37 protein-coding genes (1 of these 37 only partly in view) are annotated in these 40,731 nt (G+C 60.8%); 16 read left to right on the forward strand and 21 right to left on the reverse strand.

Annotated features, from left to right (window positions below; genetic code table 11):
* From OC445_RS07030 to OC445_RS07055, 6 genes are all read right to left on the reverse strand, one after another.
* A protein-coding gene (locus tag OC445_RS07030; RefSeq protein WP_253249865.1) for a TolC family protein crosses the window boundary here: on the reverse strand, positions 1 to 1,368 show its 5' portion. Its footprint begins 39 nt before the window's first position; only the first 1,368 of its 1,407 coding nucleotides appear in the window; the start codon lies at positions 1,366 to 1,368; its stop codon lies off the left edge, out of view.
* A gap of 7 nt (positions 1,369 to 1,375) precedes the next feature.
* Complete coding sequence (locus OC445_RS07035) at positions 1,376 to 2,575, reverse strand: ABC transporter permease (protein ID WP_054920766.1); 1,200 nt, start codon at positions 2,573 to 2,575, stop codon at positions 1,376 to 1,378.
* Complete coding sequence (locus tag OC445_RS07040) at positions 2,575 to 3,285, reverse strand: ABC transporter ATP-binding protein (protein ID WP_054920764.1); 711 nt, start codon at positions 3,283 to 3,285, stop codon at positions 2,575 to 2,577. The genes OC445_RS07035 and OC445_RS07040 overlap by 1 nt, the downstream gene beginning before the upstream one ends.
* Before the next feature lie 163 nt (positions 3,286 to 3,448).
* On the reverse strand, positions 3,449 to 3,928 hold the full coding sequence (locus tag OC445_RS07045) for a hypothetical protein (RefSeq protein WP_054896760.1): 480 nt from the start codon (positions 3,926 to 3,928) through the stop codon (positions 3,449 to 3,451).
* A gap of 229 nt (positions 3,929 to 4,157) precedes the next feature.
* Positions 4,158 to 4,520 (reverse strand): hypothetical protein, encoded by a 363-nt coding sequence (locus tag OC445_RS07050; protein WP_054920761.1) that lies wholly within the window; start codon positions 4,518 to 4,520, stop codon positions 4,158 to 4,160.
* Between the two features lie 325 nt (positions 4,521 to 4,845).
* Positions 4,846 to 5,304 carry an anti-sigma factor domain-containing protein gene (locus OC445_RS07055; protein WP_034128870.1) on the reverse strand — a complete coding sequence of 153 codons (459 nt, stop codon included), beginning with the start codon at positions 5,302 to 5,304 and terminating at the stop codon, positions 4,846 to 4,848.
* 136 nt (positions 5,305 to 5,440) lie between these two features.
* Here OC445_RS07055 and OC445_RS07060 point away from each other — a divergent pair, with 136 nt between their 5' ends.
* The gene (locus OC445_RS07060; protein WP_198791591.1) at positions 5,441 to 6,013 is read left to right on the forward strand and encodes a DUF2780 domain-containing protein; all 573 of its coding nucleotides are present in this window, start codon (positions 5,441 to 5,443) and stop codon (positions 6,011 to 6,013) included.
* Here the strand turns inward: OC445_RS07060 and OC445_RS07065 are convergent.
* The gene (locus OC445_RS07065; protein ID WP_105228780.1) at positions 6,010 to 6,894 is read right to left on the reverse strand and encodes an acyltransferase; all 885 of its coding nucleotides are present in this window, start codon (positions 6,892 to 6,894) and stop codon (positions 6,010 to 6,012) included. The two genes, OC445_RS07060 and OC445_RS07065, sit on opposite strands and share 4 nt — an antisense overlap.
* A gap of 171 nt (positions 6,895 to 7,065) precedes the next feature.
* Between OC445_RS07065 and OC445_RS07070 the strand changes: the two genes are divergently transcribed.
* From OC445_RS07070 to creD, 4 genes are read left to right on the forward strand one after another with little or no spacing between them, the layout of a single operon-like run.
* Positions 7,066 to 7,566 (forward strand): ATP-dependent zinc protease, encoded by a 501-nt coding sequence (locus tag OC445_RS07070; RefSeq protein WP_014720226.1) that lies wholly within the window; start codon positions 7,066 to 7,068, stop codon positions 7,564 to 7,566.
* Positions 7,567 to 7,574: 8 nt separating this feature from the next.
* On the forward strand, positions 7,575 to 8,243 hold the full coding sequence (gene creB / locus OC445_RS07075) for a two-component system response regulator CreB (protein WP_198791592.1): 669 nt from the start codon (positions 7,575 to 7,577) through the stop codon (positions 8,241 to 8,243).
* Positions 8,243 to 9,682, forward strand: coding sequence for a two-component system sensor histidine kinase CreC (creC, locus tag OC445_RS07080; RefSeq protein WP_198791593.1), 1,440 nt, complete (start codon positions 8,243 to 8,245; stop codon positions 9,680 to 9,682). The genes creB and creC overlap by 1 nt, the downstream gene beginning before the upstream one ends.
* Before the next feature lie 51 nt (positions 9,683 to 9,733).
* On the forward strand, positions 9,734 to 11,083 hold the full coding sequence (creD, locus tag OC445_RS07085) for a cell envelope integrity protein CreD (protein ID WP_181124738.1): 1,350 nt from the start codon (positions 9,734 to 9,736) through the stop codon (positions 11,081 to 11,083).
* A 207-nt stretch (positions 11,084 to 11,290) separates the two neighbouring features.
* Here creD and OC445_RS07090 read toward each other — a convergent pair whose 3' ends face one another.
* The 8 genes from OC445_RS07090 to OC445_RS07125 form a co-directional block, all read right to left on the reverse strand.
* Complete coding sequence (locus OC445_RS07090) at positions 11,291 to 11,920, reverse strand: glutathione S-transferase (protein WP_020302151.1); 630 nt, start codon at positions 11,918 to 11,920, stop codon at positions 11,291 to 11,293.
* A gap of 106 nt (positions 11,921 to 12,026) precedes the next feature.
* A complete protein-coding gene (locus OC445_RS07095; protein WP_087149549.1) occupies positions 12,027 to 12,197 on the reverse strand; it encodes a hypothetical protein in 171 nt (56 codons plus the stop codon).
* Complete coding sequence (locus OC445_RS07100) at positions 12,194 to 13,297, reverse strand: PepSY-associated TM helix domain-containing protein (RefSeq protein WP_198791594.1); 1,104 nt, start codon at positions 13,295 to 13,297, stop codon at positions 12,194 to 12,196. Before OC445_RS07100 ends, OC445_RS07095 begins: the two co-directional genes overlap by 4 nt.
* A gap of 63 nt (positions 13,298 to 13,360) precedes the next feature.
* Complete coding sequence (locus OC445_RS07105; protein ID WP_262020028.1) at positions 13,361 to 15,799, reverse strand: TonB-dependent siderophore receptor; 2,439 nt, start codon at positions 15,797 to 15,799, stop codon at positions 13,361 to 13,363.
* Positions 15,800 to 16,018: 219 nt separating this feature from the next.
* Entirely contained in the window at positions 16,019 to 16,987 is a 969-nt protein-coding gene (locus tag OC445_RS07110) for a FecR domain-containing protein (protein ID WP_220382928.1), read from the reverse strand.
* Positions 16,984 to 17,502 (reverse strand): RNA polymerase sigma factor, encoded by a 519-nt coding sequence (locus OC445_RS07115; protein ID WP_034128860.1) that lies wholly within the window; start codon positions 17,500 to 17,502, stop codon positions 16,984 to 16,986. Before OC445_RS07115 ends, OC445_RS07110 begins: the two co-directional genes overlap by 4 nt.
* Before the next feature lie 148 nt (positions 17,503 to 17,650).
* A complete protein-coding gene (locus OC445_RS07120) occupies positions 17,651 to 18,358 on the reverse strand; it encodes a PolC-type DNA polymerase III (protein WP_072445561.1) in 708 nt (235 codons plus the stop codon).
* A complete protein-coding gene (locus OC445_RS07125) occupies positions 18,355 to 20,277 on the reverse strand; it encodes a putative nucleotidyltransferase substrate binding domain-containing protein (RefSeq protein WP_198791612.1) in 1,923 nt (640 codons plus the stop codon). The genes OC445_RS07120 and OC445_RS07125 overlap by 4 nt, the downstream gene beginning before the upstream one ends.
* A 246-nt stretch (positions 20,278 to 20,523) precedes the next feature.
* Here OC445_RS07125 and OC445_RS07130 point away from each other — a divergent pair, with 246 nt between their 5' ends.
* Complete coding sequence (locus tag OC445_RS07130) at positions 20,524 to 20,970, forward strand: response regulator (RefSeq protein ID WP_019817416.1); 447 nt, start codon at positions 20,524 to 20,526, stop codon at positions 20,968 to 20,970.
* A 154-nt stretch (positions 20,971 to 21,124) separates the two neighbouring features.
* Here the strand turns inward: OC445_RS07130 and OC445_RS07135 are convergent, their stop codons facing one another.
* Positions 21,125 to 23,302 carry a malate synthase G gene (locus tag OC445_RS07135; RefSeq protein WP_054896773.1) on the reverse strand — a complete coding sequence of 726 codons (2,178 nt, stop codon included), beginning with the start codon at positions 23,300 to 23,302 and terminating at the stop codon, positions 21,125 to 21,127.
* A 320-nt stretch (positions 23,303 to 23,622) separates the two neighbouring features.
* Between OC445_RS07135 and OC445_RS07140 the strand changes: the two genes are divergently transcribed.
* Positions 23,623 to 24,135, forward strand: a complete 513-nt coding sequence (locus tag OC445_RS07140; RefSeq protein WP_003194815.1) for a glycine cleavage system protein R — start codon at positions 23,623 to 23,625, stop codon at positions 24,133 to 24,135.
* A 222-nt stretch (positions 24,136 to 24,357) separates the two neighbouring features.
* On the opposite strand, the gene rarD is transcribed toward OC445_RS07140, so the two are convergent.
* The 5 genes from rarD to OC445_RS07165 all read right to left on the reverse strand — a co-directional run bounded on the left by rarD (position 24,358) and on the right by OC445_RS07165 (position 30,100).
* Positions 24,358 to 25,242, reverse strand: a complete 885-nt coding sequence (gene rarD / locus OC445_RS07145; RefSeq protein WP_034128856.1) for an EamA family transporter RarD — start codon at positions 25,240 to 25,242, stop codon at positions 24,358 to 24,360.
* Between the two features lie 183 nt (positions 25,243 to 25,425).
* Entirely contained in the window at positions 25,426 to 26,400 is a 975-nt protein-coding gene (locus OC445_RS07150; RefSeq protein WP_034128855.1) for a serine/threonine protein kinase, read from the reverse strand.
* 161 nt (positions 26,401 to 26,561) lie between these two features.
* Positions 26,562 to 28,460 (reverse strand): PhoX family protein, encoded by a 1,899-nt coding sequence (locus OC445_RS07155; RefSeq protein ID WP_198791597.1) that lies wholly within the window; start codon positions 28,458 to 28,460, stop codon positions 26,562 to 26,564.
* A 79-nt stretch (positions 28,461 to 28,539) separates the two neighbouring features.
* Positions 28,540 to 29,304: a TOBE domain-containing protein gene (locus tag OC445_RS07160; protein WP_198791598.1), complete on the reverse strand. Its 765-nt coding sequence runs from the start codon at positions 29,302 to 29,304 to the stop codon at positions 28,540 to 28,542.
* 58 nt (positions 29,305 to 29,362) lie between these two features.
* Positions 29,363 to 30,100: a ComF family protein gene (locus tag OC445_RS07165; RefSeq protein ID WP_054896776.1), complete on the reverse strand. Its 738-nt coding sequence runs from the start codon at positions 30,098 to 30,100 to the stop codon at positions 29,363 to 29,365.
* Positions 30,101 to 30,192: 92 nt separating this feature from the next.
* On the opposite strand from OC445_RS07165, the gene bioB reads away from it, so the two are divergent.
* The 9 genes from bioB to OC445_RS07210 all read left to right on the forward strand — a co-directional run bounded on the left by bioB (position 30,193) and on the right by OC445_RS07210 (position 40,668).
* Complete coding sequence (gene bioB, locus OC445_RS07170; RefSeq protein ID WP_014720209.1) at positions 30,193 to 31,248, forward strand: biotin synthase BioB; 1,056 nt, start codon at positions 30,193 to 30,195, stop codon at positions 31,246 to 31,248.
* 146 nt (positions 31,249 to 31,394) lie between these two features.
* Positions 31,395 to 32,576: an 8-amino-7-oxononanoate synthase gene (gene bioF, locus OC445_RS07175; RefSeq protein WP_054896777.1), complete on the forward strand. Its 1,182-nt coding sequence runs from the start codon at positions 31,395 to 31,397 to the stop codon at positions 32,574 to 32,576.
* A complete protein-coding gene (locus OC445_RS07180) occupies positions 32,569 to 33,300 on the forward strand; it encodes an alpha/beta fold hydrolase (protein WP_054896778.1) in 732 nt (243 codons plus the stop codon). The genes bioF and OC445_RS07180 overlap by 8 nt, the downstream gene beginning before the upstream one ends.
* The gene (bioC, locus tag OC445_RS07185) at positions 33,293 to 34,105 is read left to right on the forward strand and encodes a malonyl-ACP O-methyltransferase BioC (protein ID WP_054896779.1); all 813 of its coding nucleotides are present in this window, start codon (positions 33,293 to 33,295) and stop codon (positions 34,103 to 34,105) included. The genes OC445_RS07180 and bioC overlap by 8 nt, the downstream gene beginning before the upstream one ends.
* On the forward strand, positions 34,102 to 34,782 hold the full coding sequence (bioD, locus tag OC445_RS07190) for a dethiobiotin synthase (RefSeq protein ID WP_089041438.1): 681 nt from the start codon (positions 34,102 to 34,104) through the stop codon (positions 34,780 to 34,782). The genes bioC and bioD overlap by 4 nt, the downstream gene beginning before the upstream one ends.
* Positions 34,783 to 34,888: 106 nt before the next feature.
* Positions 34,889 to 35,170, forward strand: coding sequence for a pyrroloquinoline quinone biosynthesis protein PqqE (locus OC445_RS07195; protein ID WP_089041437.1), 282 nt, complete (start codon positions 34,889 to 34,891; stop codon positions 35,168 to 35,170).
* 322 nt (positions 35,171 to 35,492) lie between these two features.
* Positions 35,493 to 37,298: a phenylacyl-CoA dehydrogenase gene (locus OC445_RS07200; RefSeq protein WP_014720204.1), complete on the forward strand. Its 1,806-nt coding sequence runs from the start codon at positions 35,493 to 35,495 to the stop codon at positions 37,296 to 37,298.
* Positions 37,299 to 37,518: 220 nt separating this feature from the next.
* Positions 37,519 to 38,808, forward strand: coding sequence for a sensor domain-containing diguanylate cyclase (locus OC445_RS07205; RefSeq protein WP_014720203.1), 1,290 nt, complete (start codon positions 37,519 to 37,521; stop codon positions 38,806 to 38,808).
* Positions 38,809 to 38,898: 90 nt separating this feature from the next.
* Entirely contained in the window at positions 38,899 to 40,668 is a 1,770-nt protein-coding gene (locus OC445_RS07210) for an acyl-CoA dehydrogenase C-terminal domain-containing protein (protein WP_198791599.1), read from the forward strand.
* Positions 40,669 to 40,731 lie beyond the last annotated feature (63 nt).

Here is a 40,731-nt window from a genome sequence, read left to right on the forward strand (position 1 = left end):
GGTCATGCCGAGGGTTTCGTCCAATTGCGTCTGGGCGTTCAGATAAGCGATGAGTGCGTTGATACGTGCATTTTCCGCATCGCGCAGATCGTTTTCGAAACTGATGATTTGAAAATTGCTGGAGCGCCCGACGCTGAGTTTTTCGCGCTCGATGTCCAGCTTGCGCGTGGACAGTTCGTTGGCACGCAGGGCGATTTCATATTGACGCCAGCGGGTGCCAAGTTCGCGCACTACGTTGCTGACGTTGCGTTCCAATTCTTGACGGGCGTCGGCGATTAGCAACTGCTGTTGTTCTACATTGATACGCGCACGTGTCTGCGCTTGGCGGGTGCTGATGTCGCCGATGGGGATTTCCAACTGAAGGCCGGTATAGCTTTCCCAGCGCCGAGCAGAGCCGGTGCCTGGGTGCTCACGCACCTGACTGGCACCCGCCACCAGAGAGAGGTCCCAGCGAGCGGCATCCTTGGCGAGGATCATGTCCAACGCGGCCTGCTGGCCATTGAGCAATGTGGAGAGGTACTGAGGTTGCTGAGCTTGCGCCAGGTGTATGGCTTGTGGCAGATCGACCTCCAGTGGAGTTGCCTGTACGGCCTCGGTGGCCTGAATGTTCGTGGACAAATCCAGTGCCAGCAGACGCAGCAGGGCGAGGCGTTGAATATCCAGCTGGTTTTGCGCTTCTTCGACACTCAGTTCCTGGACGGCGATGTCAGCTTCGGTCTGCACGATTTCAAATTGAGCCATGCGCCCGGCGTTGATCAGTGCTTTGTTCACCGTCAACAAGGCCTGCGCCCTTTGAAGCGACGCCTGGACGATGCCCAGTTGCTCCTGAGCCCTGATCAGCTCCCGATAGGTTGTGATGATGGTGGAGACCGTTTGAGAAACATTCGCCTTGAGGTTCAGGCGGTTGGCTTGCTCTGACAGTCTTGCGAGCCGCAGGGGGGCGGTGGTGACATCCGGGCCGGATCCGCGCAATAACGGTTGGATTATTTCCAGGTTTATCCCGTCGCTGCGCAGGTGGCCCACCTGCTCGGAATGGTTGAGCTGCTGGGTCCATCCCACGTTCAAGCGCGTGCCGTACTGTCCGAGCAACGTAGCCGTGGGGGTAAGTGCGAGTTGACGAGCTTGGTCTTCGCTGCTTCTGATGTTTGTGTATTCACTCTTGAGCAAGAGTTTTGGCTTGAACGCGTCCTCAGCCACGCGCAGGTCGAATTTTTGGCCCTCCCTTTGCAAGTAAGCGCTGCGTATTTCACGGTTGTTGCGCAGGCCAAGGTAAAGGGCATCCGCCAGACTCATGCCGATAGTCTGCTCGCTTAACAGCGAGGAGGCTTTGGCATTCTGGACACACAAGAAAAACGCTGCGGTCAGCACCAGGTATCTACTCGTCTTCACGCAGCGCTTCCACAGGTTGTAGCCGCGAGGCGGAAAGGGCGGGGTAAAGCCCAAAAAACATACCGACTACTATCGCGCTGCCAATGCCCAACGGCACCGACATTGGCGACAGCGCGAAGCTCCATCCCGATACACGGGCATAAATGAGGGCCAAGCCGACGCCCAGGATGGCTCCGGTAAGTGCTCCCAAGGTGGTCAAGGTCAGTGCTTCGATCATGAACAGGTTGCGGATATCGCGGGGACGAGCGCCCATGGCCATGCGCAAACCGATTTCTCGACGCCGTTGCGCGATGCTCATCAGCATGACGTTCATCACCCCGACACCACTGGTGATAAGCGAAATGCCAGCGAGGGCGGCTAGCAGATAGGTGAAGGTTCGATTCTGTTGGGACAGGCCGTCGATGATCTGCTGGGGGACCAGAACGTCGATGTCCTGGCCGGGAAATAGCTGTCTTAATCCGTGTTTGAAGTCGGACGCCACGCTACCAATAGGACGCGCGCCCGGAGCACGTGCGAAAACGTGGGTGACTGGCGCCCAAGCTTGTAGTCGGCTGACACCTTGCAGTGGAATAAACATGGAGGTGTTGGGGTCGAACGGAGCAATCGCCGACGCAAACCGTGGATGCAGAACGCCTATGACTTGGAACAGTGCATGTTGCACTCGTAGTGTGTCGCCTATGCGCACCGGCGTGCCAGCGCTGGAGAGTTCATCGGCGAGCTGGCGGCCTATCACTGCATGAGTGGCTTGGTCATCGAATTCGCTCAGAAAACGCCCTTCATGCACTTCCAAGCCCAACGCCTGTTTCAGTGGGGGCGTTGAGCCGATCAGTTGGATAGAAATGTCGCGCCCCTTGAACGTCACTGAGTTGCCCATCAGGGCAACGGGTGCAATGTTCACTAAATCAGGGACTTTATTGCGCAGTTGAGTAATGCCTGCGGGCAGCGGCGAGGTTTGCCTCGTATCTGCGGCATTTGAAACCTGTGCAACTAGTGTATCGACACCCATTCCCTGGAAGATTGCAGCGGCTTCTTCGGCGGCGTTGTGACCGATATTGATGAGGGCGACCACCGAGCAGCTCCCCATGACGACGCCGAGAAGGGTGAGCACTGCGCGTTTGCCCAAGGTCCGCAGGTTTGTTCTGACGTCATGTATCAGGTCGCGAAAAGTTTGGCTCCCGCCGCTCATCAGTTCTGACACGGTTCGTGCTCACGCAGGGTTCGGTCCTGAACGAAGATTTGTCTGTCCAGGCGCGCGGCGATGTCTAAATCATGGGTGACGACAATCAGCGTGACGCGGTGCTCACGATTGATTGCCAGCAACAACTCCAGAATGTCGTTTGCCGTGCGGCTGTCCAGATTGCCAGTGGGCTCGTCCGCGAGAATCAGGGAAGGCTCCCCCACGAGAGCTCGCGCAATTGCGACTCGCTGTCGTTGGCCGCCAGACAGATCGGCGGGGAGGTGATGTGCCCGGTGGCTGAGGCCGACCTGGTCGAGTCTGTGCATGGCACGCTGCAGGGCTACTCGCCGGCCAAGGCCACGGTAGGAGAGAGGCAAGGCGACGTTGTCCAGTGCGCTGAGGCGTGGCATCAGGTTGAAGTTCTGGTAGATGAAACCTAGGTGTCGGTTGCGTAACACGGCCAGTTGATCCGGTGTCGCCTTGGATGTGTCGTGTCCGTAAAACTCATACCGCCCTTCATCAGCCCGGTCCAAGAGGCCGAGTATGTTAAGTAATGTGCTCTTACCTGAGCCCGAAGTGCCGAGCACGGCACAGTGGTCACCTGCGTTTATCTGCAAGTTTATGTTCTCAAGAATTGAGATGGGCTGTTTGGCAAGTTGATAATACTTGCATACGCCCTGCAGCGAGAGGGCGAGCGGGGGGGCAGGGATCACGAGCATTTGAAGTTCAGGATGTTCGATAAAAGAGGCGGGATGGCGACAATGTATTTGACTGTTCGCATGCAAACAAAAAACCGTGTGCGAGTTGTCTTTTCATTTGGCTAGGTGCCTGACGCCGGTGCTTTTGTAAATGCAAGAGCACCAGCGGCGAACAATCAGCGGCTTAGATCGAGATAAAGCATCTAGGGTCGGACCCGGACTTATCAAATATCATCTCAATTTCCGCACTTCGCAAACCGGGGTTATAGTTGGCCATTTTCAAATCATGCCATTGCCTGTCCTGCTTCATGGCATCTGCTGACTTTGTCACGCGGGTTCCATTTCGGCTGACGGTCTTGATATTGACATTGGCTTTGCTTCTGTCGGTGTGCCCGTCGGTTTTCACAATTCGGTACCTGTCTACGCGCACGTAATGTATGGTACTTCCGCTACCGGCAATAACGCCTTGAACGTAGCCGACAAACTTCCCAGTGCTGCATGAATGAGAAAATGCTGATTCAGTGACAGCTTGATTTGAGAAAGAGTTTCCAATCGGAACAGTGATGGTGCCGATAGCGCTCGCTAACCCGCTCGCACTTGCAACGGCCGGAAGGCCGAACAGCGCAATTGCAAGTAGTCCGGGTTTTAAGAAGGATTTAAACATGTCGTTCTCCGAAAAATTCATTGCTGTTTTCGGCACTTCGTGAGGGGCCTGGCCCGTGGCTTGGTTGTTGTTAGAACGGGTTGGCTGCAGTTTGATAGTTTTCTATTGTTAGTTAAGTAGGACTTGTCTGAGGTTTGCTATTTCCAGCAAACCCGCTTCTACAGGTTCTTTGGAAACTGCCAGTTGATGCGCAAGCAAACAAAGGGCGACCTGCGAGTCGCCCTGTGCATCACTTAAGCGCCGTCAACCGCAAATAGGGATCGGCCACCTCACCGTTTTTTATCAAACGTTTTCCACCGTAATCACAGTGCACCTTACCGTCGCGCACGTTGATGGCTTCTGCCTGCAATGCGTATTCCGGGTCCAGAAAATCATCGTTGGTCCCGGCGGTTTGCCCCGTCCATGTTTTGCCTTGGGTTTGGGCTGAATACTGATAGCCCTCGCCATAAGGCGGCGGCAGGTCGGGGTCTGTGTAGGGTTTTGAATGGATGTCGCTGACGGCAGGGCATTGGCCCGTGTCGACGGCTGCGTTGCTGGCTGGCAGGTTGTAGGCGGTGACTAGGGAAAAGAGATTAGGTACCCATCCGATCATCGTTATAACTCCTTGTCCACGAGGTAGTCCTCCCTGCTCTGCGTTGGGAGGCCGATCTGGGTGGGGCGTTACACGGGTTAGGTTCCTTGGAAGCTGCTACAGCAGGTTACGGGGCATGCAACGGGTCGGCCGGTGAGTCTGCAAATGAGACCATCTCTGGGAGCAGGCTCGCCCGCGAAGGCGATGTGTCAGTCACTGCATTATCGCTTTCGCAGGCAAGCCAGTTCCCACATTTGATCTTTGTTGCTTTGAACATTGCGTTCGCTTAACGGATCGGCATCAGGGCAAGCCCACTCCTACATTTAAACCGAGTGTCAGCCGGTGATTAGCGCGTGGCCAGGGCGCCTTGGTAGACGGTCGGCCCTGTCGGTTGCTTGCTCACCGAGCCACCCTTGGTTTCCGAACTCACCATCAGCTCCACCGGCTTGCTGATGCTTTCTTGCTGGCGCGGATTCAGGCCGATGATGCCTTTGCCATCCTCCGGCAGCAGGCCAAGGGATACCGGTGTGCCGTCTTTGGGAATCGCCCAGAGTTCAAGGCTTTGGTCCGGTGCTGGCGCCGTGGAGGCAATCGGCTGCACTTCCAGGTAATCCTTGTGGGCCATGATTTGTGCGGCTGGCTGCTGGGTCGTGGTCACCAATGTCGCCGCGGATTTGACGCTGTCCTGGGTGTAGAGCGCGCCGCCGATACCGGCAACCACCACCACGCAGGCGCCGATGAACAGGCGAGGGCGGCTCCAGAACGCAGGCTTGTGCTCAATCACTGGGGGTTGGATCGCAGTCATAAGTCTCTTCTCGACAAATTTTGTAGTCAGTTCATGGACCCGCTTATCCCCGATGGGTTCCTCAGGGGCTCCGGAACAACCGACGGGATACCCAGTCCAACGCCTGCGTTTACCCCTATACCCAGAGGTTGTTTCGATGAAGATTTCACGCGGTTTTGCCCTGTCCTGCCTGTTGACCGTGGCCGCCGGCCCGGTGTTCGCCGCAGGTTTCAGCCTTGGCGATGCAGCCAATGCCATTTCCGGCATGCAGGGTGGCAACAACAAGGCTGCCGCCGCCGCGCCCACCTCGGAGACGGCCGACCTGCTGACGGCCTTGACCTCGCAACTGAACATCACCCCCGAGCAAGCAGTGGGCGGCACGGGCGCCATGCTGGGTCTGGCCAAGAACAAACTCAGCGGCAACGACTTCTCGCAGTTGAGCAGCACTGTACCGGGCCTCGACAAGCTGTCAGGTGATAACGCATTGGGCAGCCTCGGTGCCTTGAGCGGCATGCTCGGCCAAACCGGTGGCAGCAAGACCAGCGGCCTGGACGGCCTGTTGGGCAACGTGAAAAGCACCAATGACTTGAACACCGCCTTCAGCGCATTGGGCATGGACAGCGGCATGGTCGGCCAGTTTGCCCCGGTGATCCTGAAATACCTGGGCGGCGAGGGGGCCAGCAGTTCCGTGCTGGGCAAATTGGCTCAGGCCTGGGGTACCGGCAGCTAAGGCTCTTGGCGCAGTTGTTCGATGCGCGCATCCTTTTCCATCCAGAGCTGGTTGACCCAGTTCTGGACGGTCTGGCGAAACGCCGGATCGTTCTCGTAATCCCCTTGCCACAACGCCGGGTCCAGTTCGCGGGTACGGATATCCACGATCACCTTCGGCACTGCGCCGCTGATCAAGTCCCAGAACCCCGGAATCTTTTGCTGCGGATACACCACGGTCACGTCGAGGATCGCGTCCAGTTGTTCGCCCATCGCCGCCAGCACAAATGCCACGCCGCCCGCCTTGGGCTTGAGCAATCGGGTAAACGGTGACGCCTGCTGCTTGCGCTTGGCCTCGTTGAACCGCGTGCCCTCCAGGTAATTGACCACCGTGACCGGCTGGCGCTTGAACAGCTCGCAGGCCTCTTTGGTGATCTTCAAATCCTGCCCCGCCAGCTCCGGGTGCTTGGCCAGGAACGCCTTGGTGTAGCGTTTCATGAAGGGGTAATCCAGCGCCCACCAGGCCAGGCCGAGGAAGGGCACCCAGATCAGTTCTTTTTTCAGGAAGAACTTGAAGAACGGCGTGCGCCGGTTCAATGCCTGGATCAGCGCGGGAATATCGACCCAGGATTGGTGGTTGCTGATCACCAGGTAAGAGGTATCGCCGCGCAGGTCTTCGCCACCGCGAATATCCCATTGGGTGGGGATGCACGCGGCGAAGATCAGCTTGTCGATCTCGGCCCAGGTTTCGGCGATCCACATCACCGCCCATGAGGCATAGTCACGCGAGCGCCCTGGCGCCACCAGCTTGAGCAGGGCGAAGACCATCAAGGGGCCGATCAGGATCAGCGTGTTGACTAACAGCAGCAGTGTAACCAGACAGCCGGTGAGCAGGCGGCGCATAAGCAACTCTTGGAATTCTGTGGGCGGGCCATGATAAGCAAGGTGAGTCTAGAGGCCAAATCGCAAATTGCCCGACGAATGTTTCACACTGTGCGCGATATGCTCGGTCATCCAACTAAGTGCTGTGTTTGCGGTCTAGACTCCGCCCACTTCTTTCGAGGAAATCCTGCCGTGAAATTGCTCCTTGCCGCGTTCGCCCTGGTTGCTGTGCCTGTCATGGCCGCCGAACCGACCCTTTACGGTCGCTACGAATACATCCAGTTGCCGGAGATCGGCCAGACGTTCAAGGCCAAGATGGACACCGGCGCGCTGACCGCCTCGCTGTCGGCGCGCGACATCGAAACCTTTCAGCGCGACGGCGATGACTGGGTGCGCTTCCGCCTCGGCGGTGAAGACGCGGGTAACAAGGTCTATGAGCACAAGGTGTCGCGCATCAGCAAGATCAAGAGCCGCGCCGACGAAGATGATGACAAGGACGAAGCCAGTGTGGCCAAGCGCCCGGTGATCGATCTGGAGATGTGCCTGGGCGACGTCAAGCGCACCGTCGAGGTCAACCTCACCGACCGCAGCAGCTTCAACTACCCGCTGCTGATCGGCGCCAAGGCCCTGCGTGAATTTGGCGCTGCGGTAAACCCGGCACGTCGCTACACTGCCGACAAACCGGACTGCTGATTGAACCCATGCCGCACATCCTGATTGTCGAAGACGAAGCGGCGATAGCCGACACGCTGATCTTTGCCCTGCAAGGCGAAGGCTTCACCACCACCTGGCTGACGCTCGGCCAGGCGGCGCTGGAGCATCAGCGCCAGACCCCGGCCGACCTGGTCATCCTCGACATCGGCCTGCCGGACATCACCGGCTTTGAAACCTGCAAGCAATTGCGCCGCTTCAGCGAAGTGCCGGTGATGTTCCTCAGTGCCCGGGATGCGGAGATCGACCGGGTGGTAGGGCTGGAGATCGGTGCCGACGATTATGTGGTCAAGCCTTTCAGCCCGCGGGAAGTGGCGGCGAGGGTCAGGGCGATTCTCAAGCGGGTCGGCCCGTGTGTGGCGCCAACCCTGTTCCAAGTGGATCTGGAACGCATGCAGATTCTTTATCGCGGCCAACCCTTGAGCCTCACGCGGCATGAGTTCCGCCTGCTGCAAAGTCTGCTGGACCAACCCGAGCGCGTGTTCAGCCGCGAGCAACTGCTGGACGCGGTGGGCGTAACCGTTGATGCCGGTTACGAGCGCAATATCGACAGCCATATCAAGAGTGTGCGCAGCAAACTCAGGAGTGTGGCGGCGGATGCCGAGCCGATCCAGACCCATCGTGGCCTCGGCTATAGCTACAGCCCGAGCCACAGCTGATGCGTCTTGGGCTGCGGATTTTCCTGGTGTATGCGCTGTTTATCGGCCTGACCGGCTACTTCGTGCTCAACACCGTGATGAAGGAAATCCGCCCCGGCGTGCGCCAGTCCACCGAAGAAACATTGGTGGACACCGCCAACCTGCTGGCTGAAATCCTGCGTGCAGACGTTAAAAACGGCACCCTCGGCCAGAGCCATTGGCCAAAGCTGCTCAAGGCCTATGGCAACCGTCAGCCGGGTGCGGTGATCTGGGGGCTTCCGAAAAACCAGGTCAACCATCGCATCTATGTGACCGACGCTACAGGCAGGGTATTGCTCGATTCCAGCGGTGAAGCAGTCGGCCAGGACTATTCGAAATGGAACGACGTGTACCTGACCCTGCGCGGCGAATACGGTGCGCGCTCCACCCGCAGCGATGCAGACGACCCCACCTCATCGGTGATGCACGTGGGGGCGCCGATTCGCGATAACGGCCAGATCATCGGCGTGGTCACGGTGGCCAAGCCCAACAGCTCGTTGCAACCCTACGTGGATCGCACCGAGCGGCGCCTGCTGTGGTACGGCGCCGGGCTGGTCACCCTGGGGCTGCTGCTGGGCGCGCTATTGTCGTGGTGGCTGACGGCGGCCCTCAGGCGCCTTACCGCCTATGCCGAAGCCGTGAGCGAGGGCCGCCGCGCGGAGTTGCCGCATTATCGCGGCGGCGAGCTCAAGCAGTTATCCACCGCCGTGGAACACATGCGCACGCAGCTGGAAGGCAAGGCTTACGTAGAGCGCTACGTGCATACGCTGACCCATGAACTGAAGAGCCCGTTGGCGGCGATTCGCGGTGCAGCAGAGCTGTTGCAGGGTGACATGAGCCGCGAGCAGCAGCAGCGGTTTGTCGGCAATATCGACAGCGAAAGTGCGCGCCTGCAACAGTTGATCGAACGCCTGTTGAACCTGGCCCAGGTGGAGCAGCGACAAGGTCTGGAAGAGCAGTCGAGCATTCCTTTGGCCGCCCTGGTTGAGGATGTGCTCAAGGCTCAATGTGCGCGGACCGAAGGCGCTGGCTTGCACGTCCAGCAGGTCATCGCCGCCGATGTGCGGGTGTTTGGCGAACCCTTCCTGCTACGCCAGGCCCTGGGTAACCTGCTCGACAATGCTCTGGATTTCACCCCTCCCGGCGGCACGCTGAGGTTCAGCGCGCAGGTGCGGCATAACGAGGTGCAGGTCAGCCTGTTCAACCAGGCTGAGGCGATTCCCGATTACGCCTTGCCGCGCCTGAGCGAGCGCTTCTACTCGCTGCCGCGCCCGGCCAGCGGGCGCAAAAGTACGGGCCTGGGGCTCAACTTTGTCGAGGAGGTGATGAAGCTGCACGGCGGCTCGTTGCAGATCGACAACGTACCGGGCGGCGTGCAAGCGGTGCTGCATCTCCACACAGTCTCCACATTGCCCACATAAATCTCCCATACCCACTGGGCAGACTCTCCCCATCAAAACAGGGAGAGACCCATGAACCGCAACCTGCTTTTCAAATTGGGCGCGATTGCGCTGCTGATCCTGCTGTTGCTGATTCCGTTGCTGATGATCAACGGCATCATCAGCGACCGCCAGCAGCTGCGCGACGGCGTACTGATGGACATTGCCCGCAGTTCGAGCTTTGCCCAGCGCCTCACCGGGCCGGTGATGGTGGTGCCTTATCGCAAGACCGTGCGTGAGTGGAAGCTCAATGAAAAGCTCAACAAGCGCTACGAAGAAACCCGTGAAGAACGCGGCCGTCTGTATTTCCTGCCGGACCGGTTTGAGCTCGACGGCAAGGTGCAAACCGAACTGCGTGCGCGGGGCATTTACCAGGCGCGGCTGTTCCATGCCGACAACCGTATCAGCGGGCGTTTCGACTTGCCGGCGCAGTTGGGGATCACCGAAGACTTTGCCGACTACCGCTTTGAGCCGGCGTTTCTGGCGGTGGGCATCAGTGATATTCGTGGTATTGAAAACGCGCTGAAACTGGAGCTGGGTGACCAGCGGCTGGAGTTCTCGCCAGGCTCCCAAGTCGACTGGCTGGGCGAGGGCGTGCATGTGACGCTGCCGGCGCAGGACGGCAAGAAACCCGCCGTGCTGGAGTTCGCCTTCGACCTGCGCCTGCAAGGCACCGAGCAACTGCAAGTGGTGCCGGTGGGCAAGACCAGCCAGGTAACACTGGCGTCCAACTGGCCGCACCCGAGCTTTGTCGGCAACTTCCTGCCGGCTCAACGTGAGGTGACCGACCAGGGCTTCAGCGCCAATTGGCAGACGACATTCTTCTCCACCAACCTCGAACAAGCCCTGCAGAACTGCCTGGACGGGCAAGGCTGTGAAGACTTCAGCAACCGCAGCTTTGGGGTGAACTTCATCGACCCGGTAGACCAGTACCTCAAGAGCGATCGGGCGATCAAATATGCGCTGTTGTTTATCGCCCTGACCTTTGCCGGCTTCTTTCTCTTCGAGGTGCTCAAGAGTCTGGCGGTGCACCCTATCCAGTACGCCCTGGTGGGCGTGGCGCTGGCGTTCTTCTACCTGCTGCTGTTGTCGTTGTCCGAGCATCTGGGCTTTGCCCTGGCCTACCTGATATCCGCCAGCGCCTGTGTGGTGTTGATCGGCTTCTACGTATGCCATGTGCTGCGTAGCGTCGCCCACGGCGTGGGGTTTTCGGCCGGGCTGGCGGCGTTGTATGGCTTGCTGTACGGCTTGCTCAGTGCCGAGGATTACGCGCTGTTGATGGGCTCGCTGCTGCTGTTTGGCCTGCTGGGCACGGTGATGGTGCTGACGCGCAAACTGGATTGGTATGGGGTGGGCAAGCGTAAGGTGGGGGAAGTGCAATGATCGGGCTGCGCGAAGATCAGCGGATGAAAGCGAGGATGGTCAACTTCCTCAATCACACCGCCTCTCACTGTAGGAGCGAGCTTGTGGTGGCGAGCAAGCTTGCTTGCGCTGGGGTGCGAAGCGCCCCTGATAAAGCCGGCTCCAGCTGCGCTGTCGAGCGGGAGCAAGCTCCCTCGCCACAACAAACTCGCTCCTGCAGGGGACTGGTCAAACCGGGGGTTGGGTCTGCTGCATCGAAGCCCGCTGGCTGACTTCGGCGTACCAGGCGGCGAGCTTGGGAGTGTCCGAGCGCCACTGAATATCCGGGTGGCGAAAGTCGATATAGCCCAGGGCACAGGCCACGCTGATGGCGGCGACGTCAAAGTGGCTGGCCAGTTCGGCAATGGCGTCCCGCTCCAGCTCGGCGAGGGCGCGGCGGATCTTGTTGCGCTGCTCATCCAGCCAGGGAGCCCAGTGTTTTTCTGGCGGACGCATGGCGGTCTCGTAACGTACCAGCACGGCGGCATCCATGATGCCGTCAGCCATCGAGGCCAGGGTCAGGCGCCGCCAGCGGGCCGAGCCGTCGCGGGGGATCAGCGGGTTGCCGACATGCTGGTGGTCGAGATAGTCGAGAATCACCCGGCTGTCGTGCAATACCGAACCGTCGGCCAGGCGCAGGGCCGGGATCTTGCCCACGGGGTTGCCTTGCAGCACTTCGGCATCCGGGTTGACCGGCGTGGGCAGGCACGCGTGCAGGGCCACACGATCCTGCTGGCCGGTCTCGATCAGCAGCACGCGCACTTTACGCACGAAGGGCGAAGCGGGGTTGTGGAACAAGGTCATGCTGGGGGCGGACATGGGCATTCCTCTGTAGGAGCGAGCTTGCTCGCGAATAACGCCAACGATAACGCAGCTCGCCTGGTTTAACGCGGTGCTCTCAGGTTTTTCGCGAGCAAGCTCGCTCCTACAGTAGTTTGTAGACGGCAATGGCCGCGGGTATGCCCAGCCCGATCCAACTCAACGAATCCCACCACCCATCGCCCAGCAACGCCGCAAACAACCCGGCGGCACTGAGCAGGCCAATCCCCAGCGGTATGGCAAAGACCTTCCAGAAATTCGACTGCCGTGGCTTCATACTTTGGCCGCCTTGCGCCGTACGATCCATAAGTAAATGCCGCTCACCAGCACGATGATGGTCAGCACATCCAGCACCGCCCACAGCACCTTCATTGGCATGCCGCCGTAATCACCGAAATGCAGGGGTTGGGACATGCCCATGGCATCCATGTACCACGGCCGTTCGGCGATGGCGGTGACGGCCAGGGTGCTGGCGTCGATCAGCACCGGTGTCAGCAAATGGGAGGTCAGGTGGGTGCTGCCCTTCATGAACACGGCGTAGTGATGTTCGCTGGAAAAACGCGTGCCGGGGAAGGCGATAAAGTCCGGCTCCATACCGGGCGCGGCCTTGGCGGCAATGCTCAACAGCTCCGTGGCGGGCGCGCGTTGGGTCAGTGGCGGGGCGTTCTTGTAGGGTTCGATCATGGCGCTGAGGCTGTCCTCGCGCCACGCCGCGATGATCAAGTCGGCGCAGGCGCTGATCACGCCGGTTACCCCCACTACCAGCGCCCAGGTCAAAGTGACCGCGCCGATCAGGTTGTGCAGGTCGAGCCAGCGCAAACGGGTGGACTTGTCCTGGCGCACGGTGGCGAACTTCAAGCGACGCATGAATGGCAGGTACAACACCGTGCCCGAGATAATCGCCAGCACAAACAGAAGGCCCATGAACGCCAGCAATAACTTGCCCGGCAGTCCGGCAAACATATCCACATGCAGGCGCAGCAGGAACAGAGTGAAGCCCCCATTGGCAGACGGCATTTCGACGGTTTCGCCAGTGCGGGCATCGAGCATGAAGGTGTGCGACGAATTCGGCTCAGTGCCGGCTGTGGCCGCCATGATCGCAATTACGCCGTTGTTGTCGTCTTCGTCCCAGGCAAGGTACTGCATGGCCTCACCGGGGCGATGGGCCTGGGCTTTGGCCACAAGCTGCTCAAGGTTGAGCCGGGGCGTATCGGCAGGCATCTGCGCCAGTTCGGGCTCATTGCCCAGCAGGTGGTCGATCTCGTGGTGAAACACCAACGGCAGGCCGGTGAGGGCGAGCAGCAGCAGGAATACGGTGCAGATCAGGCTGGTCCAGGTGTGGATGAAGGACCAGCGGCGGATGGTTTTGCTTTTCATCACGGCTCCAAAGGCAAAAGGGCCGCGGTTCAGGCAGCCCTTTATCAGCGGTTTTTCACCGTCTTAGAATTTGTAGTTCACGCTGGCTACGACGTTACGTTGGTCGCCGTAGTAGCAGTAGAAACCATCGCAGGTGGACAGATAGTCCTTGTTGAAGATGTTCTTGGCGTCGACGGCCACCGTTACGCCCTTCATGACATTGCTTACACGGCCAAGGTCGTAATGCACCGAGGCGTCGTAAACGGTATAGGACCCTACGTGGCCGAGCTCGGTGTTGGCAGCGTTGCCGTAAGTATCACCGACATACCGTACGCCCGCACCTACACCGAAACCGTCCAGCGGGCCGCTGCGCCAAGTGTAGTCGGCCCATCCTGTGGCTTGGTTGCGAGGCAACTGGTTCAGACGATTTCCTTTTTCAGCGACTGCGCCTTGGGTGATTTCGCTATCGTTATAGGTATAGGAACCCACCAGCTTTAGGCTTTCAGTAACGTCTGCACTGGCTTCGAGTTCCAGGCCGCGAACCCGAACCTCGCCAACTTGGCGCGTGATGCTGCCTTCTGTAACCGAGGTGTTTTGTTGAGTCAGGTCGAATACCGCTGCGGTATACAAGGCTTTGGTGCCCGGTGGTTGGTATTTGACGCCTGCTTCGTATTGCTTGCCCTCAGTTGGCTTGAAAGCCCCTGTGCTGGCTACTTGAGTGCCTGAACCCGCCTGGAATGACTCGGCGTAAGACAGGTACGGAGTAATGCCATTGTCGAAGACGTAGCTCAACGCCGCGTTACCGCTGAAATGCTTGTCACGTTGAGTATTGGTGGCGTCGTTGATGTTGTGGAAGGTAGTGCCAGTGTGTACCCAGTCTTCACGTCCGCCGAGGGTCAAGCGCCAGTTATCGAGGGCCATTTGGTCTTGAACGTACAGACCGGTCTGTTGGGTTTTTTGGTTGTAGTCATACATGGTGAAGTACTGGACCTTGGAAAAGTCCTGTCCGTACACCGGTCGATTGAAGTTAATGGTGGGTACACCGGCTGAACCCCATAGCCAGCGGGCATTGCTGTCGGAGCGCTGGTGGTCGAGACCAAGCAATAGGGTATGACTTACAGGACCGGTCTGGAAGTTAGCTTGAAAATTGTTATCGACTGCGAACTGGCCGATGTCCTCATCGACCTTGCCGGCGGAGCGGCTCACGTTGCCGTCGGCATCGACCGCAGCTTCCGGGCCATTCGGGAAAAACGCTCCCCCTGCGGTAAGGCCCTGGAACGACAAGTCGTTCTTGGTATAGCGCAGGTTCTGGCGGAACTGCCAAGTGTCGTTCAGGCGCGTTTCAAACGCGTAGCCCAGTGCATAGTAAGTACGGTCGTAGAACTCCCAGTCGGGATCGCCCAGGTTCTTATGATGGGAAATCTTGCCGGCTGGCGAGCTCAATTTGGTGCCTTGCAGCGGCAGGAACTGACCGGTGATACCGGTATCGTCGCGAGTAAATTGTGTGAGCAAGGTCAGCCTGGTGTCGTCGTTGATATTCCACGTGAGACTGGGCGCAACGTTGTACCGCTTGTCCGGGATGTGGTCCACCGCCGTATTGCTGTCGCGCACGACGCCACTGATTCGGTAGAGGAACTGGCCTTCGTCGTCGATTTTGCCGGTGCTATCGAAGTTGATCTGCTTGTGGTTGTTGCTGCCTGCCTGCACTTCAATTTCGTTTGAGCTTTCGGCCTCGGGGCGACGGCTAACCATATCCAGCAAGCCGCCGGGTGGGGTTTGCCCGTAGACCGACGAAGCGGGGCCTCGCAGCACGGCGATGCGTTCCAGATTCCAAGTATCGATTTTCGGCGTCGCGTAGTTACCCTTGGGCAAAGGCAGACCATCGAGGAATTGGGTCGGGACAAAACCGCGAACCAGTAACCAATCACTGCGCGAATCGGAGCCATAGCCACTGCTCTGCACGCCGGCCGTGTAGCGCAGGGCGTCATTAAGGTTGAGAACGGAGCGGTCTTCCATTTGCTGGCGAGTAATGACCGTGACGGAACGGGGCAGCTCGGCGATAGGAGTATCAGTCTTTGTGCCCGCCGCTGTTCGAGTAGCGACATAGCCATCCACCGGCCCCCAGGCGCTTTCATAGCTGCCTTGGCCGGTGATGTTGGTGGTCGGCAAGGCAACGACGCCCTCCGGAACCGGCATCAGGGTGTAAGTGCCCACACTGCTTTGTTCCAACTGCAAGCCAGTACCGCGCAAGGCCTCACGCAACGCGCCCTGCGCATCGAACTGGCCTTTGACCGGCGCCGAGGTCTTGCCGGCGGCGAGTGCGGGGTTGAGGGTCAGCGCCAGGCCGGCCTGGCTGGCGATCTGGTTCAGGGTGGTGGCCAGGGGCGCAGCCGGCAGGTTATAGGCGCGCACGCTGGAGGCTTGTTCGGCGGCGATCAGCGGGGTGCTGGCGAGCGGGGCGCTGAGGGCGATCGCCATGGCTAACAGGCTGGGGCGCAACAAGGTGTCTAGCGTGCGGGACATAAGGGCGGCTCCTGAATGGAAATATTTCTCAATTGCCTAGGTGCCGAGCGAGAATCGAAAAGTGATAGGGGTGAGTGAAAATATTTCTCGCAGGTGTGCTTGAGGGTGTGATCGTTCCCAAGCTCCGCGTGGGAACGCCTCGTGTGACGCTCTGCGTCACGGCCTGGGACGCAGAGCGTCCGGGCTGCATTACCACGCGGAGCGTGGGAACGATCAAGCCTAAGGCTTACCCTTGACGGTCACCCACCACGGCGTGTGCTGCTCGATCTGCACCGGCAAAGTCGGCAACAGCGCATTCAATGCCAACGTGGTGTCGTGCAGCGGGAAACTGCCGGTGATGCGCAGGTCGGCCACGTTCTTATCCACCCCCAGGTAGCCGGTGCGATAGCGCGCCAATTCCTCGATCACATCCCCCAGCCGAGCGTTGTCCACTACCAGCATGCCGCGGGTCCAGGCATCGGTGGCGGGGGTGACGGCCAACAGTGGCCCGAGCCCGTCGCTGCGCATCAGCACTTGCTGGCCCGCCTTGAACACTTGTTCCTGGTGCAGCGCCTCGGGCTGGGCGGCCACGGCAGACTGCAACACACTCAGGCGCGTAGCGTCGTCTTCGCGCTTGACGATAAACCGGGTACCCAGCGCCCGCAGGCTGCCGTCGCGGGTTTGCACGTAGAAAGGGCGCGAATCGTCGTGGCCGGTTTCGACGAGAATTTCGCCTGCCTGCAACACGATCAAGCGGCGTGTTTCGTCGAAGCGCACATCAATGGCGCTGTGGGTGTTGAGGTTTATTCGCGTGCCGTCCGCCAGCTTCAGCGTGCGCTGTTCACCGGTGGCGGTGCGCTGGTCGGCCAGCCAATAGTGAATAGGCACGTAACGCTCACCGGCAAACAGCGCCAGGCCGCACACCAGCACGATACTGGCCAGGCCCCGGCCCAGCTTGCGCACGCGCTGGCGAATGCCGTGGCGCGACTGCAGCAGCGCCGCCCGAGCCGGGCCCGAGGCCACACTGAAACGCTGGTCGAGCATGCCCAACTGGCGCCAGGCGCGAGCGTGTTCCTCATCGCTGGCCAGCCACTTGTTGAACTCTTCCTGTTCCACCGCGCTGCCGTCGCCCGAGTCGAGGGACAGTTGCCAGGCAATCGCGGCATCCAGCACGCGCGACGACACCGGTTTGGAGCCGATCGCGGTCACGACGGCTCGCCATACAGTGCGATGTAGCACTGGCGAATGCCCTGGGCCAGGTATTGGCGCACGCGCGGCACCGAAACCCCCAGGCGCTGGGCGATCTCGGCATGGCCCAGGCCGTCGAGGCGGTTATAGAGGAACGCGGCGCGGGCCTTGCTCGACAACTTGCCGAGCAGGCGGTCGATGGCCTTGAGGTCTTCGAGGATCAGTTGCTGGGCTTCCGGCGAAGGCTGTTCGTTTTCCGGGATCAGCATCAATTCGGTGAGGTAGGCCTGTTCCAGGGCCGCACGACGGAAATAGTCGAACAGCAAACCCTTGGCGATGGCCACCAGGAACGCCCGCGGTTCGCGGGGCTCGCGCAACTCATCACGGCCCAGCAGGCGCATGAAGGTGTCCTGGCTCAGGTCTTCGGCACGGCTTGGGCACGCCACATTACGTCGCAGCCACGCCAACAGCCAGCCACGGTGGTCGCGATACAACGCACCAACAAGCTCACTGCGTGGGGTATGGACCGACGACAAGGCATCACCGAATAAGGTTTAAACTAACGAGAATTATTCGCGATTGTGTCAGAGGCGTAGGGTGGGCGCAATTGGCGTCTGTCGGGTGATCGTTCCCGCGCTCTGCGTAGGAATGCATCCCGCGATGCTCCGCGTCGGGCGCGAAGCGTTAAAGGGAAGGGGACTGCTTGCGTCGTTTCCATTGGGCCAAACGCTCATACAGCGCCTGGGGCGTATCGATCTGTTGCTGCCGCGCCCGGCTGAACAGGATCAACATCAGCTCCGCCGTCGCCAGTGCATCGGCGCTGGCATGGTGGCGTTCGCCGGCCTGTAGCCTGAAGTGGTTGAGCCAGTCGTCCAGCCCGGCTTCGCGGATATGCGCCTCTGGGCATAACAGCGGGGCCAGGTCTGCTACATCCAGGAACGGATGGGCCAGGCGATAACCCAGGCTGTCCTTGAGCGCCCGGCACAGCATGTGTTGATCAAACGGCGCATGGAAGGCCAGCAGCGGACTATCGCCCACGAACGCCATGAAATCCAGCAACGCCTCGGCCGGGTCGCTGCCGGCGGCAATTGCACTGGGCCCCAGCCCGTGGATCAGCACACTGGGGCTGAGCTTGGTGTCGGTGCGCTGCAGGGTACGTTCGAACAGTTGGGAGAAATCCACCGCACCGTCTTCGATGACCACGGCGCCGATGGACAGCACCTGGTCGCGGTGAAGGTTCAGGCCGCTGGTTTCCAGGTCCACCACTACCCAGCGCTGGCTGCGCAATGGGCCGTTGCCCAGTTCGGCGGGCTTGGGTAAATGCTCCAGGCGCTGCTGTTGCGCAGCGTTGAGCCCGGGCTTTTTCGCGCGCAGCCAGCCAAACAAACTCATAGCTGATACCGCAAGCTCAGGCTGCTTTGCAGGCGTTGGGCCTGGCGCAGGGACTCACGCAGGATGCGCCGGTCCAGGTGGTTGAGGCTGTCGGGGTCGACGCGGTTGGAATAGGGCAGGTTCTCGCGGGTCTGCAATTGGTGCTGCTGCATGCGGGTCTGCTGGATAAAGTGGTAGGCCTCTTCATAGGCGGCGCCATCCAGGGGTTCGATCACGGCCTTGTCCACCAACTGGCGCAGGCGTTCCAGGGTGTTGTTGGCGTGGATGCCATTGGCCAGGGCCAACAGGCGCGCGCCATCTACAAAAGGTGTAAGGCCCTGCACCTTGAGGTCGAGGGTGGCCTTTTCGCCATTTTTGCGGGTCAGCACGAACTCGCGGAAACGCCCCACCGGCGGGCGCCGCAGTAGTGCATTTTCGGCCAGCATCCGTTGGAACAAGCGGTTATCCGCCACCTGATCGAGAATGCCCTGACGCAGTTGCTCGCACCCGCGCTCGTCGCCCCATACCACGCGCAAGTCAAAATAGATGCTTGAGCCCAGCAGGTTTTCCGGCGTCGCCTCACGAATGAACGCGCCGAAGCGCCGCGCCCACTCCACGCGGGACAAGCACAGCTCGGGGTTGCCGGCCATGATATTGCCCTTGCACAGGCTGAAGCCGCACAGCGCCAGGCTTTGGTTGATGTGCTGCGCCAGCGGTAGCAAGCGCTCACGCCTTTCGGCGGCTTCGACGGCGTCCTTGGCCTCGAACAGGATGCCGTTGTCCTGGTCGGTGTACAGCGTTTGTTCGCGGCGGCCTTCACTGCCAAAGCACAGCCAACTGAAGGGCACGCCGGGGTCGCCTTTTTCCGCGAGGGTCAGCTCGATCACCCGGCACACGGTGTGGTCGTTGAGCAGCGTAATGATGTGGGTGATCTGGGTGGATGAGGCGCCATGGGCGAGCATGCGCTCCACCAACTGGCCGATTTCACCGCGAATCGCCACCAGGTTTTCCACCCGGGGCGCGTTGCGGATGGTGCGGGCCAAGTGCACCAGGTCCACACGCTGCAAGGAAAATAAGTCACGCTCGGAGACCACGCCACACAGGCGCTGGTCTTGCACCAGGCACACATGGGCGATATGCCGCTCGGTCATGGCGATGGCTGCGTCGAAAGCGCTGTGCTCCGGGCTCAAGTAAAACGGCGCCTGGGTCATGTGCCCGGCAATGCTCTGGCCGAAGTCGCTGGCGCCATCGGCGACCACCTGACGCAGATCGCGCAGAGTGAAGATGCCCAGGGGCGCCTTGTGTTCGTTGACGATCACAATGCTGCCGACCTGTTGTTCGTGCATCAAGGTCACCGCTTCGCGCAACGGTGTGTGCGGGCTGCAGGTGACCGGGTGGCGCATGGCCAATTCACCCAGGCGGGTATTCAAGGAGTATTGGGTGCCGAGGGTTTCCACGGCTTTTTGCTGTACCTGCTGGTTGACCTGGTCGAGCAGGCTGCTGACCCCGCGCAAGGCGAAATCACGAAACGGGCTGGACAGCGCGAACAGCTTGATAAAGGCCGGTTTGTTCAATTGCAGGCAGAAGGTGTCTTCAGCGGCTTTGTGTTCTGTACGGGTCGCGCGCTCACCCAGCAAGGCGGCGAGGGGGAAGCATTCGCCGGTGGCGATTTCAAAGGTGGTGTCCGCCGAGTCTGGACGCTCACCCACGACCCGGCCCTGCTTGACGATATAAAAGTGCTCGACCGGGCCGCCCGACGGTTTGAGGATGCTGTCGCCGGGGCCGTAGAAACGCAGTTGGCACTGCTCCACCAGGAAAGCCAGGTGCGCCTGTTCCATCTGGTTGAACGGCGGGAAGCGTTGCAGGAATTGCAGGGTGCCGTGGATGTTCTGCAACACAGCGGTTTTACCCGCCTGTGCGAATGCATCAGCTTTACTCATAACAGTGACCGCAGTGTTTTTGTCGTTATCGTGCTGCATGGTCGACTCCTGCGCAGTGGGTGCCCATTGGACGTAAGTCTAGGTCGAGGAGTACCGCGCAAAACTAGGGAAAAACCTTACATGACAATCGTCCAAAACCCGTAGAAAGCCCACTAGGCAAACTTTCCGACGAAGTGCACATTGTTCGCCCTTCCGCAGATGTCTGACGAGTGTGCTGGGAGATTGATGAGAACTGCTGAGAAACGTATGTCCGACCACGATATTTTGAGTGATGCCGAGCGCGAGGCGCTGAGCGCCGTGATGCTGGAGCCCGATTTACCCCCCCAACGCGTTTTGATCGTGGACGACGACAAGGACGCGCGTGAATTGCTGGCGGAAATCCTTGGGCTCGATGGTATTCGCTGCATGACTGCCGAAAGTGGCGAGGCTGCGTGGGATTTGTTGAAGACGAGCAGTTCCATCGGTTTGCTGATCACCGACCTGCGTATGGCGCCCAGCAATGGCCTGGAATTGATCCGCCAGGTGCGTGAGTCCACCCGTGCGGCGTTGCCGATCATCATCATGTCTGGAGACGCGGAAGCGCCGGATGTGATTGATGCGATGCATTTGAGCGTGGTGGATTTCTTGCTCAAGCCGATTGATAGCGTGAAGTTGGCGAAGTTGGTGAAGCGGGAGTTGGGGATGGTGCCCTGAGTGTGGGGTGACTGGCCTGGCCTCTTCGCGGGCAAGCCCGGCTCCCACATTTGAAATGCACTCCCTGTGGGAGCTGGCTTGCCTGCGATTCAGGCAACGCGGTCTAACTGACACTGATAAAAAAGCCCCGATCTTTCGATCAGGGCTTTTTCCATTACAGGCCGTTCTTGGCCTTGAACTCCCGACGCCTGCGGTGCAACACCGGCTCGGTATAGCCATTAGGCTGCTTGGTCCCTTCAATCACCAACTCCACCGCTGCCTGGAATGCGATGTTGCTGTCGAAGTCCGGAGCCAGTGGGCGGTACAACGCATCCCCGGCATTCTGGCGGTCTACCACGGGCGCCATGCGCTTGAGGCTTTCCATCACCTGGTCTTCGTTGACAATGCCGTGGCGCAGCCAGTTGGCGATGTGCTGGCTGGAAATACGCAGGGTGGCGCGGTCTTCCATCAGGCCGACATCGTTGATGTCCGGCACCTTGGAGCAGCCCACACCCTGGTCGATCCAACGCACCACATAGCCGAGGATGCCCTGGGCGTTGTTGTCCAGCTCGTTGCGGATCTCTTCCTCGGACCAATCGGTGTTGCTGGCCAGAGGAATGGTGAGGATATCGTCCACCGAAGCGCGCTCGCGTTTGGCCAGCTCGGCCTGACGGGCGAACACATCAACCTTGTGGTAGTGCAACGCATGCAGGGCTGCGGCGGTCGGCGACGGTACCCAGGCGGTGTTGGCACCGGCCAACGGGTGGGCGATTTTCTGCTCGAGCATCGCCGCCATCAGGTCGGGCATGGCCCACATGCCTTTACCGATCTGTGCACGACCTTGCAGGCCGGTGCTCAGGCCGATATCGACGTTCCAGTTCTCATAGGCGCCGATCCACTTTTCTGCCTTCATGGCCGCCTTGCGCACCATCGCGCCGGCTTCCATGGAGGTGTGGATTTCATCGCCAGTGCGGTCGAGGAAACCGGTGTTGATAAACACCACGCGCTCACTGGCCGCCTTGATGCAGGCCTTGAGGTTGACCGTGGTGCGGCGCTCCTCGTCCATGATCCCGACCTTGAGGGTGTTGCGCGCCAGGTTCAGCACCTCTTCGATGCGACCGAACAGTTCGTTGGTGAACGCGGCTTCTTCCGGGCCGTGCATCTTCGGTTTCACGATGTATACGGAACCGGTGCGGCTGTTCTTGCGGGTGTTGTTGCCGTTGAGGCTGTGGATCGCCGCCAGGCTGGTGATCAGGCCGTCGAGGATGCCTTCGGGTACTTCGTTGCCGTCTTTATCGAGGATCGCGTCGATGGTCATCAAGTGGCCAACGTTGCGCACGAACAACAGCGAACGGCCGTGCAGGGTCACGTCGCTGCCATCCACGCCGGTGTAGACGCGGTCAGGGTTCATGGTGCGGGTGAAGGTCTGGCCGCCCTTGGCCACTTCTTCGGCCAGGTCGCCCTTCATCAGGCCGAGCCAGTTGCGGTAGATCACCACTTTGTCATCGGCGTCGACGGCGGCGACGGAGTCTTCGCAGTCCATGATGGTGGTCAGCGCGGCTTCCATCAGCACGTCTTTGACGCCGGCAGCGTCGGTTTGGCCGACTGGGGTGCTGGCGTCGATCTGGATTTCGAAGTGCAGGCCATTGTGCTTGAGCAGGATCGCAATCGGCTCGGCCGCAGGGCCCTGGAAACCGATCAACTGGGCATCGTCACGCAGGCCGCTGTTGCTGCCGCCTTTGAGGCTGACGATCAGCTTGCCATCGACGATTTTGTAGCCGGTGGAATCGACATGGCTGCCGGCGCTGAGCGGTGCGGCCTCGTCGAGGAAAGCGCGGGCGAAGGCAATGACCTTGTCGCCACGCACTTTGTTATAGCCCTTGCCCTTCTCGGCGCCGTTGGCTTCGCTGATGGCGTCGGTGCCATAGAGCGCGTCGTACAGCGAGCCCCAGCGCGCATTCGAGGCATTGAGGGCGAAGCGGGCGTTCATCACCGGCACGACCAGCTGTGGGCCGGCCATGCGTGCGATCTCATCATCGACGTTTTGGGTCGAGGCCTCAAAGTCTGCGGCTTCTGGCAACAGGTAGCCGATGTCTTGCAGGAAGGCTTTGTAGGCCACCGGGTCATGGGCCTGGCCGGCGTGGGTCTGGTGCCAGGTATCGATCCGCGCCTGGAAGTCGTCGCGTTTGGCGAGTAGGGCTTTGTTCTTCGGGGCCAGGTCATGGATGACCTTGTCGGCACCGGCCCAGAACTGGTCGGCAGTGATGCCGGTACCGGGAATGGCTTCGTTGTTCACGAAGTCGAACAGGACTTTGGCGACCTGCAGGCCACCGACTTGAACGTGTTCAGTCATTGCTTGCCTCACTCTGCGGAGCTTATGCGCTTTTTCAGATTTTCATTATGTAGTGCACGGTTGGGCATACTACATGATGACTTGCGGTTGTGAAAATTAGACTAAATACGTCGTTTAGCGACCCACTTTGGTCGTACGGTCACAGCGGAGAACAGGATGTTCTCAAAAAACTATTGGATTGTTCCAGATAAATATCAAAATGGTACACGATTTGTCTGTGAGAGCTGGCTTGCCTGGGATGGACGTTAACGATCATGCGTACCTTCTGGATATACGCGGCATGTCTATAATCGAGGATCAACCAACCGAGGGACTGCGCCATGGACCATCTTGTACTCACTATTATCGCCGCCGACAAACCCGGCCTGGTTGAACGCATCGCGCAGAACATTGCCAGTCATGGTGGTAACTGGCTGGAAAGCCGCATGGCGCACATGGCCGGGCAGTTTGCCGGGATCCTGCGGGTGAGCGTGCCGAGCGAGCAGCGACAGGCATTGGTGGGGGCATTGGAGGATTTATCCACCCATGGCATTCGCGTGTTGGTGGGTGAGGGCAGCAGCGGGCAGGCATCGGCGTCCAAGCCGATCCTGATGACCCTGGTGGGCAATGACCGCTCGGGCATCGTGCGTGAGATCACCGCGCTGCTGAGCCAGCAGGGCGTCAACCTGGAACGCCTGAGCACCGATGTGCGCCCGGCGCCCATGAGCGGTGATCCGCTGTTCAATGCCGAGGCGTTGTTGCAAGTGCCGGCCACGCTGTCGCTGGAAACCCTGCAAGAGGCTTTGGAAACCTTGGCCGATGACTTGATGGTGGAGTTGCGTCAGGAGGAATAACGATCCACAAGGTTATGCAGGGAAATCTTGCATGGGCCTGTGGATAACCTGTAGAGACCCGACGCCAGGCCACGCCCGCCGGCCTTCTGCGCAAGTTGAGCAAAAAACGAGCAGTTTCAAGGGCTTGTGCACAAATGGCGGGGATCAGGTTGTGGATAACCTTGGGGTGGAACGCTGCAAGCCACGAAAGCCGTGGCTTGCAGAGGTTTGTACGTTATTTGATCAGCGTTTGCGCACGGTCAGCCAGGCATCCAGGCTGTACACCACCAACCCGGCCCAGATGAAGGCGAAGGCGATCAGGGTGCTCGGCGCCAGGTGTTCACCGAACAACAGCACGGCTTCGAGCAACACTAGCGTCGGCGCCACATACTGCAAAAAGCCCAGGGCGGTGTAGGGCAAGTGCCGTGCAGCGGCGTTGAAGCACACCAGGGGAATCAGCGTCACCGGGCCTGCGGCCACCAGCCACCAGGCTTCGGAGGTGCTCCAGAACGCCAGTTGCGCGCTGTGGGCGGTCGGGTTGAACAGCAACCAGGCGACGGCAATGGGTACCAGCATCCAGGTTTCCACCACCAGGCCTGGCAGCGCCTTGACCGGCGCCTGCTTGCGGATCAAACCGTAGAAGCCGAACGTCAACGCCAGCGCCAGCGACACCCACGGCAGGCTACCGACTTGCCACACCTGCTGCGCCACACCTACCGCTGCCAACCCCACCGCCACCCATTGCAAACGGCGCAGTCGCTCGCCGAGGATCAGCATGCCCAGCAGCACATTCACCAGCGGATTGATGTAGTAACCCAGGCTCGCTTCGAGCATGCGCCCGGTGTTCACCGACCACACATAGGTCAGCCAGTTAGCGGCGATCAACGAACCGCTGAGGGCCAGGATCGCCAGGCGCTTGGGGTTGTCGCGCAGTTCGCGAAACCAGCCGGGATGTTTCCACACCATCAGCAACAGCCCACCGAACAGTGCCGACCACAATACGCGATGCACAATGATCTCGGCGGCGGGCACGCTGGCGATGGCTTTGAAGTAGAGCGGGAATAGACCCCAGATGACATAGGCGCTCAGGCCCAGGATGTACCCCTTGCGGGGGTTGGCGGCTTGCATTGCAGAATCCTTGCTTAGGCAGCTAACAAAGCGCAATTGTAAGGATATTTGTCAGACAACGCTCGTTCCCACGCTCTGCGTGGTAACGCCGCCTTGGACGCTCTGCGTTTGTTCTTAAATCGTGACGCGGAGCGTCACAGGATGCGCGCCCACGCAGAGCGTGGGCGCGATGATGGAACGCGTTCAGAAGAGTTTTAGCGGTTCTTCATTGAGCGCCGACAGTTGCTCACGCAACGCCAGCACCTGGTCGCCCCAATACCGCTCGCTGCCAAACCACGGAAAGCTATGGGGAAACGCCGGGTCGTCCCAGCGTCGTGCGAGCCAGGCACTGTAGTGCATCAGGCGCAGGGCGCGCAGCGGCTCGATCAGCGCCAGTTCGCGCGGGTCGAAGTCGTGGAACTCCTGATAACCGTCCATCAGTTCCGAGAGCTGGCCGAGGCATTCCTGGCGGTCGCCAGCCAGCATCATCCACAGGTCTTGCACCGCCGGGCCCATGCGGCAGTCATCCAGGTCGACGATATGGAACATCTCGTCGCGGCACATCATGTTGCCGGGGTGGCAGTCACCGTGCATGCGGATGTTCTTGTGCGGCGTGGCCTTGTAAACCTCTTCCACACGCTTGAGCAGGTCGCGGGCCACGGACTCGTAGGCCGGCAACAGGCTTTTGGGAATGAAGTTGCCTTCAAGCAAGGTGGTGAGGGAGTCGTGACCGAAATTCTTCACCCCCAGGGCTTCGCGGTGTTCGAACGGGCGGGTGGAGCCCACCGCGTGCAGACGCCCCAGCAGTTGCCCGAGCCGGTAAAGCTGATCGAGGTTGCCCGGCTCCGGCGCACGGCCGCCACGGCGCGGAAACAGGGTGAAGCGGAAACCTGCGTGTTCGAACAGGCTCTCGCCGTTGTGGATCAATGGGGCGACCACCGGTACATCGCACTCGGCCAGTTCGAAGGTGAAGCGGTGTTCTTCCAGGATCGCCTCGTTTGTCCAGCGCTGGGGGCGATAGAACTTGGCGATCAGCGGTTCGGCGTCTTCGATGCCCACTTGGTACACGCGGTTTTCGTAGCTGTTGAGCGCCAGAACCCGCGCGTCGCTGAGGAAACCGATGCTTTCGACGGCGTCGAGCACCAGGTCTGGGGTGAGTGTTTCAAACGGGTGGGCCATGCGAACTCCTGCGCGCAGCAGGGCGCCGCGTCCGGCCGGGTATGGTAACAGCATAGATAGGCGGTGGCTGTGCGGACGCCTTCGCAGGCAAGCCAGCTCCCACACTGGCATGTATTTACACATCGAGATGTGGGAGCTGGCTTGCCTGCGATAGCGGTCTATCAGGCGCCTACGATCCCGCCATCATCCCGCCGAATCGCCATCACCGACGACCGCGGTTTGCCATTGGGCAGGTGTTCCGGCCAGGTCGAGCCACCGGTTTCCCCTGGGTGCTGAATGCCCACGAACAAGGTTTTCTGGTCCGGCGAAAAGCTGATCCCCGTCACTTCACACGCCACCGGCCCCACCATGAAGCGACGGATTTCTCCAGTGCTCGGGTCGGCGCACAGCATCTGGTTATTGCCCATGCCCGCAAAGTCGCCGGCGTTGCTGTAGTCGCCATCGGTCAGGATCCACAGGCGCCCGGCTTTGTCGAAGCCCAGGCCGTCGGGGCTGTTGAACATGTTTTGCGGGTTGATGTTGGACGAGCCGCCCTTGGGGTTACCGGCATGCACGCCGGGGTTGCCGGCCACCACGAACAGGTCCCAGGTGAAGTCCGTGGCACCGTGGTTATCGGCGTCGGCTTTCCAGCGCAGGATCTGGCCGTAGACGTTCTTCTCCCGTGGGTTGGGGCCGCCTACCGGCTGGCCCTCTTCGCCGCGCTTGGCGTTGTTGGTCAGGGTGCAATAGACCTGGCCGTCGGTGGGGCTGACCACGATCCATTCCGGGCGGTCCATGCGTGTGGCTTTCACCACGCTGGCGGCCAGGCGCGCATGAATCAGCACCTCGGCCTGGTTGGCGAAACCGCTGCTCGCGTCGATGCCGTTTTTGCCATGGGTGAGTTCAACCCACTGGCCTTTGCCCTTGGGGTGGTCGGCATCACCGTCGCCTGCGTCGAAGATCGCCACGTACAAGGTGCCGTGGTCGAGCAGGTCTTTGTTGGCCTTAGGGTTGTTGTGGTTGATCTGATCGCGGCTGATGAACTTGTAGATGAATTCACCGCGTTCATCGTCGCCCATGTACACCACGGCGCGACCGTCACGGGTTTCGGCGAGGGCCGCGTTTTCGTGTTTGAAGCGCCCCAGGGCCGTGCGTTTGACTGGGGTGGATTGCGGATCGAACGGGTCGATTTCCACCACCCAACCATGGCGATTGAGTTCGTTGGGGTTCTTGGCCATGTCAAAGCGCGGGTCGTGCTGATGCCAGTTGATGTCTTTGCTGGCGGCCACCACGCCGTAGCGCTTCTGCCCTGCGTCGAAGGTTTGCTGCGGGTTGCTGCTGCCGAAGCAGTCGGTGAAGTTTTCTTCGCAGGTCAGGTAGGTGCCCCACGGCGTCTTGCCGTTGGCGCAGTTCTGGAACGTGCCGAGGACTTTTTTGCCGGTCTTGTCGGCGCCGGTTTTCAGCCAGTCATGGCCGGCGGCAGGGCCACTCAAACGGATCGATGAATTGCCGTGGATGCGCCGGTTGTAGCGCGAATCCTGGACGAACTGCCAGGTGTCGCCCTTGCGGTGTACTTCGATCACCGACACGCCTTCGCTGGCCAGGGCCTTGCGCACGTCTTCGGCCGATTGAGGCGCGCCGCCGTGGGCGTAGAGGTAGCGATAGTTGGTGTATTCGTTGTTGATCGCCATCAGCGCGCGGTTGTCGTCACCGGGGAATGGAAACAGGCTCATGCCGTCGTTGTTGTCGCCGAACTGTTGTTCCTGAGCCTTGGCGGTGCCATGGCCGGACGGGTCGAAAGCCGGGGCGTTGTTGTGCAGGGGCTGGCCCCAACTGATCAACACCGAAGCACTGTAGCCCGGTGGCAGGGTGATGGTGTCGCTGGTGGCGGCGGCGATGCTGGTGAACCCCAGCAACGGGCTGGCGGTAGCGGCATTCACGGCCAGGGCGCTGCGGCTCAGCAGGTTGCCGCCGAGAAACATCGCGGCGCCGCACAGGGCGCCTGCGCCGATAAAGCGACGGCGGGTCAGGCCCACCATCTGTTCAAGGTCGGTGGCTTGGTTTTCTTCTAATAGGCTCATCACAGGCTCCTTAAGGTTTTTGCAGACACCTTAAGCAGCGCTTGTGACCGAATTGTTGCAGCTTGAAGACGCGCGCCCGTTACACCGGGGTGCCAAGCAACACATGGCTGGGTGCAAACTGCACGCGGATCGGCTGGCCCTGCGCCGCATCAATGGCCTTGAGTGCGACGGGCGGCGCCAGCGCGCACAACACTTGGCCGTTGGGCAGGGCAATACACACCTCGCTGGGGCCGTCGTCGGCGGCGAGAATGGTCTCGATCCTGCCTTCCAGGCAATTGTGTCCAAGTGTTTCAGCTTGTCCGTCCGCCAGTAATTCAAGCCACCCGGCCTTGATCAGGGCCACTACTTCCACACCGGTCTGCAGCTCCAGGCGCAGGGTGCTGTCGTGGGTGATCTGTGCGTCGAGGTGCAGGCCGCCGGCCAATTGCAGGCGGATCATGTCGTTGTGGCCATGGCTCTCTATGGTGCTGACCTGGCCGTGCAATTGGTTGCGCGCGCTGGAGCGCAGCATCAAGCGGCCCAGCAGGTTGAAGTCGCTGGCCGCTTCGTCCGAGCCAAGGATCTCGGCCTGAAGCAGTTGCAGGCGCTGATAGAGGCGCAGCACCCGTTCGCCTTCCTGAGTCAGTTTGGCGCCGCCACCGCCCTTGCCACCGACGCTGCGTTGCACCAGCGGTTTTTGCGCCAGGTTGTTCAGTTCATCAATGGCGTCCCAGGCGGCCTTGTAACTCAACCCGGCACTCTTGGCCGCACGGGTGATGGAGCCCTGCTCGGCGATATGCCCCAGCAAGGCAATACGCTGGGGGCGGCGGATGATGTGTTGGCTGAGAGGGCTGGGCACAGACATGGCAGATACGCTTGGGTGAGATGCGCCGACGTTGCCGCGCTGGCGCAGGGGAGTCAAGTCAGCTGCCGGGTTTGGGCGTACGGGCCAGGCAATACACATCCACCTGGCGCGCGCCGGCGTTTATCAACAAGCGCGCCAGGCTGTGGGCCGTGGCGCCGGTGGTGAGGACGTCGTCTACCAGCGCCAGATGTTGCCCTGCAACCTGGATGCCGGGGGCCAGTGCGAAGGCGTTGAGCAGGTTGCGTTTGCGGGTCTTGGCATCGAGGTCTTGCTGCGCCACGGTTTCATGGGGGCGTAAGAGCGCGTGTTCATCAAAGGGAATGTCGAGGGTGTGATTGAGCCAGCGGGCCAGCATCAACGCTTGATTAAAGCCGCGTTCGCACAGGCGTTTGCGCGCCATGGGCACCGGTAGCAGGCAGTCGGGGCGCTCCAGTTCGGCGTTATCGAAGCGATGTTGCAAGTGCTGCCCCAGCAGGCGCGCCAGCAAGTGCCCCAGCGGCCAACGCGCCTGATGCTTGAAGCGGCTGATCAGGGTGTCCACGGGAAAACTGTAGGTCCATGGCGCGACCACCTGGTGAAAGGCCGGTGGCTGTTTTTGGCACTGGCCGCAGAGCAGTCCGTCCATGGGTAAGGGCAGTGCGCAGCGTTCGCACTGTTCCATCAGCCATGGCAATTCTGTTTCGCAGGCGCTGCACAGGGGCTCGTCTGATTCGATGCACTCATCGCAGATCAAACAAGGCTGTATGCTTTTTAACCAGATGTAAACTTCGTGTTTGTGCTCAGGTTGACAGTGCATGAATCTTCCTTAAATATGCCGAGCATCCGTGTCGTGCCTGTGGGTATTGCCTTTCCCGCAGCGCTTGCCAAAGCATAATCAAGGAATCGCCCATGAGCGCCAGCACCTCTGCCACCCTGCGTCACGATTGGTCTTTAGCTGAAGTCAAAGCCCTGTTCGTGCAGCCCTTCAACGACCTGTTGTTCCAGGCGCAGACCGTGCACCGCGCGCATTTCGACGCCAACCGCGTGCAAGTATCGACGCTGCTGTCGATCAAGACCGGCGCCTGCCCGGAAGATTGCAAATATTGTCCGCAGTCGGGCCACTACAACACTGGCCTGGAAAAAGAGAAGCTGATGGAGGTGCAGAAGGTCCTCGAAGAGGCCGCACGTGCCAAGGCCATCGGTTCGACGCGTTTCTGCATGGGCGCGGCATGGAAACATCCGTCGGCCAAAGACATGCCCTATGTGCTGGAAATGGTCAAAGGCGTGAAGGCCATGGGCCTGGAAACCTGCATGACTCTCGGTCGCCTTGACCAGGACCAGACCGAAGCCCTGGCCCAGGCCGGCCTGGACTACTACAACCACAACCTCGACACCTCGCCGGAGTTCTACGGCTCGATCATCACCACCCGCACCTACAGCGAGCGCCTGCAAACCCTGGCGTACGTGCGTGACTCGGGGATGAAGATCTGTTCGGGCGGCATCCTTGGCATGGGCGAGTCTCTCGACGACCGCGCCAACTTGCTAATCCAGTTGGCCAACCTGCCGGAGCATCCGGAGTCGGTGCCGATCAACATGCTGGTGAAAGTGGCGGGCACGCCGTTGGAAAACGCCGATGACATCGACCCCTTCGATTTCATCCGCATGCTGGCGGTGGCGCGCATCCTGATGCCGCAGTCCCACGTGCGCCTGTCGGCTGGCCGCGAAGCCATGAATGAGCAGATGCAGGCCCTGGCCTTTTTTGCCGGCGCCAACTCGATCTTCTACGGCGACAAACTGCTGACCACCGCCAACCCCCAGGCGGACAAGGATATGCAACTGTTCGCACGCTTGGGCATCCTGCCCGAAGCCCGTGAAGAGCATGCCGATGAAGTGCATCAGGCGGCGATCGAGCAGGCGTTGGTGGAGCAAAAGAGCAGCGAGCAGTTCTACAACGCTGTGGTGTAACCACCTTTGGAATGCATTCCAGTGTGGGAGCTGGCTTGCCTGCGATGGCGGCGGCACTTTCAGTATTGAAGTGTCAGAAGGACCGCTATCGCAGGCAAGCCAGCTCCCCCATCGGATTGAGTTGAACCTGTTAAATCGAGGCCAGCATGTCTTTCGATCTCGCCGCGCGCCTCGCTGCCCGCCGTGCCGACCATCTTTACCGCCAGCGCCCCTTGCTGCAGAGCCCCCAAGGCCCGCACGTGGTGGTGGACGGGCAACCGTTGTTGGCCTTCTGCAATAACGATTACCTCGGCCTGGCCAATCACCCGCAAGTGATCGAAGCCTGGCGCGCCGGTGCGTCCCGCTGGGGCGTGGGCGGTGGCGCTTCGCACTTGGTGGTGGGCCACGCCACACCGCACCATGAGCTGGAAGAAGCCCTGGCTGATTTGACCGGTCGCCCGCGTGCCTTGCTGTTCACCACTGGCTACATGGCCAACCTCGGCGCGGTCACGGCGCTGGTGGGGCAGGGCGATACGGTACTGGAAGACCGGCTTAACCACGCGTCCTTGCTGGATGCCGGTTTGCTGTCCGGTGCGCGTTTCAACCGCTATCTGCATAACGACGCGGGCAGCCTGGCCAAGCGCCTGGAGAAAGCCACCGGCAATACCTTGGTAGTCACCGACGGTGTGTTCAGCATGGACGGCGACCTCGCCGACCTGCCCGCGCTGGCCCGTGAAACCAAGGCCAAAGGTGCCTGGCTGATGGTGGATGACGCCCATGGCTTCGGCCCGCTGGGCGCCAATGGCGGCGGCATCGTCGAACATTTCAGCTTGAGCCAGGACGACGTGCCCGTGCTGGTTGGCACCTTGGGCAAAGCGTTCGGCACCGCCGGGGCCTTCGTGGCCGGCAGTGAGGACTTGATCGAGAGCCTGATCCAATTCGCACGCCCGTATATCTACACCACCAGCCAACCACCGGCACTGGCCTGCGCCACCCTCAAAAGCCTGGAACTGCTGCGCAGCGAACATTGGCGACGCGAGCACCTCAACGCGTTGATCCGCCAGTTCCGTCGCGGCGCCGAGCAGATAGGCCTGGCGTTGATGGACAGCTTTACGCCGATCCAACCGATCCTGATTGGCGACAGCGTCCGGGCACTGCGCCTCTCGCAGATGCTGCGCGAGCGCGGCCTGATGGTGACTGCCATTCGCCCACCGACCGTGCCCGCCGGCAGTGCTCGTCTACGGGTGACATTGACGGCGGCCCACAGCGAAGCGCAGGTGCAGCTATTGTTAGACGGGTTGCAAGCGTGTTTTCGCTTGTTAGACGCCTCGGAGCCCGGCTATGCGTAATCGACTGATCCTGCTACCGGGCTGGGGCCTGGGTGTGTCACCGCTGGAACCGTTGGCCGCTGCGCTGCACGGCCTGAACGAGCATTTACAGGTACAGATCGAACCCTTGCCGGCGCTGCAGGCCAGCGAACTCGGTGAATGGCTCGATGAGCTCGATGCGACGCTGCCGGACAATGCCTGGCTCGGGGGCTGGTCGCTGGGCGGCATGCTCGCGTCCGAGTTGGCGGCACGCCGTGGCGAGCGGTGCTGTGGCTTGCTGACCCTGGCGAGCAACCCGTGTTTCGTCGCCCATGACGGTTGGCCCCATGGGATGCCTACGGAAACCTTCGACGCATTTCTGGCCGGCTGCCATGCCGATTCCCAGGTCACGCTCAAGCGCTTTGGGCTGTTGTGTGCCAAGGGTGCCGAAGACCCGCGTGGCTTGTCGCGGTTGTTGGTCAGCGGTGCGCCGAATACCTCTCCCAGCGTCTTGATGCCCGGCCTGGAGCTGTTGGCCCAACTGGATACGCGGGCGGCCTTGCAGGCCTTTCGTGGGCCGCAGTTGCACCTGTTTGCCGGCCTGGATGGGCTGGTGCCTGCTGAAGCCGCCAGTGACCTGCTGGCCTTGCTCCCCGATGTAGAAATCGGCCTGATTGAACAGGCCGGTCACGCGTTTCTTCTGGAAGACCCTCACGGAGTTGCCGGGGCCATCCAGGCTTTTTTGCATGAGTGTGTTGATGACTGACCTATCCCACCCGCCCTTGCCAGGGGGCTTGCCGGACAAGCGCCAGGTTGCGGCCTCGTTCTCCCGTGCGGCGGCCAGTTACGACAGTGTGGCCGAGTTGCAGCGTGCGGTCGGCCATGAACTGCTCAGCCGTTTGCCGCACGGCCTGGCGCCACAGCGTTGGCTGGACATGGGCTGCGGCACGGGCTACTTCAGTCGCGTACTGGGCGAGCGTTTGCCCGGTAGCCAAGGTGTGGCGCTGGACATTGCCGAGGGCATGCTCAACCACGCGCGTCCGCTGGGTGGCGCCGTGCACTTTATAGCCGGTGATGCAGAACGCTTGCCGCTTACAGCTGACAGCGTTGAGCTGCTCTTCTCCAGCCTCGCGGTACAGTGGTGTGCCCATTTTGATGCGGTGCTCAGCGAAGCCCGGCGTGTGCTGCGACCAGGTGGCGTGCTGGCCTTTGCCAGCCTGTGCGTAGGCACCCTGGATGAGTTGCGCGAGAGTTGGCGGGCGGCGGACGGCCTGGTCCACGTCAATCGCTTCCGCACCTTCGAGGTTTATCAGCAACGGTGTGCGGCCAGTGGCTTGCGCGTGATCAGCCTGGAGCGACAGCCCCACGTATTGCATTACCCGGATGTGCGCAGCCTGACCCATGAGCTCAAGGCGTTGGGCGCCCACAACCTCAACCCAGGCCGCCCGGGAGGGTTGACGGGCCGTGCGCGGATTGTCGCGCTGGTAGAGGCCTACGAGCAATTCCGCCAGGCCCAGGGCCTGCCCGCCACGTACCAAGTGGTGTATGCCGTACTGGAGAAACCGTTATGAGCGCCGCTTACTTCATCACCGGTACAGACACCGATGTTGGCAAGACCACCATCGCCGCCGGCCTGTTGCATGCGGCCAGGCTTTCCGGCAAAAGCACGGCCGCCGGAAAGCCGGTGGCGTCGGGCTGCCAACTGACGGCCCAGGGGCTGCGCAATGCCGATGCGTTGGCGTTGCTGGCCGAGTGTTCAGTACCGCTCAGTTATGCCGAGGTCAACCCGGTGGCCTTCGAGCCAGCTATCGCGCCGCATCTGGCAGCGCGCGAGGCGGGCGTCGGGCTCACGGTGCAATCGCTGCTCAAGCCGATGCAGCAGATCCTGGCACGGGGTGCGGACTTCACCTTGATCGAAGGGGCAGGCGGTTGGCGCGTGCCCTTGGCCGACCAGGCCAACCTGTCGGACCTGGCCATGGCGCTCAAACTGCCGGTGATCCTGGTGGTAGGCGTGCGCCTTGGGTGCATCAGCCACGCGTTGCTCACCGCCGAAGCCATCGCACGGGATGGCTTGCCGCTGGCGGGCTGGGTGGCAAATATCATCGACCCCAAGACCTCTCGTCTGGAAGAAAACCTCGCCACCCTGGCTGAGCGCCTGCCCGCGCCTTGCCTGGGGCGAGTGCCGAAACTCAAGCACGCCGGGGCTGGCGCGGTGGCCGAGTACTTGGGACTGGACCTGCTTGACTGATTTTGGCTATCGCTAAGGCAATATGCCATTAGTGTTTTTGACGGGCCTTTTGCCAAGATGTCTGGTTCAATCGGGCTTCACGATTCTCTAAAGGCAGGCTTACGCCATGGAAATCTCTGGAAGCAGCGCGTTTTATTCGGGCCTGAACAGCGTTCAGACCGGGCAGAACCGTGTCGACCAGGCGGCCGGCAAGATTGCCAGCGCCGCGACCACCCAGCCATCGGCCGCGCAAAGCGACCGTCTGCAAGCCAATGACCGCGCCCAAGCGTCCAATTCGGCGAGCAACATGGTGGAAATGGCCCAGGGCAAGTTTCAAATCGAGCTGGGGGCGAAAGTCGCCAAGGCTTCGGATGAAATGCTCGGTACGTTGATCGATACCTACGCTTAACTTCTCTATCGCACGCCCGCTTCTCTCTGTGGGAGCTGGCTTGCCTGCGATAGCATCAACGCGTACTGCCTGATACACCATGGCGCCTGCATCGCAGGCAAGCCAGCTCCCACAGTCGTACTGCGACATTCTGCTCTTCCTTAAATCCATGAGGCATCCTGCCAGGCCTCGCCGTGCCTGGCTGACCTGCGTCAAGACAAACGGCATCTGGCCGACGCTTGACAACCCTGGGTCGTAAACGTATGTTTCAAACACCTGTTTGACCGCCATAAAAAATCCATGCGGTTGTTCATCCCAGCTACATCAGCAGAGGTTTATCGCTATGCCTGACTACAAGGCCCCCTTGCGTGATATTCGCTTCGTTCGTGACGAACTGCTCGGTTATGAAGCGCACTATCAGAGCCTGCCGGCTTGCCAGGACGCTACCCCGGACATGGTCGACGCCATCCTCGAAGAAGGCGCCAAGTTCTGTGAGCAAGTACTGGCACCGTTGAACCGCGTGGGCGACATCGAAGGGTGTACCTGGAGTGAGTCAGGCGTTAAAACCCCTGCGGGCTTCAAAGAAGCCTACAAACAATTCGTCGAAGGCGGCTGGCCAAGTCTGGCCCACGACGTGGAGCACGGTGGCCAAGGCCTGCCGGAATCCCTGGGCCTGGCCGTGAGCGAAATGGTCGGCGAAGCCAACTGGTCGTGGGGCATGTACCCTGGCCTGTCCCATGGCGCGATGAATACCATTTCCGAGCACGGCACTCCCGAGCAGCAAGACGCTTACCTGACCAAACTGGTGTCGGGCGAATGGACCGGCACCATGTGCCTGACCGAGCCACACTGCGGCACCGACCTGGGCATGCTGCGCACCAAGGCCGAGCCTCAGGCTGACGGCTCCTACAAAGTCTCCGGTACCAAGATCTTCATCTCGGCCGGCGAGCACGACATGGCCGACAACATCGTCCACATCGTACTGGCCCGCCTGCCGGATGCACCGGCCGGCACCAAAGGCATCTCGCTGTTTATCGTGCCCAAGTTCCTGCCTAACGCCGATGGCTCGGTGGGTGAGCGCAACGCGGTCACCTGTGGTTCCCTGGAACACAAAATGGGTATCCACGGCAACGCCACCTGCGTGATGAACTTCGACGCGGCCACCGGTTTCCTGATCGGCCCGGCGAACAAAGGCCTGAACTGCATGTTCACCTTCATGAACACCGCTCGCCTGGGCACTGCGCTGCAAGGCCTGGCTCACGCCGAGATCGGCTTCCAGGGCGGCTTGAAATATGCGCGTGATCGCCTGCAAATGCGCTCCCTGACCGGCCCGAAAGCGCCAGATAAAGCTGCTGACCCGATCATCGTGCACCCTGACGTACGCCGCATGCTGCTGACCATGAAAGCCTTCGCCGAAGGTAACCGTGCGATGGTGTACTTCACTGCCAAGCAAGTGGACATCGTCAAGTACGGTACCGACGACGAAGCCAAGAAACAGGCAGATGCCCTGCTGGCCTTCATGACCCCGATCGCCAAGGCATTCATGACCGAAGTCGGTTTTGAATCGGCCAACCACGGCGTGCAGATCTACGGTGGCCACGGCTTTATCGCTGAGTGGGGCATGGAGCAGAACGTGCGCGACAGCCGCATTTCTATGCTGTACGAAGGCACCACCGGCATCCAGGCGCTGGACCTGCTCGGCCGTAAAGTGCTGATGACCCAAGGCGAAGCGCTCAAGGGCTTCACCAAGATCGTGCACAAGTTCTGCCAGGCCAACGAAGGTAACGACGCGGTTAAAGAATTCGTTGCACCGCTGGCGGCACTGAACAAAGAGTGGGGCGAGTTGACCATGAAGGTCGGCATGGCCGCGATGAAAGACCGTGAAGAAGTCGGTGCTGCCTCGGTGGACTACCTGATGTACTCCGGCTACGCCTGCCTGGCTTACTTCTGGGCCGACATGGCACGCCTGGCCGCCGAGAAACTGGCCGCCGGCACCAGCGAAGAGGCGTTCTACACCGCCAAGTTGCAGACTGCGCGCTTCTACTTCCAGCGCATCCTGCCGCGTACCCGCACCCACGTGGCAACCATGCTGTCGGGCGCCAACAACCTGATGGACATGAAAGAAGAAGATTTCGGCCTGGCTTACTAAGCCTTACCAGGTTCTTCTAGAAACCGCCGCCTCCCTCGGGATGCGGCGGTTTTTTTGCATTTGTGTGGGAGCGCGTCTAAAAAACCGCAGTCCTGCACTCAGGGATTATGATGAGCTGCCGTTACAGTGATGGCAATGTGATACATGCTCGGTCGGTTGTGCTTAACTGATCGCTTAGCGGCACAGTGCCATTATTCGTTAGCGGGTCGGAGCTTTACCCTTGTCACGCGTGTCCGCTGTACGTTTCAGCCATTTTCTCCCTTCGCTGCTGCTGTTGCTGGCCGGGCTCTCGGCTGCGTACGTCAAGGACCTCAGCGTCTTCTTCACCTCGCTGTTCAACGTGCTGCCCACCCTGGTGCTGTTGCTCGGCGGCGCCTATTGCGCGGTGTATCGACGCCAGCGTGAGCTGTTCCTGATGGTCACGGTGTACGTCGCCTATTTCCTGCTGGATACCCAGACCGACTTCTACCGGGACAATGGCCGCGTGCGTGAAGACGCTGCCGTGGTGTTCCACCTGTGCTGCCTGCTGTTGCCCTTGCTGTTCAGCATTTATGCGCTGTGGCAGGAAAAGACCCATCTGTTCCGCGACTTCGTCGCCCGCTGTGCGGTGCTGCTGGCGGTGGGCAGTGTGGCGCTGGCCCTGGAGCAGAGTTTTCCCCAGGCCTTGCTGGGCTGGTTGGCGGAGATCCGTTGGCCGATGCTGCATGGCGCCTGGATGAGCCTGATCCAACTTTCCTACCCGATGTTCCTGATCGGCTTTCTCACCCTGGCCGCCCAATACTGGTACCAGCCGCGGCCGCTGCACGCGGCACAACTGGTGGGGTTGCTGGGCATGTTCTGGATGTTGCCGCAAACCTTCATCCTGCCGTTCACCCTCAACATCATGTGCAGCCAGGTGATGCTGATGATCGCTGCGGGGGTGGCGCACGAGGCGTATCAAATGGCGTTTCGTGATGAGCTCACCGGCTTGCCGGGGCGACGTGCCCTCAACGAGCGTATGCAGCGGCTAGGTCGCAACTATGTGCTGGCGATGAGCGACGTCGATCACTTCAAACGTTTCAATGACACCCACGGCCACGATGTGGGCGACCAGGTGCTGCGCCTGGTGGCGAGCAAGCTGTCCAAGGTCAATGGCGGCGGGCGGGCCTATCGTTACGGCGGTGAAGAGTTTGCCGTGGTGTTTGCCGGCAAGACCCTGGATGAGTGCATGCCGCACCTGGAGGAGATCCGCGAGATCATCGCCAGCTACGACATCAAGTTGCGCAACCCGGACCGCCCCCAGGACGATCATCAAGGCCGCCAGCGCCGTGCCGGCAGCGGCGCGTCCAGCGTGTCGGTGACGGTAAGCATCGGTGTGGCCGAGCGCCAGGCCGAACAACGCAGCCCCGACGAGGTGCTCAAATCCGCCGACCAGGCGCTTTACACCGCCAAGGGTGCGGGGCGTAATTGTGTGGTCGCCGCCGGGCAAACCCGCCGTGGCGCGGTGCGCATGGAGAGCGCTGCCGGTTGAGTAATGGCGGTGTATTCAGCAGCGCTACAGTGATTGTCCACGGCCACGGCCGGCAGTAGGTTAACCCTATCTGCTGCCGGAGACATTGCCATGCCTGAGTACAAAGCTCCCTTGCGCGACATGCGCTTTCTGATCGACACCGTATTCGATTTCCACGGCCACTACGCTGACCTGGGCGCCACGGATGCCAGCCCGGACATGGTCAGTGCGATCCTCGAAGAAGGCGCCAGGTTCTGCGAAAACGTACTCGCGCCGCTCAATCGCAGCGGCGATGAAGAGGGCTGCCATTTCGATAATGGCGTGGTGACCACTCCCAAAGGCTTCAAGCAAGCCTTTGCCCAGTATGTGGAAGGCGGCTGGCACGGCGTGGCGGCAGACCCGGCCTACGGTGGCCAGGGCCTGCCCCATTCCCTCGGCCTGGTGTTAAGCGAGATGATCGGCTCCAGCAACACCTCCTGGGGCATGTACCCGGGCCTGACCCACGGTGCGATGTCGGCCATCCACGCCCACGGCACCGACGAACAGAAAGCCACTTACCTGAGCAAGCTCACCGCTGGCGAATGGACCGGCACCATGTGCCTGACCGAAGCCCACTGCGGCACCGATCTGGGCTTGATCAAGACCCGCGCCGTGCCGCAGGCGGACGGCAGTTACGCGGTCACCGGCAGCAAGATCTTCATCTCGGCCGGCGAGCACGACATGAGCGCCAATATCATCCACCTGGTGCTGGCCAAGCTGCCGGACGCGCCGGCGGGTACCAAGGGCATCTCGTTGTTTATCGTGCCCAAGTTCCATGCCGACTCCGGCGAGCGCAATGCGGTGCACTGCGGCTCCATCGAACACAAGATGGGCATCAAGGCCTCGGCCACCTGCGTGTTGAACTTCGATGGCGCCAAAGGCTATTTGATTGGCGAGGCGAACAAGGGCCTGAACTGCATGTTCACCATGATGAACCACGCCCGCCTGGGCACGGGAATGCAGGGCCTGTGCAACGGTGAAGCGAGCTTCCAGGGCGCGATCAAGTACGCCAACGACCGCTTGCAGATGCGCTCGCTGACCGGTGCCAAGGCGCCGGAGAAAGCCGCTGACCCGATCATCGTGCACGCCGATGTACGCCGCATGCTGCTGACCATGAAGGCTTTCAACGAGGGCAACCGCGCGTTGACCTATTTCACCGCGCAACTGCTCGATACCGCGCACCTTGGCAGCGACGCTGGCCAACGCCAGGAAGCCGAGGACCTGTTGGCCTTCCTCACGCCGATCTGTAAAGCCTTCATGACCGAAACCGGCCTGGAGGTGACCAACCACGGCATGCAGGTATTCGGTGGCCATGGCTATATTCGCGAGTGGGGCATGGAGCAACTGGCCCGTGACGCACGGATTGCGCCGATCTATGAAGGCACCAACGGCATCCAGGCCCTGGACCTGCTCGGGCGCAAGGTGCTGGGCAGCCAGGGCAAGTTGCTGCGTGGGTTTACCAAAATTGTGCATAAGTTCTGCGCGGCCAATGCCGAGCATGCGCAACTCAAGGCCCATGTGGCTCAACTCAATGAACTGAACCAGCAATGGGGCGAACTGACCTTGAAGGTCGGCACGGCGGCGATGAAAAACCCTGATGAAGTGGGCGCGGCGGCCATGGATTACCTGATGTACAGCGGTTACATCATCCTCGCCTACCTGTGGTTGCGCATGGCGATCGCGGCGCACGCCCAGGACGACCAAGAGTTTGCCCAGGCGAAGCTTGCGACCTGCGACTTTTATTTCAAGCGCTTGTTGCCGCGTACGGCCATGCACCGTGCTGCGGTAGAGGCAGGGAGCGAATGCCTGATGAGTCTCCCAGCTGACGCTTTCTCCCTGTAGGAGCGAGCTTGCTCGCGAAGAACGTCAACGATAACGCGTGCTTGCTGAATGAACGCGGCGCCT

The sequence above is a fragment of the Pseudomonas sp. Pse35 genome (assembly GCF_024519715.1).
Taxonomy (GTDB): domain Bacteria; phylum Pseudomonadota; class Gammaproteobacteria; order Pseudomonadales; family Pseudomonadaceae; genus Aquipseudomonas; species Aquipseudomonas paracarnis.

Excerpts from the sequence above, each read along its gene's own strand:
- OC445_RS07035 (WP_054920766.1), bottom strand. The coding sequence starts at position 2,575 with ATGAGCGGCGGGAGCCAAACTTTTCGCGACCTGATACATGACGTCAGA.
- OC445_RS07040 (WP_054920764.1), bottom strand. The coding sequence starts at position 3,285 with ATGCTCGTGATCCCTGCCCCCCCGCTCGCCCTCTCGCTGCAGGGCGTA.
- OC445_RS07045 (WP_054896760.1), bottom strand. The coding sequence starts at position 3,928 with ATGTTTAAATCCTTCTTAAAACCCGGACTACTTGCAATTGCGCTGTTC.
- OC445_RS07050 (WP_054920761.1), bottom strand. The coding sequence starts at position 4,520 with ATGATCGGATGGGTACCTAATCTCTTTTCCCTAGTCACCGCCTACAAC.
- OC445_RS07055 (WP_034128870.1), bottom strand. The coding sequence starts at position 5,304 with ATGACTGCGATCCAACCCCCAGTGATTGAGCACAAGCCTGCGTTCTGG.
- OC445_RS07060 (WP_198791591.1), top strand. The coding sequence starts at position 5,441 with ATGAAGATTTCACGCGGTTTTGCCCTGTCCTGCCTGTTGACCGTGGCC.
- OC445_RS07065 (WP_105228780.1), bottom strand. The coding sequence starts at position 6,894 with ATGCGCCGCCTGCTCACCGGCTGTCTGGTTACACTGCTGCTGTTAGTC.
- creB (WP_198791592.1), top strand. The coding sequence starts at position 7,575 with ATGCCGCACATCCTGATTGTCGAAGACGAAGCGGCGATAGCCGACACG.
- creC (WP_198791593.1), top strand. The coding sequence starts at position 8,243 with ATGCGTCTTGGGCTGCGGATTTTCCTGGTGTATGCGCTGTTTATCGGC.
- creD (WP_181124738.1), top strand. The coding sequence starts at position 9,734 with ATGAACCGCAACCTGCTTTTCAAATTGGGCGCGATTGCGCTGCTGATC.
- OC445_RS07090 (WP_020302151.1), bottom strand. The coding sequence starts at position 11,920 with ATGTCCGCCCCCAGCATGACCTTGTTCCACAACCCCGCTTCGCCCTTC.
- OC445_RS07095 (WP_087149549.1), bottom strand. The coding sequence starts at position 12,197 with ATGAAGCCACGGCAGTCGAATTTCTGGAAGGTCTTTGCCATACCGCTG.
- OC445_RS07100 (WP_198791594.1), bottom strand. The coding sequence starts at position 13,297 with ATGAAAAGCAAAACCATCCGCCGCTGGTCCTTCATCCACACCTGGACC.
- OC445_RS07105 (WP_262020028.1), bottom strand. The coding sequence starts at position 15,799 with ATGTCCCGCACGCTAGACACCTTGTTGCGCCCCAGCCTGTTAGCCATG.
- OC445_RS07120 (WP_072445561.1), bottom strand. The coding sequence starts at position 18,358 with ATGAGTTTGTTTGGCTGGCTGCGCGCGAAAAAGCCCGGGCTCAACGCT.
- OC445_RS07125 (WP_198791612.1), bottom strand. The coding sequence starts at position 20,277 with ATGAGTAAAGCTGATGCATTCGCACAGGCGGGTAAAACCGCTGTGTTG.
- OC445_RS07130 (WP_019817416.1), top strand. The coding sequence starts at position 20,524 with ATGTCCGACCACGATATTTTGAGTGATGCCGAGCGCGAGGCGCTGAGC.
- OC445_RS07135 (WP_054896773.1), bottom strand. The coding sequence starts at position 23,302 with ATGACTGAACACGTTCAAGTCGGTGGCCTGCAGGTCGCCAAAGTCCTG.
- OC445_RS07140 (WP_003194815.1), top strand. The coding sequence starts at position 23,623 with ATGGACCATCTTGTACTCACTATTATCGCCGCCGACAAACCCGGCCTG.
- rarD (WP_034128856.1), bottom strand. The coding sequence starts at position 25,242 with ATGCAAGCCGCCAACCCCCGCAAGGGGTACATCCTGGGCCTGAGCGCC.
- OC445_RS07150 (WP_034128855.1), bottom strand. The coding sequence starts at position 26,400 with ATGGCCCACCCGTTTGAAACACTCACCCCAGACCTGGTGCTCGACGCC.
- OC445_RS07155 (WP_198791597.1), bottom strand. The coding sequence starts at position 28,460 with ATGAGCCTATTAGAAGAAAACCAAGCCACCGACCTTGAACAGATGGTG.
- OC445_RS07160 (WP_198791598.1), bottom strand. The coding sequence starts at position 29,304 with ATGTCTGTGCCCAGCCCTCTCAGCCAACACATCATCCGCCGCCCCCAG.
- OC445_RS07165 (WP_054896776.1), bottom strand. The coding sequence starts at position 30,100 with ATGCACTGTCAACCTGAGCACAAACACGAAGTTTACATCTGGTTAAAA.
- bioB (WP_014720209.1), top strand. The coding sequence starts at position 30,193 with ATGAGCGCCAGCACCTCTGCCACCCTGCGTCACGATTGGTCTTTAGCT.
- bioF (WP_054896777.1), top strand. The coding sequence starts at position 31,395 with ATGTCTTTCGATCTCGCCGCGCGCCTCGCTGCCCGCCGTGCCGACCAT.
- OC445_RS07180 (WP_054896778.1), top strand. The coding sequence starts at position 32,569 with ATGCGTAATCGACTGATCCTGCTACCGGGCTGGGGCCTGGGTGTGTCA.
- bioC (WP_054896779.1), top strand. The coding sequence starts at position 33,293 with ATGACTGACCTATCCCACCCGCCCTTGCCAGGGGGCTTGCCGGACAAG.
- bioD (WP_089041438.1), top strand. The coding sequence starts at position 34,102 with ATGAGCGCCGCTTACTTCATCACCGGTACAGACACCGATGTTGGCAAG.
- OC445_RS07195 (WP_089041437.1), top strand. The coding sequence starts at position 34,889 with ATGGAAATCTCTGGAAGCAGCGCGTTTTATTCGGGCCTGAACAGCGTT.
- OC445_RS07200 (WP_014720204.1), top strand. The coding sequence starts at position 35,493 with ATGCCTGACTACAAGGCCCCCTTGCGTGATATTCGCTTCGTTCGTGAC.
- OC445_RS07210 (WP_198791599.1), top strand. The coding sequence starts at position 38,899 with ATGCCTGAGTACAAAGCTCCCTTGCGCGACATGCGCTTTCTGATCGAC.